54 protein-coding genes and 3 tRNA genes are annotated in these 55536 nt (G+C 64.9%); 33 read left to right on the top strand and 24 right to left on the bottom strand.

The features are described 5' to 3' along the window. Positions 1-167 precede the first annotated feature (167 nt). Positions 168-1718 (top strand): glycerol-3-phosphate dehydrogenase, encoded by a 1551-nt coding sequence (gene glpD, locus AC1DR6_RS21810; protein WP_476831370.1) that lies wholly within the window; start codon positions 168-170, stop codon positions 1716-1718. 13 nt (positions 1719-1731) lie between these two features. Here glpD and AC1DR6_RS21805 read toward each other — a convergent pair whose 3' ends face one another. After that, positions 1732-2085: a RidA family protein gene (locus tag AC1DR6_RS21805; RefSeq protein ID WP_476831369.1), complete on the bottom strand. Its 354-nt coding sequence runs from the start codon at positions 2083-2085 to the stop codon at positions 1732-1734. Positions 2086-2211: 126 nt separating this feature from the next. Here AC1DR6_RS21805 and AC1DR6_RS21800 point away from each other — a divergent pair, with 126 nt between their 5' ends. From AC1DR6_RS21800 to AC1DR6_RS21790, 3 genes are all read left to right on the top strand, one after another. After that, complete coding sequence (locus AC1DR6_RS21800) at positions 2212-3264, top strand: trans-3-hydroxy-L-proline dehydratase (protein WP_476831368.1); 1053 nt, start codon at positions 2212-2214, stop codon at positions 3262-3264. Between the two features lie 258 nt (positions 3265-3522). Beyond that, positions 3523-3696 (top strand): hypothetical protein, encoded by a 174-nt coding sequence (locus AC1DR6_RS21795; RefSeq protein WP_476831367.1) that lies wholly within the window; start codon positions 3523-3525, stop codon positions 3694-3696. A 99-nt stretch (positions 3697-3795) separates the two neighbouring features. Then, positions 3796-3996, top strand: a complete 201-nt coding sequence (locus tag AC1DR6_RS21790) for a DUF3606 domain-containing protein (protein ID WP_476831366.1) — start codon at positions 3796-3798, stop codon at positions 3994-3996. On the opposite strand, the gene AC1DR6_RS21785 is transcribed toward AC1DR6_RS21790, so the two are convergent. The 7 genes from AC1DR6_RS21785 to AC1DR6_RS21755 form a co-directional block, all read right to left on the bottom strand. Next, a complete protein-coding gene (locus tag AC1DR6_RS21785; RefSeq protein ID WP_476831365.1) occupies positions 3997-4308 on the bottom strand; it encodes a hypothetical protein in 312 nt (103 codons plus the stop codon). 142 nt (positions 4309-4450) lie between these two features. Next, positions 4451-4524, bottom strand: a tRNA-Gly gene (locus AC1DR6_RS21780). A 104-nt stretch (positions 4525-4628) separates the two neighbouring features. Continuing rightward, complete coding sequence (locus tag AC1DR6_RS21775; protein WP_476831364.1) at positions 4629-5348, bottom strand: ribonuclease activity regulator RraA; 720 nt, start codon at positions 5346-5348, stop codon at positions 4629-4631. A gap of 8 nt (positions 5349-5356) precedes the next feature. Further along, positions 5357-7087 carry an L-arabinonate dehydratase gene (gene araD / locus AC1DR6_RS21770; protein ID WP_476831363.1) on the bottom strand — a complete coding sequence of 577 codons (1731 nt, stop codon included), beginning with the start codon at positions 7085-7087 and terminating at the stop codon, positions 5357-5359. 46 nt (positions 7088-7133) lie between these two features. Continuing rightward, complete coding sequence (locus AC1DR6_RS21765; RefSeq protein ID WP_476831362.1) at positions 7134-8006, bottom strand: ABC transporter permease; 873 nt, start codon at positions 8004-8006, stop codon at positions 7134-7136. Positions 8007-8019: 13 nt separating this feature from the next. Continuing rightward, positions 8020-8835, bottom strand: coding sequence for an ABC transporter ATP-binding protein (locus AC1DR6_RS21760; RefSeq protein WP_476831361.1), 816 nt, complete (start codon positions 8833-8835; stop codon positions 8020-8022). A gap of 16 nt (positions 8836-8851) precedes the next feature. Beyond that, positions 8852-9859 (bottom strand): ABC transporter substrate-binding protein, encoded by a 1008-nt coding sequence (locus AC1DR6_RS21755; protein WP_476831360.1) that lies wholly within the window; start codon positions 9857-9859, stop codon positions 8852-8854. Positions 9860-10030: 171 nt separating this feature from the next. On the opposite strand from AC1DR6_RS21755, the gene AC1DR6_RS21750 reads away from it, so the two are divergent. Then, a complete protein-coding gene (locus AC1DR6_RS21750; RefSeq protein WP_476831359.1) occupies positions 10031-10741 on the top strand; it encodes a GntR family transcriptional regulator in 711 nt (236 codons plus the stop codon). Positions 10742-10978: 237 nt separating this feature from the next. On the opposite strand, the gene AC1DR6_RS21745 is transcribed toward AC1DR6_RS21750, so the two are convergent. After that, a complete protein-coding gene (locus AC1DR6_RS21745) occupies positions 10979-11620 on the bottom strand; it encodes a TetR/AcrR family transcriptional regulator (protein ID WP_476831358.1) in 642 nt (213 codons plus the stop codon). A 292-nt stretch (positions 11621-11912) separates the two neighbouring features. Here AC1DR6_RS21745 and AC1DR6_RS21740 point away from each other — a divergent pair, with 292 nt between their 5' ends. The 4 genes from AC1DR6_RS21740 (at position 11913) to AC1DR6_RS21725 (ending at position 18300) form a co-directional block, all read left to right on the top strand. Then, entirely contained in the window at positions 11913-12959 is a 1047-nt protein-coding gene (locus AC1DR6_RS21740) for an alpha/beta hydrolase (protein WP_476831357.1), read from the top strand. A gap of 252 nt (positions 12960-13211) precedes the next feature. After that, on the top strand, positions 13212-14192 hold the full coding sequence (locus tag AC1DR6_RS21735; protein WP_476831356.1) for an efflux RND transporter periplasmic adaptor subunit: 981 nt from the start codon (positions 13212-13214) through the stop codon (positions 14190-14192). After that, positions 14189-15256, top strand: coding sequence for an efflux RND transporter periplasmic adaptor subunit (locus AC1DR6_RS21730; protein ID WP_476831355.1), 1068 nt, complete (start codon positions 14189-14191; stop codon positions 15254-15256). Before AC1DR6_RS21735 ends, AC1DR6_RS21730 begins: the two co-directional genes overlap by 4 nt. After that, complete coding sequence (locus AC1DR6_RS21725; protein WP_476831354.1) at positions 15253-18300, top strand: efflux RND transporter permease subunit; 3048 nt, start codon at positions 15253-15255, stop codon at positions 18298-18300. The genes AC1DR6_RS21730 and AC1DR6_RS21725 overlap by 4 nt, the downstream gene beginning before the upstream one ends. A gap of 204 nt (positions 18301-18504) precedes the next feature. Here the strand turns inward: AC1DR6_RS21725 and AC1DR6_RS21720 are convergent, their stop codons facing one another. Further along, entirely contained in the window at positions 18505-19236 is a 732-nt protein-coding gene (locus AC1DR6_RS21720) for a GntR family transcriptional regulator (protein ID WP_476831353.1), read from the bottom strand. Between the two features lie 134 nt (positions 19237-19370). On the opposite strand from AC1DR6_RS21720, the gene AC1DR6_RS21715 reads away from it, so the two are divergent. The 6 genes from AC1DR6_RS21715 (at position 19371) to AC1DR6_RS21690 (ending at position 24841) form a co-directional block, all read left to right on the top strand. Beyond that, positions 19371-20408: an ABC transporter substrate-binding protein gene (locus tag AC1DR6_RS21715; RefSeq protein ID WP_476831352.1), complete on the top strand. Its 1038-nt coding sequence runs from the start codon at positions 19371-19373 to the stop codon at positions 20406-20408. Next, entirely contained in the window at positions 20405-21844 is a 1440-nt protein-coding gene (hydA, locus tag AC1DR6_RS21710; RefSeq protein ID WP_476831351.1) for a dihydropyrimidinase, read from the top strand. The genes AC1DR6_RS21715 and hydA overlap by 4 nt, the downstream gene beginning before the upstream one ends. Further along, the gene (locus tag AC1DR6_RS21705) at positions 21835-22596 is read left to right on the top strand and encodes an SDR family oxidoreductase (RefSeq protein ID WP_476831350.1); all 762 of its coding nucleotides are present in this window, start codon (positions 21835-21837) and stop codon (positions 22594-22596) included. Before hydA ends, AC1DR6_RS21705 begins: the two co-directional genes overlap by 10 nt. Before the next feature lie 180 nt (positions 22597-22776). Continuing rightward, positions 22777-23208 (top strand): GlcG/HbpS family heme-binding protein, encoded by a 432-nt coding sequence (locus tag AC1DR6_RS21700; RefSeq protein WP_476831349.1) that lies wholly within the window; start codon positions 22777-22779, stop codon positions 23206-23208. Continuing rightward, positions 23205-24065, top strand: a complete 861-nt coding sequence (locus AC1DR6_RS21695) for an ABC transporter ATP-binding protein (protein ID WP_476831348.1) — start codon at positions 23205-23207, stop codon at positions 24063-24065. The genes AC1DR6_RS21700 and AC1DR6_RS21695 overlap by 4 nt, the downstream gene beginning before the upstream one ends. After that, positions 24062-24841 carry an ABC transporter permease gene (locus AC1DR6_RS21690; RefSeq protein WP_476831347.1) on the top strand — a complete coding sequence of 260 codons (780 nt, stop codon included), beginning with the start codon at positions 24062-24064 and terminating at the stop codon, positions 24839-24841. Before AC1DR6_RS21695 ends, AC1DR6_RS21690 begins: the two co-directional genes overlap by 4 nt. Positions 24842-25145: 304 nt before the next feature. Here AC1DR6_RS21690 and AC1DR6_RS21685 read toward each other — a convergent pair whose 3' ends face one another. Continuing rightward, on the bottom strand, positions 25146-26117 hold the full coding sequence (locus AC1DR6_RS21685) for a quinone oxidoreductase family protein (protein WP_476831375.1): 972 nt from the start codon (positions 26115-26117) through the stop codon (positions 25146-25148). Between the two features lie 106 nt (positions 26118-26223). Here AC1DR6_RS21685 and AC1DR6_RS21680 point away from each other — a divergent pair, with 106 nt between their 5' ends. Further along, the gene (locus AC1DR6_RS21680; RefSeq protein ID WP_476831346.1) at positions 26224-27069 is read left to right on the top strand and encodes a LysR family transcriptional regulator; all 846 of its coding nucleotides are present in this window, start codon (positions 26224-26226) and stop codon (positions 27067-27069) included. Positions 27070-27230: 161 nt separating this feature from the next. Here the strand turns inward: AC1DR6_RS21680 and AC1DR6_RS21675 are convergent, their stop codons facing one another. Beyond that, positions 27231-28013, bottom strand: a complete 783-nt coding sequence (locus AC1DR6_RS21675) for an AraC family transcriptional regulator (protein WP_476831345.1) — start codon at positions 28011-28013, stop codon at positions 27231-27233. Between the two features lie 119 nt (positions 28014-28132). Here AC1DR6_RS21675 and AC1DR6_RS21670 point away from each other — a divergent pair, with 119 nt between their 5' ends. Together AC1DR6_RS21670 and AC1DR6_RS21665 are read left to right on the top strand one after the other, a co-directional pair. Beyond that, the gene (locus tag AC1DR6_RS21670; RefSeq protein ID WP_476831344.1) at positions 28133-29329 is read left to right on the top strand and encodes an MFS transporter; all 1197 of its coding nucleotides are present in this window, start codon (positions 28133-28135) and stop codon (positions 29327-29329) included. A 177-nt stretch (positions 29330-29506) separates the two neighbouring features. Continuing rightward, positions 29507-29644, top strand: a complete 138-nt coding sequence (locus tag AC1DR6_RS21665; protein WP_476831343.1) for a hypothetical protein — start codon at positions 29507-29509, stop codon at positions 29642-29644. Between the two features lie 442 nt (positions 29645-30086). Here the strand turns inward: AC1DR6_RS21665 and AC1DR6_RS21660 are convergent, their stop codons facing one another. Next, positions 30087-30983 (bottom strand): LysR family transcriptional regulator, encoded by an 897-nt coding sequence (locus AC1DR6_RS21660; RefSeq protein WP_476831342.1) that lies wholly within the window; start codon positions 30981-30983, stop codon positions 30087-30089. 227 nt (positions 30984-31210) lie between these two features. Between AC1DR6_RS21660 and AC1DR6_RS21655 the strand changes: the two genes are divergently transcribed. The 3 genes from AC1DR6_RS21655 (at position 31211) to AC1DR6_RS21645 (ending at position 33366) form a co-directional block, all read left to right on the top strand. Continuing rightward, positions 31211-31945, top strand: a complete 735-nt coding sequence (locus AC1DR6_RS21655; RefSeq protein WP_476831341.1) for an SDR family NAD(P)-dependent oxidoreductase — start codon at positions 31211-31213, stop codon at positions 31943-31945. A gap of 31 nt (positions 31946-31976) precedes the next feature. Continuing rightward, a complete protein-coding gene (locus tag AC1DR6_RS21650) occupies positions 31977-32579 on the top strand; it encodes an NADPH-dependent F420 reductase (RefSeq protein ID WP_476831340.1) in 603 nt (200 codons plus the stop codon). A 154-nt stretch (positions 32580-32733) separates the two neighbouring features. Further along, positions 32734-33366, top strand: coding sequence for a class I SAM-dependent methyltransferase (locus AC1DR6_RS21645; protein ID WP_476831339.1), 633 nt, complete (start codon positions 32734-32736; stop codon positions 33364-33366). Positions 33367-33756: 390 nt separating this feature from the next. Here the strand turns inward: AC1DR6_RS21645 and AC1DR6_RS21640 are convergent, their stop codons facing one another. Continuing rightward, on the bottom strand, positions 33757-35292 hold the full coding sequence (locus tag AC1DR6_RS21640) for an FAD-dependent oxidoreductase (protein WP_476831374.1): 1536 nt from the start codon (positions 35290-35292) through the stop codon (positions 33757-33759). Between the two features lie 127 nt (positions 35293-35419). Between AC1DR6_RS21640 and AC1DR6_RS21635 the strand changes: the two genes are divergently transcribed. Then, complete coding sequence (locus AC1DR6_RS21635) at positions 35420-35824, top strand: MarR family winged helix-turn-helix transcriptional regulator (RefSeq protein ID WP_476831338.1); 405 nt, start codon at positions 35420-35422, stop codon at positions 35822-35824. Between the two features lie 284 nt (positions 35825-36108). Here AC1DR6_RS21635 and AC1DR6_RS21630 read toward each other — a convergent pair. Then, a tRNA-Tyr gene (locus AC1DR6_RS21630) sits at positions 36109-36193 on the bottom strand. A 339-nt stretch (positions 36194-36532) separates the two neighbouring features. Between AC1DR6_RS21630 and rlmB the strand changes: the two genes are divergently transcribed. The 7 genes from rlmB (at position 36533) to AC1DR6_RS21595 (ending at position 42599) form a co-directional block, all read left to right on the top strand. After that, complete coding sequence (gene rlmB / locus AC1DR6_RS21625) at positions 36533-37327, top strand: 23S rRNA (guanosine(2251)-2'-O)-methyltransferase RlmB (RefSeq protein WP_476831337.1); 795 nt, start codon at positions 36533-36535, stop codon at positions 37325-37327. A gap of 248 nt (positions 37328-37575) precedes the next feature. Continuing rightward, positions 37576-39234: an MFS transporter gene (locus tag AC1DR6_RS21620; RefSeq protein WP_476831336.1), complete on the top strand. Its 1659-nt coding sequence runs from the start codon at positions 37576-37578 to the stop codon at positions 39232-39234. Positions 39235-39397: 163 nt separating this feature from the next. Further along, positions 39398-39472 (top strand) — tRNA-Thr (locus tag AC1DR6_RS21615). 237 nt (positions 39473-39709) lie between these two features. Beyond that, complete coding sequence (locus AC1DR6_RS21610; RefSeq protein WP_476831335.1) at positions 39710-39997, top strand: hypothetical protein; 288 nt, start codon at positions 39710-39712, stop codon at positions 39995-39997. A 190-nt stretch (positions 39998-40187) separates the two neighbouring features. After that, positions 40188-40631 carry a hypothetical protein gene (locus AC1DR6_RS21605; RefSeq protein ID WP_476831334.1) on the top strand — a complete coding sequence of 148 codons (444 nt, stop codon included), beginning with the start codon at positions 40188-40190 and terminating at the stop codon, positions 40629-40631. A gap of 194 nt (positions 40632-40825) precedes the next feature. After that, positions 40826-41695 (top strand): MBL fold metallo-hydrolase, encoded by an 870-nt coding sequence (locus tag AC1DR6_RS21600; protein ID WP_476831333.1) that lies wholly within the window; start codon positions 40826-40828, stop codon positions 41693-41695. A 130-nt stretch (positions 41696-41825) separates the two neighbouring features. Then, positions 41826-42599, top strand: coding sequence for an NAD kinase (locus tag AC1DR6_RS21595; RefSeq protein WP_476831332.1), 774 nt, complete (start codon positions 41826-41828; stop codon positions 42597-42599). A gap of 1 nt (position 42600) precedes the next feature. On the opposite strand, the gene AC1DR6_RS21590 is transcribed toward AC1DR6_RS21595, so the two are convergent. Together AC1DR6_RS21590 and AC1DR6_RS21585 are read right to left on the bottom strand one after the other, a co-directional pair. Continuing rightward, positions 42601-43815, bottom strand: coding sequence for a DUF2336 domain-containing protein (locus tag AC1DR6_RS21590; RefSeq protein WP_476831331.1), 1215 nt, complete (start codon positions 43813-43815; stop codon positions 42601-42603). After that, entirely contained in the window at positions 43812-44900 is a 1089-nt protein-coding gene (locus tag AC1DR6_RS21585) for a lytic transglycosylase domain-containing protein (RefSeq protein WP_476831330.1), read from the bottom strand. The genes AC1DR6_RS21590 and AC1DR6_RS21585 overlap by 4 nt, the downstream gene beginning before the upstream one ends. Positions 44901-45082: 182 nt before the next feature. Between AC1DR6_RS21585 and AC1DR6_RS21580 the strand changes: the two genes are divergently transcribed. Both AC1DR6_RS21580 and AC1DR6_RS21575 read left to right on the top strand, forming a co-directional pair. Then, positions 45083-45580, top strand: a complete 498-nt coding sequence (locus tag AC1DR6_RS21580) for a MaoC family dehydratase (protein WP_476831329.1) — start codon at positions 45083-45085, stop codon at positions 45578-45580. Between the two features lie 4 nt (positions 45581-45584). Then, entirely contained in the window at positions 45585-46460 is an 876-nt protein-coding gene (locus AC1DR6_RS21575; RefSeq protein WP_476831328.1) for an HpcH/HpaI aldolase/citrate lyase family protein, read from the top strand. A 37-nt stretch (positions 46461-46497) separates the two neighbouring features. On the opposite strand, the gene AC1DR6_RS21570 is transcribed toward AC1DR6_RS21575, so the two are convergent. Together AC1DR6_RS21570 and AC1DR6_RS21565 are read right to left on the bottom strand one after the other, a co-directional pair. Then, positions 46498-47106 carry a flavin reductase family protein gene (locus AC1DR6_RS21570; protein ID WP_476831327.1) on the bottom strand — a complete coding sequence of 203 codons (609 nt, stop codon included), beginning with the start codon at positions 47104-47106 and terminating at the stop codon, positions 46498-46500. Positions 47107-47108: 2 nt separating this feature from the next. After that, a complete protein-coding gene (locus tag AC1DR6_RS21565; protein ID WP_476831326.1) occupies positions 47109-47678 on the bottom strand; it encodes a nitroreductase family protein in 570 nt (189 codons plus the stop codon). 162 nt (positions 47679-47840) lie between these two features. Between AC1DR6_RS21565 and AC1DR6_RS21560 the strand changes: the two genes are divergently transcribed. Next, complete coding sequence (locus tag AC1DR6_RS21560; RefSeq protein WP_476831373.1) at positions 47841-48740, top strand: hypothetical protein; 900 nt, start codon at positions 47841-47843, stop codon at positions 48738-48740. Between the two features lie 33 nt (positions 48741-48773). Here the strand turns inward: AC1DR6_RS21560 and AC1DR6_RS21555 are convergent, their stop codons facing one another. From AC1DR6_RS21555 to thrS, 5 genes are all read right to left on the bottom strand, one after another. Further along, positions 48774-49622 (bottom strand): SGNH/GDSL hydrolase family protein, encoded by an 849-nt coding sequence (locus AC1DR6_RS21555; protein WP_476831325.1) that lies wholly within the window; start codon positions 49620-49622, stop codon positions 48774-48776. Then, the gene (locus AC1DR6_RS21550) at positions 49529-50752 is read right to left on the bottom strand and encodes an OpgC family protein (RefSeq protein WP_476831324.1); all 1224 of its coding nucleotides are present in this window, start codon (positions 50750-50752) and stop codon (positions 49529-49531) included. Before AC1DR6_RS21550 ends, AC1DR6_RS21555 begins: the two co-directional genes overlap by 94 nt. 277 nt (positions 50753-51029) lie before the next feature. Beyond that, positions 51030-51641 (bottom strand): GDYXXLXY domain-containing protein, encoded by a 612-nt coding sequence (locus tag AC1DR6_RS21545; protein WP_476831323.1) that lies wholly within the window; start codon positions 51639-51641, stop codon positions 51030-51032. Further along, entirely contained in the window at positions 51641-52933 is a 1293-nt protein-coding gene (locus AC1DR6_RS21540) for a DUF2157 domain-containing protein (RefSeq protein WP_476831322.1), read from the bottom strand. The genes AC1DR6_RS21545 and AC1DR6_RS21540 overlap by 1 nt, the downstream gene beginning before the upstream one ends. 102 nt (positions 52934-53035) lie before the next feature. After that, positions 53036-55042, bottom strand: a complete 2007-nt coding sequence (thrS, locus tag AC1DR6_RS21535; RefSeq protein ID WP_476831321.1) for a threonine--tRNA ligase — start codon at positions 55040-55042, stop codon at positions 53036-53038. Positions 55043-55359: 317 nt separating this feature from the next. On the opposite strand from thrS, the gene AC1DR6_RS21530 reads away from it, so the two are divergent. Beyond that, positions 55360-55536: transposase (locus tag AC1DR6_RS21530; RefSeq protein WP_476831038.1), on the top strand; the 177-nt coding region annotated here is incomplete at its 3' end.

Genomic DNA, 55536 nt, shown 5'->3' with positions numbered 1-55536 from the left:
GCGCCGACTGGGTATGTGCGCATCAGAACAATGCCGCGAGCCGGGGCGCAAGCGCCGCCACGCAGTCTTGCCCAGCGGCAGAGCCATGAGCCGGCGGGACGGCGCCGGACCAATTGCCCGCCAACCTCCGAAGCGCTATCTGACGCGGCTGATCAGGATCCGACCGCATGCTCTCCCAGACGACGCCCACGCCAGCCGGATTCGGCGCCAGCCCGTCCGAACCCTATGATCTCGCCGTCATCGGTGGCGGGATCAACGGCTGTGGCATCGCCCGCGATGCGGCGGGTCGCGGCGCCTCCGTGGCGCTGTTGGAAAAAAACGATCTCGCCAGCGCCACCTCCTCCCGCTCGACCAAGCTAATCCATGGCGGTCTGCGCTATCTCGAGCATTATAAGTTCCGGCTGGTGCGCGAGGCGCTGATGGAGCGCGAGACGCTGTGGGCGATCGCGCCTCACATCATCTGGCCGCTGCGCTTCGTGCTGCCGCATCACGAGGGCTTGCGCCCTGCGTGGCTGCTCCGCCTTGGCCTTTTCCTTTACGACAACATCGGCGGGCGCAAGCTGCTGCCGCCGACGCGCACACTGGACCTTGCGAACGATATCGTCGGCAAACCGCTGAAAGACGACCACGCCAAGGCGTTCGAATATTCCGATTGCTGGGTCGAGGATGCGCGCCTGGTCGTGTTGAACGCGATGGATGCAGCCGTGCGCGGCGCCGCCATCCAGACGCGCACCCGTGTGGTTTCAGCCCACCGCGAGAACGGGCTTTGGCATCTGACGACGCAAGGGAGCGCGGGGCCGGCGGATCTCTGGGCGCGCACGCTGGTCAACGCTGCCGGTCCTTGGGTCGGCGATGTCCTGAACGGCGTGATCCACAACAATGCCAAGGCCGGCGTGCGGATGGTGCAGGGTAGCCATATCGTCGTGCCGAAGCTTTATGAGCACGACCGCTGCTACATCTTCCAGAATGCCGACGGTCGCATCATCTTCGCGATTCCCTACGAGCAGGACTTCACCCTGATCGGGACGACCGACCGCGACTACCAGGGCGACCCCAGCGACGTCGTCGCGACTCCCGAGGAGATCGCCTATCTCTGCGCGGCGGCGAGCGAGTATTTCCGCTCTGCCGTGACACCCGATTCGGTCGTCTGGACCTATTCCGGCGTGCGTCCGCTTTACGACGACGGCGCGTCGAAAGCGCAGGAGGCGACGCGCGACTACGTGCTGACGCTCGACGCGCCCCAGGGAGAGGCCGCGCTGCTCTCCGTGTTCGGCGGCAAGATCACCACCTATCGCCGCCTTGCCGAGGCTGCGATCGAGAAGCTGGCCCCTCACGCGCCCTGGGCCACCCGTGCCGCCTGGACGGCGAGCGGCACCCTGCCCGGCGGCGACTTCCCGACGACCGGGTTCGATGCGCTGGTTGGAGACATCGCCCGGGCTCACTCCTGGCTGGAGCGCCGCACGGTCGCCCGTCTCGTCCGGATGTATGGCACCCGCGCCCGCGACATCCTTGCGGGAGCGACCGGGATTGCCGATCTGGGCCGTCATTTCGGCGCGGATCTCTACGAGCGCGAGGTTCGCTACCTGATGCAGGCCGAATGGGCCCATCGCGGCGAGGATGTGCTCTGGCGCCGCAGCAAGCTCGGCCTGCGGATGGACGACGATCAGCGCGCCGCGCTGGACGAGTTCATGCTGAGCGAGGTCGCCACGGCCACCTGAGACGCTCTCCCGCTCACAGCTTGGCGGCGACGGCGGTGATCTCGATGCCATAGCCGGGCGAGGCCAGCCTCGTCTCGACCGTGGCGCGAGCCGGTGCATGGCCCGCCGGGACCCACGCGTCCCAAACGGCGTTCATCTCGCCGATCTTGCCGATATCCGTCAGGAAGATCTGCACGCTCAGGATGCGCTCCTTGCTGCTGCCGGCTTGCGCCAGCGTATCTTCCAGAAGCGCCAGCACCTCCTGCGTCTGCTCGGTCAGTGAGCCTCCTTCCGTCTGCTCCGGCACATGCCCGGCCAGGAAAACGATGCCGTTGAAGATGGCGGCGTCGCACCAGCGGGCCGTCAGCCCGATCCGTTCGATGGTCATGGCGGTTCCTGTCGCAGAGGGAGAGCGCTCGGCTTCGCCCGATGGCCTCGCGAGGTCAAGCACCCAGCTTCCAGTCATGCCCGCCAGCAGCTAGCCTCCTCCAGATCGTGCCACCGGAACCGCCCCATGCGCAGCAGCAAGATCATCCATATCGTCGGCTGCCACGCTGCGGGCGAGGTCGGCGACGTGATCGTCGGCGGCGTTGCGCCACCGCCCGGGGCGACCCTGTGGGAGCAGTCGCGCTTCATCGCCGAAGACGAGACGCTGCGGAACTTCGTGCTGAACGAGCCGCGCGGCGGTGTTTTTCGCCACGTCAATCTGCTGGTGCCACCGAAGGATCCGCGCGCCGCGATGGGCTGGATCATCATGGAGCCGGCCGATACGCCGCCGATGTCGGGCTCGAATGCGATCTGCGTCGCGACCGTGCTGCTCGAAACGGGCATCGTGCCGATGCGCGAGCCTGTAACGGAAATGCTGCTGGAGGCGCCAGCCGGGCTCATCGCGATCAGCGCCCAATGCCGGAACGGCAAGGCCCACATGATCGGGCTTCGCAACGTGCCCTCCTTCGCGGCGGGTCTCGATGTATCGCTGGAGGTCGAGGGCTTCGGCACTCTGACGGCCGACATCGCCTATGGCGGGGACAGCTTCGTCATTGTGGATGCGCCCAAATTGGGTTTCGCGATCACGCCGGACGAGGCGGCGGATCTCGCGCAGACCGGCATGCGCATCACCCGCGCGGCCAACGAGCAGCTGGGCTTCGTCCATCCCGGCGGCACCGGCTGGGACCACATCTCCTTTTGCCAGTTCGCAGCGCCGGTCGAGCGGGTCGATGGCGTGCTGACCGGCCGCAATGCGGTCGCGATCCGCCCCGGCAAGATCGACCGCTCGCCGACCGGCACCGGCTGCTCGGCCCGAATGGCGGTTCTGCACGCGCGCGGACAGCTCGATGTCGGCGAACCCTTCGTCGGCGTGTCGATCATCGGTTCGCGTTTCGATTGCCGGATCGAAGCGCTCACGACGGTCGGACAAACCCCCGCCATCATCCCATTCATCTCCGGCAGCGCCTGGATCACCGGAACGAGCCAGTTGATGCTGGACCCCAACGACCCCTTTCCCGCGGGCTATCGGCTGTCCGACACCTGGCCGAACCATCGATCGAATGCCGCCGCCCTCGTTTAGAACGATTGCAAACAGCGGTCGCCTCGGTGATAGGATGCAGCGGCGACACGTTCTGACCGAGTGATGAAGTCAAATGAAAGCAGGATGGAAATTGTCCGCTGCCCAGCAGCGGTTGCGAATCCGCCGCGCGAATGAAAACACCAAGACCCGGATGCCGCCACCCGCGGCCGCCCGCGGCTGGCCGCCCTATCTCCGCCTGGTCGTCAGCAATGATCGGCTCGGCCGGGGCTGAGACAGCGATCGGGCCTGCATCTTGCGATGCCGGCCACGAACGCCGTGGGGAGTGTCGCGATGAAACGGATCGGTCTGGCGTTGCGCCATTATGACATCGAAGGCGTCGGCGACCTGTTCAGGCTCGCCGGGGCGTTCGTGCTCCTCTCCGGCGCGGTCGGGAGCGGAATGGCGCTGTTGATGGCGGTCAAATTCCGGTGATGCCCCGGACGCATCGCCTGTCGGGCAAGAACGGCCGAGCCTACCCGTAGGGAACCGATAGTCGTCTCCTGGATTCCATGGAGACGACAGGAGGCGACCATGGCAGACGACAAGACCAATCGAGGCGCGCAGGATCGTTCGAAGATCAACCTGCGCGAGGATTATGAAGTGCGGTACTGGACCGACAAGTTCGGGATTTCGAAGTCTCAGCTCGAAGACGCCGTGCGGAATGTGGGCTCATCGGCAAGTGCCGTTGAAACCGAGTTGCGGCGCCAGACCCTGGCGGCGGGCAAGAGCTGATCAGACCTGCGCCGCCCACTCGGCATAGGGCGTGTTTTTCGCCATGTGTCGGTTGAGATCGGGTGCGCCATCCTCCCACCAGACAGGGCCGCGTTCGCCGAGCGCGATTTTGGCGGCATCGACCGCTGCTCTCGCTGCGGCCAAGGAACCCTCGCCGTGCTTCGCGTCCCTGACGGCGCGCCGCGCAGCCATCAGATCAGCGACCAGTTCGTTTCGTCGTTGCGGTGGCAGTGCCGGGTTCGTCGCTCGCCACAGCCGTCCCGCCACGATGAAATAGCGTCCGTCAGGCGTGGTCGGATAACGCTGATCCATGCTCCCCTCAGGTGATGCCACGATGGAAGCGCAGCATCCGCTCGAAGATATCGAAATCAGGACGTTGAACTGCAACCCGCGCCACAAGCCGCCCGAAAGCGCACGTGGATTCGCAGAGCGAACCGAAACCGAGTTGGAAAGCTGGAGCGGGTGGAGGGAATCGAACCCTCGTATTCAGCTTGGAAGGCTGCTGCTCTACCATTGAGCTACACCCGCGACGGCGCCAAATTCCCTATCGGAGGGGTGGAAGTCAAGCCGTGCGCGAGGCGCTTCGGCTTTCTTCTGGTGCTTTTCCGATCAGGCTGAAGGATGGCGTCGGCTCAACGCCCCTTTTCCTGCCGCCACGTGGCGAAATCCGTTTTCGACTGCTCGTCGGTCGGCGGATACAGGCCAAGGATCGAGCGGCCTTCCAGCACCTTCTCGGTGACGAAATCCTCGAAGGCCGTCATTTCGGTCGCCTCGTCGGCAATCTCGTCGGCAAGATGGGCCGGGATGATCACCACGCCCTCCCCGTCGCCAACGACGATGTCGCCCGGAAACACCGGCGCATCGCCACAGCCGATCGGCCCGTTGATCTCGATGGCCTGGTGAACCGTCAGGTTCGTCGGCGCCGACGGGCGCTGATGGTAGGCTGGCATCGCCAATTCGGCGATCTCCGGGCTGTCGCGAAAGCCACCATCGGTGACGATCCCGGCCGCACCGCGGACCATGAGCCGCGAGACCAGAATCGAGCCCGCCGAAGCCGCGCGCGCGTCTTTGCGGCTGTCGACCACGAAGACTGAACCCGGAGGACACTCCTCGACCGCCTTGCGTTGCGGATGAGCCCGATCGAGGAAGACGCTGAGCTGATTCAGGTCTTCGCGCGCTGGGATGTAGCGCAAGGTGAAAGCCGGGCCGACCATATTCTCGCCTTTGAAACCCAGCGGCTGCACATTCTGGATGAACTGGCTGCGCAGGCCGCGCTTGAACAGCGCCGTGCAGAGGGTCGCCGTGCTGACGGCCTTCAACTTGTCGCGCGTCTGGTCGGACAGCATCGTCATGGCTCCACCTAGAAAATCACTGGTTCGGAAACGGGCGCGCCGAAATCGGTGCGCAGGAAGTCGAAATCGCAGCCCTCGTCGGCCTGGCCGATATGGCGCGAAAACATCCAGCCATAGCCGCGCTCGTAACGAGGCGGTTCCGGCTTCAGCGCGGCCTTGCGCGCCGCCAGCTCCTCGTCGGAAACCTCCATCGCGATCGAGCGATTGGGCACGTCGACGGTAATGATGTCGCCTGTCCGGACCAGCGCCAGCGGGCCGCCGATATAGGATTCAGGCGAGACGTGCAGGATGCAGGCACCGTAGGAGGTGCCGCTCATGCGTGCATCCGAGATGCGCACCATGTCGCGCACGCCCTGCTTCACCAGCTTCTTCGGAATCGGGAGCATGCCCCATTCCGGCATGCCGGGCCCGCCGAGCGGGCCGGCATTGCGCAGGACCAGCACCGTATCCGCTGTGACGTCGAGGTCGTCGCGGTCGATATTGGCCTTCAGCATCGGATAATCGTCGAAGACGAGCGCCGGCCCGGAATGCTTGAGCAGATGCGGCGAAGCGGCGGAGGGCTTCATCACGCAGCCGCGCGGAGCGAGATTGCCCTTGAGCAAGGCCAGCGCACCCTCCGCATAGATCGGATTGTCGAGCGGCCGGATAACGTCGTCATTGTAGATTTCGGCGCCGACCAGGCTCTCGCGCCAGGTCTTGCCGGAGGCGTTGATCTGGTCGAGGTCGAGGAAGCCGGTCAGGCGCGTCAGCAACCCGAGCAAGCCACCGGCATAGTAGAAATCCTCCATCAGATATGTGTCGCCGCTCGGCCGAACATTGGCGATGACCGGCACCTTGCGGCTGGCAGTGTCGAAATCCTCCAGCCCGATCGCATGGCCGGCCCGGCGCGCCATCGCGATGACGTGGATCACCGCGTTGGTCGAGCAACCCATCGCCATCGCGACGTTGATGACATTGCGGAAGGCGGCTTCAGTCTGGATCTTCTCCGGCGTCAGCCGCTCATGGACCATCTCGACGATGCGCCGGCCCGTCGCCGTCGCCATCCGGATATGGTTGGAATCGGCGGCAAGGATCGAGGAGGCGCCCGGCAGTGTCATGCCCAGCATGTCGGCCAGCGCCGTCATCGTGGAGGCCGTGCCCATCGTCATGCAGACGCCATAGGAGCGGGCGATGCCGACCTCCATTTCCGACCAGTCCTTGTCGGAGATGTTGCCAGCGCGGCGCTCGTCCCAATACTTGAACGCATCGGAGCCCGAGCCCAGCACCTTGCCATGCCAGTTGCCGCGCAGCATCGGCCCGGCCGGCATGAAAATCGCCGGCACCCCAGCGCTCGTGGCGCCGAGCAGAAGCCCCGGCGTGGTCTTGTCACAGCCGCCCATCAGCACGGCGCCGTCCACCGGGTGCGAGCGGATCAGCTCCTCGGTCTCCATCGCGAGGAAGTTGCGATAGAGCATGGTCGTCGGCTTGACCTTGCTTTCCGACAGCGAGATCGCCGGCAATTCGACCGGGAAGCCGCCCGCCTGAAGGACGCCGCGCTTCACATCCTCGACGCGCTGCTTGAAATGCGCGTGGCACTGGTTGAGGTCCGACCAAGTGTTGATGATCGCGATGATCGGCTTGCCGCGATATTCCTCCGGCGCGTAGCCCATCTGGCTCATGCGGGAACGATGCCCGAACGAACGAAAGTCGTCCGGCTCGAAATAGCGCGCGCTGCGCTCGTTGGTCGGTTTGTCGGTCATGGGCGGCGTTCCACAAAGTGGTGGCGAAAGGACCTGAGACGATCGCTCAATGCTGGAGGCCCCATTTCAGCACGGTGCGAGCCTCGATCGTCCGGAAAATCAGGTTCTCGACGATCAGGCCGATCAGGATGACCGTCAGCAGCCCTGCGAAGACGGCTGGGATTTCGAGCATATTGCGGTTCTCGAAGATGAACCAGCCGAGACCGCCCTGCCCCGACGAGACGCCGAAGACCAGTTCTGCCGCGACCAGCGTGCGCCAGGCGAAGGCCCAGCCGATCTTCAGCCCGGTCAGGATCGAGGGAAACGCCGCCGGGATCAGGATCTTGCGGATGTAGCGGAAGCCGCGAAGATCGTAGTTGCGGCCGACCATCCGCAGCGTCTCGGACACCGCGCGGAAGCCCGAATGCGTGTTGAGCGCAACCGGCCACAGCACCGAATGGATCAGGATGAAGACGAGGCTGCCATTGCCCAACCCGAACCAGATCAGCGCCAGCGGCAGCAGCGCGATCGCCGGCAGCGGGCTCAGCATCGCCGTTACCGTGTCCAGGAAATCCGAGCCGATGCGGGTATTGATCGCGATGATCGTCAGTGCTCCCGCGAAGATGACTCCAATGGAGTAACCCATCAGCAGCACCTTGAGGGACGCCCAGGCGCGCGCCGGCAGGATACCATTGGCGATGTTCTCGCTCAGTGAACGCAACGTATCGACAAGGCTCGGAAACAGCAGAGGATTGTCGAGGTAGAGCCCGTAGGCCTGCCAGATCGCGGCCAGCGCCAGGATGATCGCGACCTTGCGGACGGCACCGACATCCCAGAGGGCTTCGACGAATCCGACACGACGTTCCACTTCGGCGGTGGCTGTGCCCTCCGCGGGGCGCATCACGATGCGAGCGGTTGAGGGAGATGTTCCAGTCGTCATGTCCCGCTCCTTCCTAGTGGGCTGTTACGTCGGCATCGGCAAACAGCATGTCGTGGATCTCGCGCTCCAGGCGACCAGCGCTCCCATCGGCAATCGAGGTCGTATCGACATCGACGACCTCCGCCTTGACGCGCCCCGGATGGGGCGACAGCAGCAGGATGCGGTTGCCGATCTTGATCGCCTCCGCGATCGAATGCGTCACGAACATCACCGTGAAGCGGGTTTCCTCCCAAAGCTGGATCAGTTCGTCCTGGCAGGTGCGCCGCGTCAGCGCGTCGAGGGCGGCGAAAGGCTCGTCCATCAGCAGGATGTCGGGCTCCATCGCCATGCCGCGGGCGATGGCGACGCGCTGCTTCATGCCGCCCGACAGCGTATGCGGAAGCGAGTCGAGCGCGCGGGTCAGGTTGACCTTTTCGATATAGTGCTTCGCCTTCTCGACGGCCTCCCTGCGCGACAGGCCGCGCGCCTCGATCAGCGGGAAGGTCACATTCTCCAGCACCGTCTTCCAAGGCAGCAGCTGGTCGAACTCTTGAAACACCATCATGCGGTCGGGGCCGGGCGCGGTCACCTTGCGCCCCTTGATCGTCATGCTGCCTTCGCTCGGCTGGAGATAACCGCCGACGGCCTTGAGCAGGGTTGACTTGCCGCAGCCGGAAGGGCCGAGCAGCACGAAGCGATCCGAGGTGTTGACCTTGAATGAAACCCGCTCCGTAGCCGTGATGACGCGCCCCGGCAGCTTGTAGCGCAGGGTGACGGAGGAGACGTCGAGCAGCGGCGTGCCGACGCGGGAAGCAGACTGCGAGGGTTCGGATGTCATATCCATCGACATCGACACGCGTTCCAGCTCAGCTGCCGGCGAGATCATGCGAAATCGGCAGGTAATAGTCCTTCCAGGATGCGGGCTTGGTCTTGATGCCGCCCGTGCGCACGAGATGATCGGCGAACTTCATCGTGCCCTGCGGAAAGACGTTCCACTCCATCATGCCTGGCTGCTTCAGCATCTCGAGGATCTGCTCGCTCGGCGTCTTGTCGCCGGTCACCTCGCGGTAGATCTCGACGGCCTGCGGCGTGCTGGTCTCGATGAAGGCCCGGGCCTCATCCGCCGCATTGCGCAGTGCCTGCACCAGCTTCGGGTTCGACTCGGCAAAAGCCGTCGTCGTCATGATCTGGCCCTGGCTCAGCGCCGAACCCATGATGTCGGCGGAACTGGCGACGACCCGGACTTCGGGGATCTGCTGCTCGTAGAACTGGAAGGGCGGCGCAGCGAAATGGCTCTTCACCTCGTGGCTCTGGTTCTTCATCGCGATCAGCGCGTCGGGATGGCCGAGCTGCACCGTCATCGCGTCGAAGTGGTTCCACTTCTCCGGCCCGAAGAGCTGGGAAGCGGCGATCTGGAGCAGGATCGCCTGCGTCGAGACGCGGATCGTCGGCACCGCGATCTTGTCGCCTTCCTTGTAGTCCTTCAGCGTCTTGATCTGCGGGTCGCGTGTCAGCAACAGCGCAGGCTGGGCCGAACTCGCGCAAATGCCCTTCACCCGCCCGCGCGACTTGTCCCACAGCACCAGCAACGGGCCGGTGCCGGTATTGATGATGTCGACGCTGCCGGAGAGCAGAGCGTCCTGCTGCGCGCCGCCATTCGAGAAATTGACCCACTTCGTGCTGACGCCGGTGACTCCGAGCTTCTCGGCGTGCTTCTCGATCAGCTTCTGCTTTTCGATGACGTGGGTCGGCATGTAGAGGATGCCCGGCTGGCGGCTGATCGAAACCTCGGTTTTTGCCTGCCCTCTGGCACCTGTGGTGGCCGCGAAGGTGGCCGCTGCGCCGAGCGCAAGCGTCTGCCGGCGATTGATCATGGACATCCTCCCAGTTGTTTTGGCGGTCTCGCAGCGCAAGCGCGGCAAGCCGTGATTGGGAGCAATCAAATCACTGATGCATTAGTGCGTCAACCTTGCTTAAATTCCGAATGAGGGCGATGCTCGCCAATCCCTTTCATAGAATCTGGCGCAGAGGACGAATTCCAGCTCATGAGCGATATCCTCGACCGTTATGTCGCACAGCAGCCAAGGCCGCAGCCGACGGCAAGGGGCGGCGCGGGTGCCGTCTTCGACATGCTGCGCGAGGAAATCATCTCACTCGCCCTCCCCCCCGGCACGATGGTGTCGCGGCAGGAGCTCCAGGGCCGCTTCGGCTTTTCATCGACGCCGATCCGCGACGCGCTGATGCGGTTGCAGGAAGAGCGGCTCGTTGATGTCTATCCGCAGCACGCCACGGTGGTGAGCGCGATCGATCTAGACCTGGCACGCCAGGGCCAGTTCTTGCGTCGCTCGGTGGAGTTGGAACTCGTGCGGACATTGTCGCTCTCGGCGCAGCCATCCGCCATCGCGAGGATGCGCAGCCTGGTGCGCCAGCAGGCGGCGTTTTCCGATCTCGGCGAATACGAGGCATTCGTCAGGGTCGATCAGGACTTTCACCGCACGCTTTATGAGGCGGCGCAGGTCACCGCGCTGTGGGAACTGGTCAGGCGTCAAAGCGGCCATATCGACAGACTTCGGCGGCTGCATCTGCCGAAAGCGGGCAAGATGCGCGAGATCCTCGTCGCCCACACCGCCATCGTCGACGCGATCGAGGCTGGCGACGCCACGGAGGCGCAAGCCGCGCTGCGGGACCACCTGTCGCGCTCACTCGACTTCGTCCCGTCCCTGCGGGAATCGCACCCGACCTATTTCCGGACATAGCGCCAAAGGCGCCGGAACTAGCGGAGCATCCAGATCTCATCCGAAACCTCGACCGTCGGCGAGTCGGTGTCACCCCTCGCGCTTCGGCTGGGCGGCCCCAACGCGATGGCCAAGGCCTTTATCTAAACCTTCGTGTTTGCGGTTCTCGGTAGACCCGCATGACGGTCCAACAGCCAAGGCAAAAAGTATTCAGACGCCAGGTCGCAGATAATACAGGCATTATCGGCCCGCGAGACATCAGCTCTCCCGTCCTTGCAGCTCGAGGTAACCCACCAGAACGTCTTGCAACTGGCTGACAACGTGGCTTTGCTGATCCACAGGCATGTCCCGTGAGAACAGAAGGCTACCGACGGCAACGGCATAGAGTGTGGATGCGACCGCAGCGGATGTCGCCTCCCCTAATCGTATTCGCGTAACCGCGGCGATCCGGTCCTTGAAGGCGCTTGGATTCGCAAGCCGCTGCAGCTGCAGCGTCGCCAACGCATCCGGGTGGCGTCGGAAATAGTCGATAGCCCAGCCGAACAGCGCTTCGATGACCTCTCTGGACGTCAGGGTCGCCCAAGCCTCGGGCTCCTGATCGGCCGCGACTTCGAAAAGGCTCGACAGGGCCACCGCGTGGCGGTCGGCAAGGGCTTGAAGCAGGTCATTTTTATCTTTGAAAAAGTGATAGATCGACCCTGTCGAGGCTCCCGACTGGTGACCCACCGCATGCATGGTGACGGCTTCGATACCCTGGTCGATGACGATAGCCGCCACGGCATCAAGGATGGTTTCCCGACGCTCCTTGCCACGCACCTGCGTCGGCGCGCGCGCCGGCTTTGGAAGCTCACTTGCGAGATCCAGCTTTTTACCTCTCGTCCAGCACTTCGCGAATCTCAATCGTCTTCCCCTCGATCGGCATCGGCTCGATGCGACGCACTTAATTAGAGATTGCATTCTAGAATTGGGTCTCTAATACAGCCAGACGGCATCCGACAGGCGGTCCTGTCCATGTGAGATTCAAAGCATGACAAAGGCAGCATCGGAAAGCTCGAACATCAGCGATCGGCTGTCGGGTCGCGGAAGATCTTCAGGTCGCCTGCCGCGCCTCCTGCGATCGGCGCTCATAGGCCTGCAGTTCGTACTCGTCGCCGCAAGCCTTGGGGGCTGCGCCAACCGGCCCGGGCCGGAGATGCTGAACACGGTGTCGCAGTCGAACCTTCCGCCCGGGGCTCGCGCAATAAGCGTCTATGTGGCGACGACGCGCGACCGAGCCACTCCACAGGACGACTTGTTCACCGATGGCCGATCTTTGTCCGTAAACTTCGCACAATACAGGATCGCAATCCCGCCGACGCACATACCCGGCGCCATCGAATGGGCGAAGGAGACGCCTGACCCCCGGACCGACTTTGCCACACTGGATCGCATGGCGCTCGATCGCGCCCAGTTCGAGAGCGCCGTGGTTCGAGCCCAAGCGCCGGCCAAGCGCGAGGTTGTCGTTTTCGTTCATGGTTTCAACAACAACTTCCAGGAGGCATTGTTTCGTCTCGCCCAGATCATGGCGGATTCTAAGGGGCAGGCCGTTCCTGTGCTGTTCGCCTGGCCATCGGAGGCGAGCGTCACCGGATATATCGCCGATAAGGATGCCGCCACAGCCTCGCGCGATGGGCTGGTCGATGTTCTGACCAAGCTTGCCAGTAGTCCAAAAATCGGGAAAATCACGGTCGTCGGCCACAGCATGGGCGCTTGGCTGACCGCTGAGGCGCTTCGTCAGTTGCGCTTGATGAAGCGCGATGCGGTGCTTCAGCGCCTGGATGTTTACCTCGCTGCTCCTGACATCGATGTGGACGTCTTCCGTGCCCAGCTTGCAGTGATCGGTCCGCTTGCGCGCCCTCTGACCCTGCTCGTTTCGAAGGACGATCTCGCCTTGTCGGTTTCCGGCTTCTTATCGGGCGAGCGACAGCGGCTTGGAGCATTGGACGTCAGCGACCCGCGCGTCGCAGACGCCGCGCGCCAGGCGGGCGTCCAAATCGTAGACATCTCGGGGCTGGCTTCGAATGACGGGCTTGGTCACGGTCGATTCTCCGAGCTCGCGGCATTGATGCCAAAAATGGAGGCTCGGACCGGGGGAGCCGGCGGACAGTTGCGCGCGGCCGGAGCATTCGTCCTCGACACGGTCGGAGCGACGTTGTTGAGCCCCATTCAGTTGGTCGGCCAGGCTGTCGGTGGGCGCTGATTAGCCACTGCCGTCCATGATATCGCTCTCCGCTTGCCCGATATTCGATATGTCGAGTTGCCGCTGCCCCCTTACACAGAACCAAGTTTGAACATGACCCCAGCAATGCCATCATCATCGGCGGGAAAACGGTCGAGGCTGACACCCCGGCGCGGGGCCAAGCAGCTGATACTGGCTTGGCTTCTTCTGGGCGCAGCCGCTCTGGCGGGTTGCCGCGATGAGGCGAAGGCGCCCGGCAAACCGCCGACCCTCGTGCGGACCCAGCTCATCGAACTCACCGGCCGGCAGGTCTCGGTCACCTTGACGGGCGACGTGCAGGCCCGCGTACTCGCCGAATTGTCGTTTCGCGTCAGCGGCCGTGTGACCCAGCGCTCCGTCGATGTCGGCGCGCATGTGACCAAGGGCCAGTTGCTCGCAAAGCTCGACCCTGCCGAGCAGGCGGCAGATCGTGCATCGGCGGTAGCTTCGGTGAGCGCGGCCGAGGCGCAGCTGCGTCTCGCGACCGCCAATTTCGAGAGGCAGAAGAGCCTGCTCGGCAACGGCTTCACGACGCGCGCCGCCTATGACCAGGCCCAGGAGGCGCAGCGAACCGCGGAAGGTTCGCTCGATGCTGCGAAAGCGCAGTTGGGAACGACCGACGAAGCGCTGGGCTATACCGAGCTGCGGGCGCCCGCGGACGGCGTGGTGACGGCCCGGAACCTCGAGGTCGGGCAAGTCGCCCAGGCAGCCCAGTCGGTCTATTCGCTTGCCCAGGATGGCGATCGCGATGCCGTCTTCGACGTCTATGAATCGTTCATTCTGGCCGGCATCGATCGGGACGTGATCGGCCTCGCCCTGGTCTCGAACCCGCAGGTGACGGCAAGCGGTCGCGTGAGGGAAGTGTCCCCAACGATCGACCCCCGCTCCGCGACGGTCAGGGTAAAGGTTGCGATCACCGATCCGCCGGCGGCCATGACGCTGGGCAGCGCGGTGGCCGGCACAGCCCACCAGGCCTCCGGCAAGGCGATCGTCATCCCCTGGAACGCGTTGACCGCGATCGGGCGCCAGTCCGCCGTCTGGGTCGTTGCGGCTGACGGCAAGACAGTTCGACGCCAGCCTATCGCGATCGAAAGCTACGAAACCGCATCCGTCATCGTCGCCTCCGGGCTGAAGCCGGGCGACCGCATCGTGACCGAAGGCAGCAAGCTCCTGACGGACGGGCAGCAGGTCTCCTATGACGAGGGCCGGTCATGATCGGGAAGTTCGCAGCAACCGCGCTCGCACTGGCCCTCCTCGGTTGCAAGGCCGAGGAGAAGACGCAGGCACCTCCCAGACCGGTGCTGACGACGGTCCTCCAGCCTTCGCCGGCCGGGACGAGCGGCATCGTGGGCGTGGTCGAACCGCGCTACCGGACCGATCTCTCCTTCAGGGTTCTCGGGCGGCTGCTCTCGCGCCCCGTCCATGTCGGCGACCTCGTCGGCAAGGAGCAGGTCGTGGCGACGATCGATTCCGCCGCCCTCGATCTGGGGGTGCGCAGCGCCACTGCCGAGCTCGCGAATGCGCAGGCACAGCTTTCGAACGCGCTGGGAGCGGAAACCCGCCAGAAGACGCTGGTCGATTCCGACGCGACGACGCGCGCCTCGGTCGACAACGCGGTGCAGGCGAAAGCTGCCGCCGAGGCTTCCGTCGCGAGGGCGCAGGCCAATCTCGCCAAAGCCAGGGAGCAACTGGGCTATGCGCAGCTGAAGACGGATTTCGCCGGCGTGGTCACCGCAACGGGGGCCGAGCCAGGCCAGACCGTCTCGCCCGGCAGCAGCGTGGTGACAGTGGCAAGGCCGGATGTGCGTGAGGCAGTGATCGATGTCAGCGAGGACGCCGCGAACGCTCTCGTTTTGGGAACGGCATTCACCGTCGCTCTTCAGCTCGATCCGGCAGTCGCGGTGCAGGGCGAGGTCAGGGAAATCGCGCCGCGTGCGGACGCCGCGACGCGGACGCGCCGGCTGCGCATTCTGTTGAAGGATCCGCCGAACGGCTTCTGGCTCGGCACGACCGTCGTCGCTTCACAGAATGGCTCGCAACGTCAGGCGTTGAGCCTACCCGTCTCCGCGGTCCTGAAGCAGGACGGGCGGAGTTTTGTCTGGGTCGCGGATGCCCAGCGCGGAAGCGTCTCGAAGCGCGAGATCCAGATTTCCGGCTCCACGGATGGGACCGTGTCCGTGGCGTCGGGCCTCGAGCCGGGGCTGCGGATCGTGACCGCGGGGGTCAATTCATTGCAGGACGGCCAGTCGGTTCGGGTCGAGCAGGAAGACAAGCCGTGAAACCGTTCAACCTGTCCGATTGGGCGCTCGAGCACCGCTCCCTCGTCTGGTTTTTCATGATCGCCTTCATGGCGGCCGGGCTGATGTCGTATCTGCAGCTCGGCCGCGAGGAAGACCCGTCCTTCACGATCAAGACCATGGTCGTCCAGGCGCAATGGCCGGGAGCCTCCGCTGACGAGATGGCGCGGCAGGTGACGGACCGCATCGAGAAGAAGCTGGAGGAACTGCCGCAGCTCGATTTCACCCGCAGCATGACGACGGCCGGGCAGACCATCGTCTTCGTCAACCTGCGCGACACGACCAAAGCGCGCGATGTCGTGCCGACCTGGGTTCAGGTCCGCAACCTGATCGGCGACATCCGCAGCGACTTTCCCCAAGGCGTCGCCGGCCCTTTCTACAACGACCGCTTCGGGGACGTTTTCGGCAATATCTACGCTTTCACCTCCGACGGGCTGTCCAAGCGCCAGCTTCGCGATCAGGTCGAGATGGTGCGAAGCAGGGTGCTGACGGTCCCCAATGTCGGGCGCGCCGACATCATCGGTGCTCAGGACGAGGTCATCTATCTTGAGTTCTCGCCGCGAAAGGTTGCGGCGCTTGGCCTCGACCAGCGCTCGATCATGGCGTCCCTCCAGGCGCAGAACGCCATCACGCCATCAGGCGTGCTCCAGGCCGGACCGGAGCGCATCAGCATCCGCGTCGGCGGTCAATTCACCTCGGAGCAGAGCCTGCGCGCGATCAACCTGCGGGTGAACGACCGCTTCTTCCCACTGACGGATGTGGCGACGATCACGCGCGGCTATGTCGATCCCCCGACCGCGCTGTTTCGCTTCAACGGCGAGGAGGCGATCGGCCTCGCCATCGGCATGAAGACGGGCGCAAACCTGCTGCAGTTCGGAGAGGCCCTGAAGGCTTCGATGCTCCGCATCGAATCCGACCTCCCGATCGGCGTCGGCGTTCATCTGGTCTCGGACCAACCTCAGATCGTCGAGGAGGCGGTGGGTGGCTTCACCCGCGCGCTCTTCGAGGCCGTCGTCATCGTTCTGGGCATCAGCTTCATCAGCCTGGGCCTGCGCGCCGGGCTGGTCGTCGCGATCTCGATCCCGCTGGTACTCGCCATCACCTTTCTGGTGATGGCCTATTCCGGAATCTCCCTGCAACGGATCTCGCTGGGGGCGCTGATCATCGCGCTGGGCCTGTTGGTCGATGACGCCATCATCGCGGTCGAGATGATGGTGGCGCGGCTGGAGGTCGGGGATTCCCTGCGCAAGGCCGCGACCTATGTCTACACGTCGACCGCCTTCCCGATGTTGACCGGGACGCTGGTGACCGTCGCCGGCTTCATCCCGATCGGCCTCAACAACAGCAATGCCGGCGAGTTCACCTTCACGCTCTTCGTCGTGATCGCGGTCTCGCTGCTGGTGTCCTGGGTCGTGGCGGTGCTGTTCACTCCCCTTCTCGGCGTGACCATCCTGCCCGCGGCGCTCAAGACGCATCATGCGGAAAAGGGGCGCTTCGACCGGCTGTTCTCGCGCCTGCTGCTGGCCTGCATGCGCTATCGCTGGGTGACCATCTTTGTGACGCTGCTGGTGTTCCTGCTGTCGCTCGGCGGTATGGGGCTGGTGCAGCAGCAATTCTTCCCATCGTCGGATCGCAAGGAACTCATCGTCGACTGGAACCTCCCGCAGAACGCGTCGATCGCAGACACGAATACGCAGATGGCCCGCTTCGAGCAGGAGGCGCTCAAGGGCAACGCCGAGATCGATCACTGGACCAGCTATGTCGGAATGGGAGCGCCCCGCTTCGTGCTGTCGTTCGACGTGCAACCGAGCGCCGTGTCCTTCGGGCAGACAGTGATCCTGACGAAGAGCCTGGAGGCCCGCGATCGTTTGCAGGCGCAGCTTCAAGCCTATCTGAAGAAGACCTTTCCCGGCACCGACGCCCTGGTGAAGCTTCTCGACATCGGGCCTCCAGTCGGGAGGCCGATCCAGTATCGCGTCAGCGGGATCGAGGTCGCCAAGGTCCGCGAATACGCCCAGCAGCTCGCAGCCGAGCTTCGGGATAACCCCGATCTGGGCGAGATCGTCTTCGACTGGATGGAGCCCGCACGTGTCGTGAAGGTCGATGTCCTGCAGGACAAGGCACGGCAGCTCGGAATCACCTCCGAGGACATCGCCTCGACCCTGAACAGCGTGCTGGAAGGGGCGTCCGTGACTCAGGTGAGAGACGACATCTATCTCATCCGCGTCCTGGCGCGGGCGAACGCGAAGGAACGTCAATCGCTCGAGACGCTGCGAAACCTGCAATTGTCCGGTACCGGTGGCCAGGCGGTGCCGCTCGCTTCAATCGCCACGCTCCGCTACGAGCTGGAGCAGCCGACGATCTGGCGTCGGTCGCGCCAGACCACGGTGACGCTCAAGGCGAGCGTCGCAGGCAAGATCCAGCCCGCGACCGTCGCGACCCAGCTCCAGCCGAAGATCGACGCCTTCGCCGCGAAGCTGCCGGTCGGCTACAGCGTGGCTACGGGTGGAACCGCGGAGGAGAGCGCGAAGAGTCAGGCCCCGATCGTCGCGGTCGTACCGCTGATGCTGTTCATCATGGCGACGATCCTGATGATCCAGCTCCAGAGCTTCCATCGCCTCATCCTGGTCTTCGCCGTGGCGCCGCTCGCGGTCATCGGCGTCGTCGCCGCGCTGCTCCCCAGCGGCGCGCCGCTAGGCTTCGTGGCGATCCTCGGTGTGCTCGCGCTCATCGGCATCCTGATCCGCAACTCGGTGATCCTGATCGTCCAGATCGAGCATTTGCGGCAGGAAGGCCTTGAAGCCTGGCAGGCTGTAGCGGAGGCGACGGAGCATCGCATGCGGCCGATCATGCTGACCGCCGCCGCCGCGAGCCTTGGACTGATCCCGATCGCGAGGGAGATCTTCTGGGGCCCGATGGCTTATGCCATGATGGGGGGCATCATCGTGGGCACGGTTCTAACACTGCTATTCCTGCCCGCTCTTTACGTCGCCTGGTTCAGAATTCCAGCACCGGACCGCCAATGATGCGGTCTGGCGGCGGCAACGGCCGCGCCCATCCTCGCCTCGCAGACCGCCTCCGGGGCATGGACGAGATGAAACGAGAGTTGGAAAGCGCCTAAGCGTTCGACTTCAAAGAAGGCAGCAAATCTGCGGGTTCTGCCGATCTGGCGACCCCCTTTTTCTCTCGTCCGTTCTGACGAGCCGAACGGACGCAATGCTCTTTGGCAGCTACCGCTCGTCGATTCCGAAAACGCCCAGCATGTCGAAGGCGACAGGGCGTCGGCGGTCGAGCGCAAGGCTGCTCGCCAATTCCTCGATGTGCTCGCGCATCATGGCCACCGCCGCCTCGACCTCGCGTCGCGCGCACAGGTCGATCAGGTCGCCATGGTGGTCGTGCCAGCCGGCCAAGCCGCTCTGGTTCTCGAACAGGTTGATGATCAGGCTGGTGCGCGCCACCAGCAGGCGGACCTGCTCGGCCAGGATCGCATTACCCGACAGCTCCGCCATCAGAACGTGGAAACCGCCGGAGAGATGGATCGCCTCGCGCACCCTGCCCTGTTCGCGCAACGCATGCTCCTGCGCGATCGTGTCCGAGAGCCGCGCCAGCGCCTTCGGATCCCCCGCTCGCGCCACGGCCTCGGTGGTCCCGGCCTCGATCGCGACGCGCGCCGCGAAGACCTGCCGAACCTCGTCGGCCTTCGGAGCAGCGACGAAGGCGCCCCGGTTGGGGAAAACCACGACGAGCTTTTCCCAGGCGAGCCGGTTCAACGCCGCCCCGACTGCGCGGCGGCTGACGCCGAAGGCTTCGACCAAAGCGAGCTCGGACAGCTTGGTTCCCGGCAATAGCCGCTGATCGATGATGGCCTCGAACAGCAGCGTATAGGCATCTTCGGCGGTCTCCACCTTGGGGCGGTTTCGGGCGTTCATGACCCCCACCATCCGGCTCTTCTGCTGCGTCATCGACCTCTGCTTGCATGTTTAGTGTGCGCGAGATTGCGCGCAATCTAGCTCAACTCATTGATTCATATCAAGCACACAAACTGGCACGGCGGTTGCAGCGGTGACATCGACCGTTTCCTTCGAAAGGACCCACGATGTCGTTGCTCACACCGACCCGCAGAACCCTGCTCCAGGCGGGCCTCGCAGCTCCCTTCGTGCTCCGCTCGGGCCCCGGCCGGGCTGCGAACGTCGATCTCAAGTTCTCGCTGGCGGCGCCCTTCGACGGCTCCAATGCCGCCTTCTTTCTTGCAGAAAGCCAGGGCTGGTATCGTGAGGCCGGGCTCAACTGCCAGTTCGATTCCGCGGGCGGCTCAGGCGAGGCGATCTCGCGGGTCGGCTCAGGCGTCTATGATCTCGGCATCGCCGACATCAACGCGATGATGGAATTCAACGTCAAAAATCCGAGCTCGGCGATCCGCAACGTCTACATGTTGTATTTCCGTAGCCCGCTCAGCGTCGCGACGCTGGCCAAGACGGGCATCGTCAAGCCCGCCGACCTGACAGGCCGCAAGATCGGCGCTGCCGCAACCGACGGTGCCTATCGCCTGTTCCCTGCCTTCTCCAAGGCCGCGGGCGTCGATCCTGCTTCAGTGAAATGGGAGATGGTCGGACTTCAACTGCGCGAGGCGGTGTTGGCGCGCGGCGATGTCGAGGCGATCCTCGGCTTCGATTCGACCATGTTCTTTGGCCTGACCAAGGCCGGCATCAAGCCCGACGACATCAAGTTCGTCTACTACGCGCAGGCCGGGCTCGACCTCTACGGCAACGGCATCATCGCCTCRCAGAAACTGCGCACGAGCAATCCCGACGCAGCCAAGCGCTTCGTCGAGGTGACGGCCCGGGCCTGGCAGGCAGCCGCCGCAGACCCCAAGGCCGCCATCGCCGCGCTGAAAAAGCAGGTGCCGCTGATCAACGAAGGCGTCGAGGAGGAAAAGCTGCGCTGGCTGGTGAAGAACCAGCTCACGACCGATGAGTCGCTGGCGGATGGTCTGGGCGGGGTCCGCGCCGCACGCCTGGAGGCCGCGCTCGGCACCGTTGCGGCGAGCTATGGACTGGGCGTAGCGCCCAAGCCGGAGGATGTCTTCGACCCCGCCTTCCTGCCATCCGCAAGCTTGCGAAAACTGCCGGCATGACCTTCGACCTTGTCATCCGTGGCGGCACGATCGCCACGGCCGCCGATGTGACGCGCGCCGATATCGGCATCCGCAACGGGCGAATCACGGCGATCGGCGAGCGGCTGTCCGGCGGCGAGAAGACGATGGACGCCGGCGGCAGACTCGTGCTGCCGGGCGGGATCGACGCGCACTGCCATCTGGACCAGCCTCAGGCACCGGGTCTTGCCAGCAAGGGCGCGGTGATGGCCGACGGCTTTCGCACAGGGAGCATCAGCGCAGCTTTCGGCGGCACGACCACGATCGTGCCGTTCTGCGTGCAGCATCGCGGCACGTCGCTGACGGCGGCCGTCGACGACTATCACCGCCGCGCTGCCGGACAGGCCGTGATCGACTATGCCTTCCACCTCATCGTCAGCGATCCGACGCCCCAGGTGCTCGGCCAGGAGTTGCCGGCGCTGATCCGGCGCGGCCATACCAGCCTCAAGGTCTACATGACCTATGACGCGATGGTGCTCTCCGACCGCCAGATCCTCGACGTATTCGAGGTCGCGCGTCAGGAGAAGGCGATCGTGCTGATCCATGCCGAAAACCACGAGATCATCGGCTGGCTCGCCGACCGGCTCGAGGCCGCCGGCCGGACCGCACCCAAGTATCACGCTGCGTCCCGCCCGCTGCCGGTCGAGCGCGAGGCGACGCATCGGGCCGTGACGCTGGCCGAGGTCGCCGGCGTGCCGCTGGTCGTGGTCCATATCTCGGGTGCCGATCCGCTCGAGGAGGTGCGCCGGGCGCGGGCGCGCGGGCTGACCGTCATCGCCGAGACCTGCCCGCAATACCTGCTGCTGACCGCCGCCGACCTCGATATGCCCGACATGGACGGCGCCAAGGCGATGTGCAGCCCGCCGCCGCGCGACACGGCCAGTCAGGACAGTCTTTGGCGCGGCATCGCCGACGGCACCTTCGACATCGTCAATTCCGACCATGCGCCTTATCGCTTCGACGACGAAGGCAAGCTCAAGGCTGGCCGCAACGCGCCGTTCCGCAAGGTCGCCAACGGAATTCCAGGCCTGGAAACACGTATGCCGTTGCTGTTCAGCGAGGGCGTCGTCAAAGGCCGCATCGACCTGCAACGCTTCGTCGCGCTGACGGCGTCCAACAACGCGAAACTCTACGGCTTGTCGCGCAAGGGCACGATCGCGATCGGCGCCGATGCCGACATCGCGATCTGGGACCCGGAAAAGCGCGTCAGGCTGAGCAACGACCTGCTGCACCACAATGTCGACTACACGCCGTTCGAAGGGCTGGAGGTGCAGGGCTGGCCGGAGACCGTGCTGAGCCGCGGCGAGGTCGTCGTCGAGGACGGCGAGCTGAAGGGCGCTCCCGGACGCGGCCGCTTCCTCGAACAGACGACATCCTCGGCCTGGCGGCCGGAAACCGGAGCCAAGCCATGGATCTAAACATCGCAGGCCGCCGCGCGCTCGTACTGGGCGGCAATCGCGGCATGGGGCTCGCCATCGCCAAGGCGCTCGCCCGCGAGGGCTGCGACCTCACGATCGCTGCGCGCGACGAGGCGGCGCTGGCAGCCGCCGCCCACGAGATCGGAAAGGCGCGGACCGTGCGCCTGGACCTTTCCGACACAGCTGGGCTGCCGGCTTTTGCTGAGGCCGTCGGCCCGGTCGATATCCTCGTCAACAACACCGGCGGGCCGCCCTATGGCGGCGCGATCGACCGAAGCGCCCAGGACTGGGAAGACAGCTTCCGCGACATGGCGCTGTCCGTGATCCGGCTGACCGACCTGTTTCTGCCTGCGATGCGGTCCGCCGGATGGGGCCGAATCCTGACGCTGGTGAGCACCGGCGCCATCCAGCCGATTCCGGTGCTGGGCATATCGAACACGCTGCGCGCCGGGCTCATCGCCTGGTCGAAATCGCTGGCCCCCGAGGTCGCCAAGGACGGCGTCACCGTCAACGTCCTGATGCCGGGCCGGATCGCGACCGAGCGTGTGCACATGACCGACGAGGCGACCGCTGCGCGCGAGAACGTCGGCATCGAGATCATCAGGCAGCGTTCCTGGTCGCAAATCCCGATGGGCCGCTATGGCTCTCCCGACGAGATCGCGGCAGTGGCGGCCTTCGCCTGCAGTGATCTCGCGTCTTACGTGACCGGCAGCGTGTTCAGGGTCGATGGCGGTTATGTCCGTCATGTCTGACCAGAGTGGTTTGAACGACATGAGGCGTTGCGAAACGAAACGCGATCGCCGCCCTGCCGGACAGGCCGGTGTTTCAAGACAGACGGCGCTCGCCGCGCTCCAGAGAGCACACCTGTCGGTCGCCATCACGCACGCACCCGGCGCCATGCCGCTGACCGACATCGAGAAAGGCACCCCGTCATGACGCTCGTCCGGCCCGCCCAGAAGCTGACACATCTCGGCGCGTTGCATGTCCTCGACGCGGCCGTGGCGGCCGCCGCCGCGATGGGCGTGCCGCAATGCATCGCCATCGTCGATGAGGGTTGCAACCTGCTCGCCTTCGCCCGGATGGACGGCGCCCGCGTGCTGTCGATCGACAGCGCGACGCGCAAGGCGATGACGGCCGCCACTACGGGGCGGCCGACCGGCGGCATTCCGGTTGATAAGGCCCCCGCACTGGCAGCCGCGACCGATGGCCGGATGACAAACCTGCCCGGAGGCCTGCCGCTGATAAGCGGCGGCCAGATCGTCGGCGGCATCGGGATCGGCTCCGGCACCGGCGAACAGGATCTCGCCATCGCCCACGCTGCCGTCGCGGCTTTCAATGCTGCTCTGGGAGAGCCTGTCCAATGAACGATCCGGCCACATCACAATCGACACGGGCGCAGTCGGCGCCGCCGATGCGAGAGCGCATCGTTCAGCTTGAAAGCGTGCGCGTGCGCTTCGGAGCCGACGACGACGCCTTTCTGGCGCTCGACAGCACCAATTTGACCGTCGAGGCGGGCGATTTCGTCGCCATGGTCGGCCCTTCCGGCTGCGGCAAGTCCACGATCCTCAAGCTCGTCGCCGGCCTGCTGAAGCCAACCGAGGGCGAGGTCTTCGTCGCCGGACGGGAAATCGGCGCGCAGAAGATCGGCATCGGGATGGCCTTCCAGAACCCGACCATGCTGCCCTGGCTCTCGATCCGGCAGAACGTGATGCTGCCCTTGAAGATCGTCGAGCCCTATGCCTCAGCCTTCCGCGCCAACAAGAACACCCTGTTCCGCGACCGGGTCGAAGCGCTCCTGGAAAAGGTCGGCCTGGGCGGGCTCGGCGACCGGCGGCCCTGGCAGTTGTCTGGCGGAATGCTGCAGCGGGCTAATCTCTGCCGCGCGCTGATCCACGAACCGAAGCTGCTGATGCTCGACGAGCCCTTCGGGGCGCTCGACCAGTTCACGCGCGAGGAGTTGTGGGCGATCCTTCAGGACCTCTGGATGGAGCACAGGCCGACCGTCTTTCTCGTCACCCACGACCTGCGCGAAGCTGCCTTCCTCGCCAACCGCATCCTGGTGATGAGTGCGCGTCCCGGGCGGGTAACCGAAGACCGGCAGGTCGATTTCGCCCGGCCACGCACCATCGAAACCACCTATCAGGACGGGTTCACGACCTTGACCCACGCGTTGCGGACGCTGATCGTCGCAGGCAGGCCGAGCCGTGGAGCGCTGACATGAAAATCTCCCGCCGCACGCGCGAACATCTCAGCTCCGTCATTCTGATCTCGTCGATGTTCCTGGTCTGGGAGCTCGCCTGCCTGATCTTCAACGTCAGCGCGATCGTGCTGCCGCGACCCAGCCAGGTCATCGCGACGCTGGTGATGCAGCTGCCGGCGCTTTGGCCGCATATCCTGCAGACGCTGGTGACGACCATGATCGGCTTCACGCTCGGCATGGTGCTCGGCGTCGCGATCGGCGTCGTCGTCGGCGTCTCGAGGGCCGCCTACAACGCAGCTTATCCGCTGCTGGTCGGCTTCTCCTCCATCCCCAAGGTCGCGGTGGTTCCGATCTTCGTGCTCTGGTTCGGATCGGGCTCGGTCCCCGCCATCCTGACGGCGCTGACGACCTGCATCTTCCCGATCGTCGTCAACGTCGCGACGGGGCTCGCCACCACCGAGCCGGAGATGGAGGACGTGCTGAAGGCCCTTGGCGCCTCGCGCTGGCAGGTGCTCTGGAATGTCGGCCTGCCACGCACCATGCCGTATTTCTTCGCTTCGCTGAAGATCGCGGTCACGCTCGCCTTCGTCGGCACGGTGCTGTCGGAAACCGTCGCCGCTAATCGCGGCATCGGCACCGTCATGATGATGGCGAGCGCCAGCTTCGACGTGACGCTCGCCTTTGCAGGCCTGTTCGCCCTCGCGATCCTCGGTATCCTGCTCTACGTCGTCTTCGCACTCGTCGAGCAGCGCATCTGCGGCTGGGCCAATCGAAAAACAGATTTCGCCGCCGCGTAGGCCAATCTATCGAAGTGCTATACATGGCCGACCTGCGCCGACACCGGCGTAAAATTCGGTGTTGCTGCGGCGATGAGCCCCATTCCGGTGGGTAATCCTGCTCTCTACGGCGACTGTAGAGGCCGAGGTCGCCCGCCTCGTTTTCCATCTCGCGCTGAAGGGAAACGGTCGTCGGGCCCGATGGGCGGGCGTGACCGTCAGAATCGCCGATGCAGATACGCTTGCTAAAGTCGGCTGTTATGATCGCACTTCTGTAAGTGGGGCGGGTTTTTCGGCTTCTCGGATCCCGCTTACCTTCGCTTCGTTACGGGATCAGCAACAGGCTTCCCGTCGTTCGTCCCGCTTCGAGATCGGCCTGAGCGCGGGCGGCTTCAGCAAGCGGGTACTCCCCACCGATCTCGGCTGCGACGCCGGTCTGCATGAGGACGAGCAGCTCAGCCATGCCCTGCGAATAAAGGGCCGGATCGGCGGCGTAAGCCATGACGCTCGGGCGTGCCAGCGACAGCGAGCGGATTGGGCCGAGTTCGTCGACTGCGAGCGGAGGGATCGGTCCCGCTGCCTGGCCGATGCTGGCGACCGTGCCGAAGCGGCGGACGCAGCACAGCGTCTTGCGCAGCATCGCGCCGCCGATTCCATCAATGGCGAAATCGACGCCACGGCCATCGGTCAGGGATGCAACCTCCGCCGTGAGGTCGGCCTCGCGCCCGACGATGACATGGTCGGCGCCATGGCCCAGGGCGATCCGCTCTTTCTCCGGTGAGCCAGCCGTCCCAATCACCGTCGCACCAAGGCTCTTGGCCCAGCGGGTCAGCAGCGCGCCGAGCCCGCCCGCGGCGGCGTGGATGAGAAGCGTCGTGCCTTCGGTGACCGGGTAGGTCCGGGTCAGCAGCATATGCGCCGTCAGACCCTTCAGCATCGAAGCGGCCGAGAGCCGCAACGGGATACTCTCCGGCAAGATCACAAGCCGCGGCGCTGGCAGCGATCGGCTCGTCGCATAGGCCCCGACGGGCGCGCCTGCATAGGCAACGCGGTCGCCGATTGCGAAGCCGGAGACACCTTCCCCCACGGCTTCGACCCGACCTGCCCCCTCGACGCCCAGCACCGCCGGCAGCGGCAGCGGATACAGGCCAATGCGTTGATAAATGTCGATGAAGTTCACACCGATCGCCTCATGCCGGATGCGAACCTCTCCCGGCCCCGGCGGTTGCGCCACGATCTCAGCAGCTTCGAGCCGATCGACCCCGCCGACGCCGACCATCCTGACGACCTTGTCCATATCCATTTGCGTTGCCTCTCGCGATGGGTGTCGAACGAGGAATGGGCGCTGGCAGCCTGTGAGGAAATTCCCGATAACGTCCCATCGTCTGTGAAGGAATTGACCGATGCCTGATTGGGAGGATCTGCGCCATTTCGCGGCGCTGGCCGAGAGCGGTTCCCTTTCGGCCGCCGCGCGTCGATTGGGCGTGGAGCACGCGACGGTCGCCCGCCGCATCCAGTCGTTGGAACGGGACCTCGCGCTCAAGCTTGTCGACCGGCGTGGCCGTCGTTTGACCTTGACCGGGGATGGTGTCCGGGTCGCCGCTCAACTCGGCGCTATGGAAGAGAGCGCGCTCGCCGTTGCCCGCCTGGCGGCCGGTTCACGCGACGCGATCGCCGGCGAGGTGCGCATCAGCGCCCCGCCCGCCCTCGCAGCGGCGAAACTCGTCGTGCCGCTTGCCGCTCTGCGCGCGCGGCATAATGGTCTGGCGCTCCAGCTTCTCGGCGAGACCCGCAACGCGTCGCTCGACAGGCGGGAGGCGGACATTGCCATCCGCCTCAGCAGGCCTTCGGCGGGTGATCTGGTGATCCGCAAGCTCGGCGAGATCACCTTCTCGGCCTATGCGACGGCGGCTTATCTCGCGGAGACGCGCGAGGCTGACCTATGCTTCATAGGCTACGACACGTCGCTCGATGAGGCGCCGCAGCAGGTCGCGCTACGCTTGGTCGCTGCGGGCCGGCCTTTCGCTCTCGTCGCCAGTACGCTGGAAATCCAGCTCGCCGCCGTGCGCGCCGGCATGGGCATCGCGATGCTGCCGGAGTTTATGGTCGAACCCGGCCAAGATCTGGTCCCCTTCCCCTGCGATCTTCCCGCTCCGAACCGCGAGGTCTGGCTCGCCATCCATGCGGATTTGCGCAACGCTCCTGCTATCCGGGCAGTCGCAGACGCGATCGAGGAAGCGCTGGTTTAGTGATGTCGGTCGGACGATCGATCTCGTTGAAATCCTAAGCCGGCCAAAGCTCCCTTCTTGCACCTAAGAGCGAGGAGCCCGCTAAGATCGATGCGCAACCGAACGCACGTTGGATAATGTTCTGACCAGTAGTTTCTGGCAGTCTCCATCATTGCGCGGCGCTATCCGCGATTGCTCCTAAGCCCCAGATATTCGAGCGGGGGACGGCCGAACGCGTGCTTGAACATCGTCGAGAACGCCGCCGGGTTTTCGTATCCGAGGTCGATAGCCACCGCGGTCACGGCCTCGCCGGCCGCCAATCGCGGGATGGCTGCCAGTAGGCAGGCCTGCTGGCACCAGCCGCGAAAGCTCAGCCCGGTCTCACGCCGGAACATGCGCGTGAAGGTCCTCCGGCTCACGCCCATCGCCTGCGCCCACGGTTCGATCGTCTCGTGTATGTTCGGCGAAAGGACGAACGCTCGGCATCTGTCGGCCAGGGCACCGGCAGCCGGATATTGAAGTGATAGCGGCAACGCCGGCAGCTGACCGACTTCATGCCAGATCAGCTGCATCAAGGCGCCGGCGCGCCCGTCAACGTCGTATTCGACGGGGAGCTGGACGGCCTCTGCCATCAGACTGCGGATGAACGGCGAGATCCCGACGACCTGGCAGCGGTCCGGCATCCCCGGCAAGATGTCGGGCTCCAGGGAGATGCACTGCAGGGCGACCTCGCCCACCATCCGCACGTCGTGGACGGTCGCCGGGGGTATCCACATTCCCCGCTGCGGCGGCATGACCCAGTTGCCGGTCGCCGTGGTCAGCACGATCAGCCCGGAGGCGGCCGAGAGCAGCTGACCGCGGCGATGGTGGTGCGGCTCGATGAGAAAGCCATCCGGATAAACGCGGCTTAGTGCGGTGATTGGCCGGGCGACGGAATCAACGATCGCGATGGGAATGTCGCACATACTGGCTCACACCCGCAGTTTGTTGGCCCGCCTTTGGTGGCAAGCCACTCTCCCCCGCAGTATCCGGAAACCATCGCCCCAGCAACGCATCCGAGTACCAGACCGTGTCAAGCCCAACCATGACCAGCATGCCGAAGGCCGTAAGGTCCTTCCCGATCCTCCTTGGCGCCAGCTCCGGCCATCTCCTTAACGACCTGCTCCAGGCGCTGCTGCCGGCGATGTATCCGATCCTGCAATCGGGCTTCTCGCTGACCTTCGCCCAGATCGGCATTCTCAGCTTGGTCTACCAGATCACGGCGTCGCTCTTTCAGCCCTTCATCGGTCACTACACCGACCGGCGGCCCATGCCGTATTCGCTGCCCCTCGGGATGGCGTCATCCATGACGGGCGTGCTCTTCCTCGCCTACGCGCCAAGCTACGGCTGGCTGCTGGTCGGGGCGACACTGCTGGGCCTGGGTTCTTCCATCTTCCATCCGGAATCGAGCCGCATCGCACGCCTGGCATCGGGCGGCTCGCACGGGTTCGCCCAATCCCTCTTCCAGGTCGGCGGCAATTTCGGCTCCGCGCTCGGTCCGCTCGCTGCCGCCTTCGTCATCCTGCCCCAGGGGCAGCGGGGATTGGCATGGTTCGCCTTTGCCGCACTTGCTGGCATCGTCCTACTGTCGGCGCTTGGTCATTGGTATAGCGTGAACGGTCACGCGAAGCGCGCAACCGGCGCGATGCCGGAACGCCACGCGTTCCTGTCGAAGCGCCAGGTCAGAGTAGCCATGGGCGCCCTGATCGGGCTGCTCTTCTCAAAATACGTCTACATGGCGGCCTTCACCAGCTACTATACCTTCTACCTGATCGAGCAGTTCGACGTGTCGGTCAGGAACGCCCAGATTCTTCAGTTCGTGTTCTTCGCCGCGGTCGCAGCCGGCACGATCGCTGGCGGTCCAATCGGCGACCGCCTGGGCCGCAAGTCCGTCATCTGGGTGTCGATACTCGGGGTGCTGCCGCTCACTCTGATCCTCCCGCATGTGGGCTTGACGCCCACGGTATTGCTGACCGTCGTGATCGGCTTCGTCATCTCGTCGGCCTTCCCGGCCATCGTGGTCTACGGGCAGGAGCTGATGCCTGGGCGGGTCGGCATGGTTTCGGGCCTGTTCTTCGGCTTCAGCTTCGGCATCAGCGGGATAGGCGCCGCGCTGCTTGGGTCGCTCGCCGATTGGAAGAGCATCCATTTTGTTTTCGTGGTGTGCTCGTTCCTGCCGGCGATTGGGGTCCTCACGCTTCTTCTACCGAACCTGCGCGAGCAGGCCTCGGAGACCGTCTGACGCCGGTCGGCACTGCGCATCGACCGATCGGGCGGGTTGCGCCGCAAGCCGCGGGAAGCTGTCGGGTTCAACAAGGACGATGTCGCACCCGCTCCCCGCGACTTTCCTGAAATACCATCGTTTTTGGGAAGGCGGACGGGCACGCCATCATTGGCCTGATGGCGAAGGAAGCTATGAATGTACGAAGAAGTCGCTGAACAGCAGAGCGAGTGCTTCTGGCTGCTCCTCCGGGATGAAATGCCCGCTTCGTTCGATCGTCTCGCTACGAAGGTCATCGGCAAACGGCCGCAATGGACCAGCCATGTCGGGGATTGAACCTGGTTTGCGCTGACGGCCAGAACAGGCATGGTGAGCTTGGCCTCCCGAACCAGCGCACGGTTTTGCTCGGCGAACAGACTGACCGAACGATAGAAAGCGAGGCCCGCTCGCAACGCGCCCGGCATGCTGAAGATACGAACATATTCATCGAGGTCGGCTTCGCTGAAGCTCCACGGTTCGCCGCCTTGCGACGCAGAAACCAGTCCAGGTACACGCGCTCGCGCCCAGCGATCAGCGACTCAGGAAGCTCGGGGACGGCATGGAACGCAAAATGCCACGTCCGTCATGCCCGTTCGGGCGCTACTGGTAGCATATCGGGTAGCGTGACGCCGGGAATGCCGGCATCAAGGATGGCAAGCCGGCTGACTTCGTTCGGGAACATCGGGGCGCTCGATCCGGCATGTTTGAAGATCGGGCGTCGCCAGTGACCTACGGAGAGTCAGTCGCGCGACGTGGGCAGCCCCGCGAGCGTCGGGGCGTGGGTGGCGAGCCTGCGGGCAACGAACTCGGTGAAGAGCCGCACGCGCTTCGTCTTGCGTGCTTCCCCTTGGGTGAGGAGCCAGACCAATCCGTACAGGTGTCGTTCGGTCCCCGGAACCCGCTCCAAAAGCGGATCGGCATCTCCGACGAAACACGGCAAAGTCGTGATGCCGAGCCCTTCCCGTACTGCCGCGAGTTGCGCTTCGGCGTCGGTGATCCTGAAGGGGGTCGCCGTGGTGCGAAGCTCCCCCTCCATCGCCCATTCCGGGATGCCATGTGCGCTAATGACGATCCACCGGATAGGATCGGGCGTGCCTGCACGCCATGCCGTCAGGAGATTACGGGAAATGTAGACCCCGCCGAACAGCTCCGGTCCCATCAGGCCGTGAAGATTGAGTGGAAGGGTCTTGCGGTCGTAGACGACACGGATCGCGACGTCAGCCTCCCGGTTGGTCAGGTTCGCCAGCTCGCCGGACGATACGATTTCCATCTCGATATCCGGATGCAGCCGCGCGAACTCGGCGAAGTCCGGCATCAACAGATGTGTCGCCAGGGGCGGCGGCAGGGTCACGCGCAAAAGCCCGCGCACGCTCTGGTCGCGCCCGAAGATGCGGGTTTCCAGCTGGTGGGACGACGCTTCCATCTGGTCCGCGAACTCGAGCACCTCTTCGCCCGCCGCCGTCAGGCGGTAACCGGAAGGCAGCTTTTCAAACATCTGCGCGCCGAGGCGATCCTCTAGCTGGGCGATGCGTCGCAGCACGGTTGCGTGGTTCACCCCGAGGCGCTTGGCGGCAGCCCGCACCGAGCCGCCGCGTGCGGCGGCGAGGAAGTAGCGAACATCGTCCCAGTCGATCATGGTGCGTTCCCGCGCCGCCACAGGCGCCCTGCCTGTCGAAGACTAGCACGCCGAGCTGGATTGCGCATGGCCGTCGCGTCTTCAGCCGTCCCATCCGGATCGTTTCCGCACCATTGATGTGCAGCGTCCCGCACTCATCGGCGGACTTCGGCGAACCCATTTCAGCCGCATCGAAGAAGCTGCCCGCACAGCCAAGACCCGAGGCGGCGAGACGAAGGATGCACAATATGACCAGATTGAACGGAAAGACCGCTGTCATCACGGGGGGCGCGACCGGCATCGGCCTTGCTGCCGCGAAGCGCTTCATCGCGGATGGTGCCTTCGTCTTCATCTTCGGCCGCCGGCAGGACGCGCTCGATGCCGCTGTCGCCGATCTCGGGTCCCATGCTCGCGCGGTGCAGGGCTCGGTTTCGGACGAAGCCGACCTCGACCGGCTCTACGCGGCGGTAAAGGCCGAACGCGGAACGCTCGACATCGTCTTCGCCAATGCCGGCGCGGGAAGCCCGCTTCCGCTCGGCCAGATCACCGCTGAGCACATCGACGAAGCCTTCGACACCAACGTGAAGGGAACCATCTTCACGGTCCAGAAGGCGCTGCCGCTGATGGGCAAGGGCGGTTCGATCATCCTGACCGGATCGAGCGCCGGCACCACGGGCGCGCCTGGATTTACCGCTTACAGCGCGAGCAAGGCGGCCGTGCGGAATCTGGCCCGGACCTGGGCGGAGGATCTGAAGGGCACCGGCATCCGCGTGAATGTTCTGTCACCGGGGGCGACGGCGACCGAATTGGCCAAGGCGGCGCTCGGCGAGGAGGGCCAGAAGGCCTACGGCGCGATGACCCCGCTCCAGCGGATGGCCGATCCAGCGGAGATCGGTGCTGTGGCCGCTTTTCTCGCCTCGTCGGACAGCAGTTTCATGACCGCCAGCGAAGTCGCTGTCGACGGCGGCCTGGCACAGCTCTGACCTGCGACATCACGCAAGATTGGAGAACATCATGAGCTACGCAATCATCGGCTTCGGCAAGATCGGCCACGCCCTCGCCAAGGCGTTTGCCCGCAAGGGGATCGAAGTCTCCGTTGCATCCACGCGCGACCCCAAGAGCTTTGCATCCGAAGCGGCTGCGATCGGGCCTAAGGTCGTTGCCAAGACGCTGGCGGAGGCCATCAAGGCGGACGTCATCTTCCTGGCTGTGCGTTTCGAGGCGCACGCGGATGTCGCGAAGGCGCTGCCCAACTGGCAGGGAAAGACCATTATCGATGTGACCAACGCCTACGGCGTGCCCGATCAAGAACTGGACGGCCAGCCATCCGCCAAAGTCGTCGCGCGGGCCTTCGTAGGTGGTCGACTGGTCAAGGGCTTCAACCATGTGGTCGCGGCCACCCTTGAGCGGGATCCGGCCGTGCATCGCGGCAGGAGGGTCGTCTTCCTGGCGAGCGACGACGACGCCGCCGCAGCGGAGATCGGCGCGCTGGCGGAAGAGCTTGGTTTCGCGCCGATCAAACTCGGCGGGCTTTCAGAGGGCGGACTGCTGGTCCAGGCGCACGGGAATAGCTGGGGTCACCTGATTTTCCAGGACTTGGTCAAATTCCAGGGGTGAACACGTCGCGCCCACCGGAAAACACTGGCGCGGGCCTTTGCGATGTCCGCGCCGGAAGATGTCGGAAACACACCCGAACACCGCGATGTGCGCGCTTCATAAGGCCAAACGCCTTGCGCCCGTCGCATATATATATGATCTCAAGGAGGTCCCGATGTACGACCAAGCCAAACTGTCTGAACTGATCCGGTTCTCCCGTATTGATGCGGGCTCCACCGTGATCGACGTGTACCCCGGCGACGGAGACTGGACGCTTCTGTTCTCCGACCTCGTGGGGCCGGAGGGGCGGGTCTACAGCTTTGTGCCGGCCGAGGTCGCCCACTTCAAGAACGACCCGCTCGGCCGCATGCAAACTCTTGCGAAAGAGCCCGGCCGGGAGAACGTCGAAGCCGTCTCGGCGGACCTTGTGGCGATGCCGGAGGTGACGCAGCCGGCGGATGTCCTGTGGCTGCATCTGTTTTACCACGATCTCCACACCGCGCTGATGCAGGCCAGGGGCGGGACGGCGGCCGACTTCAACCGAGCGGTGTACGAGCGGCTGAAGCCCGGCGGGTTCTATGTCGTCATCGACCACGCCGCAGGCGCGGGAACGGGGACGAGCGACACGCAGACGCTGCATCGCATCGACCCTGCCGTGGTCATCCAGGAGGTGGAGGCAGCCGGCTTCGTGCTGGACGCGCAGACCGCCCTGCTCGCGAACAAGGACGATCCGCACGCGAGCAAGGTGTTCGACCCCTCGATCAAGGGCGAAACCGATCGTTTCGCCTATCGGTTTGTCAAGGTCTGAGGGTCACGGGGCCGATTCCTCATCAATCAATTGGCTGCCAGTCTTCAGGGTGGATTTCGCCAGAACCACCCTCCCCGCTCCCGGACGAAAGTGCCAATAGCAGAACACGGTGCAGTGCCCCGAAGCAGACATTGCGAGTCGATAATGTATTCGGTCGGAAACGTTCGACGTCAACCGGGGGCCAGATCGTGCTATTTACAGCGATAGGCCCAGTCTACACTCCGGTCTGCTTTCGGCGCGTTCATCACTGCGCTTGGACCACATCGACAAAACTCAGTTTTTTAGCCGAAGGGTTGTGGAGTGCGTTGCATGGATTGGCTGTCCCTGCGCAATCAGAACGTATCCCATCGACCGGCGTCGAAGATCGGCTGAACATTCTCGTCGAAAAGTTCAGCACGTAGGTGCGTATCCCACCGTGCTTGCATTCCCGAAAACGAATGCGCCCATGCCGACGGCTTGCAGATATTCGTCCAAGACCGCGCTTTCGTCCGAGGATATGATCGCACCCACATAGCCGTCAGGTCGGACCAGCACCCGGTCGCCCGCGTTCACGCCATAGGCGCTCCGGAACTGCCCCGCGTCGTCTTTCAAATCTCCGTTCTTTCCGAAAACGTGAACACGCAGTCCTTGCCGCGCAGGCACAATGACCTCGTCATCGACGAGCAACGTCCAATGCGGTCCTTTGAACAGTTCAAACAGCCGCTGCGGCTGTCCCGCCGTGCCGCAGACCTGCGCGTCGGGTGCGCGGTCACCGGCCAGGAGGACGCCGTGCCGTTCCGGCGCTTCCACCGCGAGCGAGGATTCCGGATAACCGATATCGAGCTGGTGCACGTCGCGCCCACGCCGCATCTGCCCGCGTTTCATCGCGTCGAGCAGGCCAGTCGCGAGGCCGAGCATGGCCTGCGCGACGGGGCGTCGCTCCTCCTCATAGGTATCGAGCATCGCCTCCGGCGCACCCCGGAGGACCGCGCAGAGCTTCCACCCGAGGTTGTATGCGTCCTGCACGCTGGTGTTGAGACCCTGCCCGCCTGTCGGCGGATGGGTGTGTGCGGCATCGCCGGCCAGGAACACGCGGCCGACCCGGTAACGGTCGGCAAGCCGCGCATTCATATGAAAGGCGGACGCCCAGGATACCGCATGAATGAGAAGATCGTCGCGGCCGGTCCGAGTGCGCAACAGGGCGGTCAGCCCTTCGGGCGATAGATCGACCTCCCCTTCCAGCGGGATCGGTCCCTGAAGCTGAAAAAGGTCGGTCCCGGCGAGCGGACAAGCCGATATCTGCCGCTGCATGTCGCCTTCGCCGAAGCGATGCCAAACGTCACGCGACAATCCCGACAAGGTCACGTCGGCGACGATCGCGCGCACACCCAGCGTCTTGCCCGGAAAGCCGACCTCAAGCGCATGCCGCACGAAGGAACGTCCCCCGTCCGTGCCTACCAGCCACCGGACGCGGATCATCTCCTCGCCCGCCATTGTAGCGATCCGGGCCGTGACGCCCTCGCTGTCCTGCGTGAAGCTGACCAGCTCGGAGCCAAACTCGGGCCGGTGACCGAACTCAGCCAGCCGCTCCCGCATAACGTGCTCCGTCAGGAACTGCGGCACCATCAGCGGCAGGTGGTAGGGCTCTGCCGGTGTTGCCGGCTCCGCCTCGACCACATCAGCATCGGTGAAGCTGCCGTCGTCCGTATATTCGCGCTGCTTGGGATAGAATCCACCGACGGCGACAACGCGATCTAGAATGCCAAGATCCTCGAACACCTCCTGTGTCCGGGGCTGGATGCCCTTGCCGCGCGAGCCTCGGAAGGGATCGTCCAGCTTTTCGATGAGCCGGAACGACACGCCCCGCCGGGCAAGGTCGATCGCCAGCGTCAGACCGGCGGCGCCAGCACCGCAGATGAGCACGTCGGCTGTGAAAACCTTTGTCATGTCACGCTCCATATGTGTATTAAGCACATAGATAGAGCCGCGGAACGGAGTCAATAAGAAAGTGCAAAATACACTTACATCGGCGCTGCTGCGTGATCTCCATAGCGCGCTGATCGATATCGTCAGCGTGATGAACCGGCCGCAACGCGACGAAACCATGGTCCGTGAAGCGGGGATTGCGCTTGATCGCGCGCTCTTTCCGTTACTGGTCATCGTGGAACGGCTCGGGCCGATCGGCATCGTCGACCTCGCCGATCGGGTCGGCCGCGATTACACGACGGTAAGCCGGCAGGTCACAAAGTTGGAAGGTCTCGGACTTGTCGAGCGGCAGTCCAGCGCGACGGACGGGCGTGCGCGCAAAGCGGTAGCGACCGCGAACGGCAAGGCCCTGACCGGCAAGATCGACGTGGCGCGAGAGAAAATGGCGCGGCAGATCTTTGCAGATTGGCCGGAACAGGATGTCGCCGATCTGACCAGGCTCATGCGGCGGTTTGCTAGGGCGATTGACGCAGCCGTTGGAAACGACGCCTGAGCCGGTACAGCGGCTCGAGGGCGCTCGCGCGTGCCCGAACAAGCCTGTCGGTCGTGATATCAACGAAGCTCGCGTCACGAACGCACTGGTCGATTGGCTTACGCCATCGTCGAGCCGGGGAAATCCGCGTCATCGGGGAAACGACAGCTCCGACAGGAACCTGCGCAACCACGCCATCGGGCCCCTCATGAAGGAACCAAAATCGAACGTCTATTCCCGCACCTCGTCATCTGGTGCGGGAACCGATCTGAAATCCGAAGGAAATCAAACGGTTGAGAAAATGGTGGTGGGGGAAGCAGGACTCGAACCTGCGAAGGCATAGCCAGCGGATTTACAGTCCGCCCCCTTTGCCGCTCGGGACATTCCCCCGCCTGCGCCCATTACCGGCTTGTGAAGCCGCGGGCCGCCGATATGTCACTCGCGTGACGACCGGCAGGCGCGGCCGGACTTATGGTGACCGGGCCGCGACGTGTCAACGGCAAAAAGCCCGGTCCGGCGAAATCCCTGTGGCCCGCACACGCCGAAACTTCATCCGCATCGGAACGATGGCACGACCGGGTCCGGTCGGCGGCCTTTAGCGAGCCTTGACAAGATGTAGACAGCCGCCGCCGGCATCGCTTTCTCACCGAAATACCGGAGGGAAGCCGTCGCGCTCTGGCCAAGCGGGCCGTGTCGTGGCACGGCAAGCGTTCAAGTTCGGAGACGACGATGCCCCCTTTTCGCCCCAAGCCAGGCCAAGCTCGTCTGGGAGCTGGCTCCCACCGGGCCGGCGGCCCGCCGCCGCACCGTCCGGGCGAAATCGATGAAGCGGTCCTCTATGGCGTGCACCCCGTCATCGAGGCGTTGCGCAACCCTGCGCGGCGTCATCGCCGTCTGCTCGCCACCGAAAACGCGCTGCGACGGCTGCAGGAGGAAATCGGTGAGCTGCCGATCGAGGCGGAGATGGTCCGCCCCTCCGAGATCGACCGGCTGCTGACGCCCGACTCGGTCCATCAGGGGCTTTATCTGGTCTGCGATCCCCTGCCCTCGCCCGAGCTCGACGATCTGCCGGACGATGCGATCGTGCTGGCGCTCGACCAGATCACCGATCCGCATAATGTCGGCGCTATCCTGCGCTCGGCCGCGGCCTTCAGCGCTGCGGCGGTGATCGTCACCATCCGGCATTCGCCCGCAGCCACAGGCGTTCTCGCGAAATCCGCCTCCGGCGCGCTCGAGCATGTGCCGCTGGTCGCGGTTCGCAATCTCGGCGACGCGCTCGATACCCTGGGAAAGCGCGGATTTCTGCGTATCGGCTTCGATTCGGATGGCGAGGTCGCGCTCGACGATGTCCAGCTGCGCCGGCCGCTCGTCATGGTGATGGGCGCCGAAGGCAAGGGGTTGCGGCAGCGCACGCGCGAGCTTTGCGACCAGGTCGCCCGGCTCGAGGTTCCCGGCACGATCACCAGCCTGAACGTCTCCAACGCGACGGCGATCGCGCTGTACGCGGCCAGCCGCCGCCGCTGAGCCCTGCCGGGCCTGCACGGCAACGGGACGAAAAGTCCGGCTTGTCGGGCGAAACCCCGCGTTCCGGCTGGCCGGCAGCCATCTTAGACGAACGATGCAAGACCAAGTGCCTGATTGCTCCTCGGTGATCCCGCGCGCAAACCTGCGGCCGAGGCTTGGGCGACCTGAATCGCTCGGGCAGCGCGTCACCGTGTCGACAGAACACGCCGCGCGGGGTTTCGGAATGTCACGAGGGGAGCATAAACGCCATGAGCATGGCATCTCACACTGCGGGAGCGCACGCAGCGCCGCGCCCGATGACCCGGGAAGAGCGCAAGGTCATCATCGCATCGTCGGCCGGCACGGTCTTCGAATGGTATGACTTCTACTTGGCGGGTTCGCTCGCCGCCAACATCGCCCAGACCTTCGTGCCCGGCGATAACGACACGGCGAAGTTCATCTTCGTGCTGTTCGGCTTCGCTGCCGGTTTTGCCGTCCGCCCCTTCGGCGCGCTGTTCTTTGGTCGGCTCGGCGACATGATCGGCCGCAAGTACACCTTCCTCGTCACCATGGTGGTGATGGGCATTTCGACCTTCCTAGTCGGCCTGCTGCCGAGCTTCCAGACCATCGGCTATGCGGCACCAGCTATCTTCATTGCGTGTCGCTTGCTGCAGGGCCTCGCGCTTGGTGGCGAATATGGCGGTGCTGCGACCTATGTCGCCGAGCATGCCCCGATGGGCCGGCGTGGCTTCTACACGTCCTGGATTCAGACGACCGCGACGGTTGGCCTGTTTCTGTCGCTGATCGTCATCCTGGTCCTGCGGCTCAGCATGACGCCGGAGGCCTTCGCCGCCTGGGGCTGGCGCGTGCCGTTCCTGCTTTCGATCATCCTGCTCGGCTTCTCGATCTGGATTCGTCTCCAGCTCTCCGAATCGCCGGCCTTCCTGCGCATGAAGGAAGAAGGCACGCAATCCAAGGCTCCGCTGAAGGAAGCTTTCGGCAACTGGGCGAATGCCAAGATCGGCCTCATCGCGCTGTTCGGCGGCACCGCCGGCCAGGCCGTCGTCTGGTACACCGGGCAGTTCTACGCCCTGTTCTTCCTGACGCAGACGCTGAAGATGGACGGCACGACCGCCAACATCGTCATCGCGGTCGCGCTGCTGCTGGGCACGCCGTTCTTCGTTCTCTTCGGCTGGCTTTCGGACAAGATCGGCCGCAAGCCGATCCTGCTGGCAGGCTGCCTGATCGCGGCGCTGACCTATTTCCCGCTGTTCACGATGCTCGCGACCACGGTGAACCCGAAGCTGATTTCGGCGACCGAGACCGTGAAGCTCGTCCTTACGGCCGATCCGGCGGAATGCGGCACGCTCTTCGACCCGGTCGGCGTGCGGACCTTCACCAAGCCCTGCGACGTCGTGCGTCGTGCCCTGGCCACCAACTCGATCCATTATGATCTGGTGTCCGGCCCGGCGGGCTCTCCGCTCAAGGCCACGATCAATGGCGCGGATGCTCCTGCCGGTACGGCGGAAGTCGTGGCCGCGGCGCAAGCTGCCGGCTACCCCAAGGCGGGCGACGCCACCATCCTGAAGACGCCATCCTTCGGGCAGACCCTGAGCGATAGTCGTGCGCTGAAGGCGATCGGTATCCTGTTCATCCTCGTGCTCTTCGTCACGATGGTCTACGGCCCGATCGCAGCCCTGCTGGTCGAGCTCTTCCCGACCCGCATCCGCTACTCCGGCATGTCGCTGCCCTATCACATCGGCAATGGCTGGTTCGGCGGCTTCCTGCCCCCGACGGCCTTCGCCATCGTGGCAGCCAGCGGCAACATCTTCTCCGGCCTCTGGTATCCGATCATCGTGGCGCTCGGCACCTTCGTGATCGGCTTGCTCTTCCTGCCGGAAACCAAGAACCGCGACATCCTGGAGTGATCGTCCAAGCGATCGCAGCGATGGAAACCCCGCCCGTAAGGGCGGGGTTTTTCGTTGCGGCTCATCGCGGAAGCTTGCCCTCGGCCTGCCGCGCTGGTAACCGCACGCTCGCATGTCGCGCTTCGATGCGGCTCGACTTGCCCGGCTCGCGCCGGATACCGTGGCCGGCGTAGCACAGCGGTAGTGCAGCGGTTTTGTAAACCGAAGGTCGGGAGTTCAATCCTCTCCGCCGGCACCATTTCCCAAGACCTGCGCGATCGGCTGGTTACCCGGCCGACGACGCACCCGGCCCCCCCGCGATGAGGCGATTTGAGGGACTGAGCCGGGGTTCTGCCTCCACCTCTCGACGCCGAGACTGAACGAAGTCCGATACCCGATCGGGATCGCTCGGATCTGTGCAGTGCTGAACGGAATTGACCGGCCGGGAACGATCGCCTCGATCCGATCGTTTGCAGCATCACGACGGAGGTGTCTTATGAAACGCGTGGTTCTCGTGTTGATGTTCTTGGCGTCCGCCGATCTCGCGGTCGCGCAGGCGCGAATGTCGACGACCAACAGGGCCTGCACCGCGAGCCAGCAGGACGTCGCCCGTGGCGGGGCCGTCGTGCTCGGCACCGGTGGATACACCTATGACCGCTTCGTACGTGACCGCTCCTTCTGCGAAGTCGCCGAGTTCACCGAGCCGGCCTGGGTTCCCAGTGCGGATTCGCAAGCCTGCTTCGTCGGATACCGCTGCAAGGAAGCCGATTCCCTTCACGATTAGCCTGACAGCGCCGGCAGGCGGCCGATATTTTCGAATGGGGGCGATCGGAACGAAGTGCCCAGAGGCGTAGCCGTATTCTGGTGGCGGCAGGCGCTTGCCCTTCCCTGAGGTTTTGCCGACTGGCGACGGACAGTTGATCCGCGCTACGTTCCGAGCGGCGATCGATCCGACGGCATTGTCCCACGAGCGAATGACGACACAAACCGACCTGCTGAGTTTGGCCGAACGTTGCGAGGCCTCCGAGAAGCCAGACCGCGAGCTTGACGCGGAGATTTACGAGGCGCTCGGCTTCACCGTCAGGCGCAAGCCGGCGCGGCTCGTCTCGAAGCGCACCCCGGCCGGCGGCATCTATCAGCAAGGCAATTTCTGGAAGACGCTCGGTACCGTCAGCGCCGATATCGATGTCGCGGTCTCGCTGCTCCGGGAGAAGGCGCCGGGCTGGAACTGGAGCCTGCAATGTCTTGTCAGCGAGGAGGCGCTGCTGTTCCAGGCCCTCGTGGCGGAATGCTCCGGCCAGGGCGTCGTGGGATCGCTCGCGCTGTGCGCCGCGATGCTCCGCGCCTTCGCCGGCAGCACGCACCCCGCTGCCGCGACCTCACGCAAACTTGACCCTTCAAGCAGCGGCGGAGGTTGAACGCAGGCTGTGTCCCGCTAGGCTCCGCCGCGAAAGCAAAGGAGAATCTCGTGATCGACAAGGCCGTTCAACGCATGAATTTGACGCGACGGACCGTTATGGCCGGTGCAGGCGCGCTTGCCGCCAGCACGACATTGGATCTCGGGATTTCGTCCTCGGCCCAGGCGCAGCGGGCCCAGCCCCCAGGAGCAACCGTGAACCAGGCACCAGGATTCTACCGCTACAAGGTCGGCGACATCACGTTGACCGCGCTGAACGACGGGTTCGGCAAGCGCCCGCTCGAGGGCTTCGTCAAGAACGCCGAACTGGCCGATGTGAAGAAGGCCATGGCGGACGCCTTCCTCCCCGATGATGCGCTCAACATCACCTTTACGACCCTGGCCATTCAGCATGGCGGCAAACTGACGCTCATCGACACCGGCAACGGCGATTCCGGCGCGCCGACCTCCGGCACCTGGATGGCCAACTTCAAGGCTGCTGGCTTCGACCCCAAGGACGTCTCGACGGTCGTCTTCAGCCATTTTCACGGCGACCACATCAACGGCTTCCGGCTGAAGGACGGAAACAGCCCGTTTACGAATGCCGAGGTGATGGTGCCGGCGGCGGAATGGGCGTTCTGGATGGACGATGCCAAGATGAATGCCGCGCCCGACGCCATGAAAGGCGCCTTCGCTGGCGTACGCCGCGTGTTCGGCCCCATCGCCAAGGACGTGAAGCAGTTCGAGCCGGGTAAGGAACTGCTGCCGGGCATCACGCCGATCGCCGCGCCGGGGCATACGCCGGGTCACATGGTCTTTGCGCTGTCATCCGGAAACGACCGCATGATGATCATGTCCGACACCACCAACCACCCGGCGCTCTTCGTGCGCAATCCGGATTGGTCGGCGGTGTTCGACATGGATGCGGCCCAGGCCGTGACGACGCGCCGCAAGCTGCTCGATATGGTCTCGGCCGACCGCATGCAGGTCGCCTTCTATCACGCGCCCTTCCCGGCCACCGGCCACATCGCCAAAGACGGCAAGGGATTTGAGATGGTGCCGGTCCAGTGGACGCCTGCGATCTAAGGCTCGCGCCCGAGCCATTGTGAAAGGCCGGGTTCGCCCGGCCTTTTTCTTTGTCCGGTATCGCCGCCCTCGGCCCCGACATGTTAAGCGGAACTGCAGGCAGGATGCCGAGGCCTTTGCAGGAACGACGATGACCGAGCGATTCGGCGCGATTGCCTTCGTCGCCAGCGACACGCCCGAAGCGCTGGCCGCGCTTGAAAAACTGGTCGAGCGCTATGGCGATGTCGCGCCGGCGGACGCGGATGTCATCGTGGCTCTTGGGGGCGACGGGCTGATGTTGCAGACGCTGCATCGCTTTCTCGGCACCGGCACGCCGATCTACGGCATGAACCGCGGCTCGGTCGGGTTCCTGATGAACGAGTTCAAGGAGCGCGGTCTGCGAAGGCGGCTCAACGCGGCCGAGCGCAGCGTCGTCCACCCTTTGTCGATGCACGCCGTCGATCGGCAGGGCGGGCACATCGAAGCCAAGGCGATCAACGAGGTTTCGCTGCTGCGCCGCTCCTATCAGGCAGCCAAACTCCGCATCGCCGTCGACGGCCAGGTGCGTCTGACCGAACTCATCGCCGATGGCGTGCTTCTGGCGACCCCAGCAGGCTCTACGGCGTATAATCTCTCGGCGAACGGCCCTATCCTGCCGCTGGACGCGCCACTGCTGGCGCTGACGCCGATCTCGGCCTTCCGGCCACGGCGCTGGCGCGGAGCCTTGCTCCCGGACCACGCCAAGGTGACGATCGAGGTTCTGGAAGCCGATAAGCGGCCCGTCAGCGCGGTTGCCGACCACACGCAGATCGACGATGTCGCCACGGTTTCGATCGAGATCGATCGCACGGTCGAACTCGTCATGCTTCACGACCCCGGCCACAGCCTGGACGAGCGCATCCTGCGCGAGCAGTTCGGCTATTGACTCAGGCGGCGGCGCGCAGATCGCCGCCGGCAAGCTCCAGGAGGAAGCTGGGATCGGCCTCGACCAGCAAAGCGAGCGCTGCATCGTCCGCCAGCGAATCCGCCATGTGTTTGGCTTCTTCGCGTGCGGCCTCCGAATCCATGCGACGCAGCAGGGCCATCAGCGCCTCGGCCTCCGGGCCCTCGGCTGCATCGCAGGCCAGCATGACCGCACCGAGCAGCCCGCGATCAAGACCCACGCGCTTCCCGGTGCAGTCGAAGCCCCGCGCATTGAGAGCCAGGATCGCCGCGGTGAAAGCGGGCTCCAGCCCCGCCGGCAAGCCGGATCTGCGGCACAGCGCGCGCAAACCGCCCCCCCTGCGATCTCGCAGGATGGCCGCAACCCGTGGCCGCGGCAGATCTGAAAGGGTCACGAAAGCCGCCTCCGCCAGCGCAGGCTCGCCGCTCAGCAGCGAGCGCAGCATCAATCCCGGCGTCAGCCGACCGGTTTCGCGCAGAACCTCGACGATGGAGGGCGCATCGCTGGCGTGCCCGCCGGCCGCAAGGGCGACCGCCACGCGCTCGGTCGACTCGCGCGCCAGCCTCGCGCTGCGCTCCGGCGTCAGCCAGCCGCAACCGGAGACGAACTGTGCCAGCGTATCGGACACGCGGGCCGCGATGGCCTGCCTCAACCCGCACGGCAGGTCCGTGCGTTCGAGCAAAGCTTCGCGCAACGCGCCATCGTCTCCGCAGCGCTCCATCATGCGCTCGAAAGAGAAATCCGGAATATCGGCGGTGCGATTGCCCGCCAGCGTCACCAATGCCTCCTCGCAGCCGACCTCGGCCAGCGCGGCGGCGACGCTTGCCGGGAGACAGCGGCGCATCGCGATCGCCCGTTGTGCCAGAACATCGCCCACGGCAGCCGCATCGACCAGATCGGCCTCGCTCAGCACCGGCGAATGCGCCAGCATCAGCGCCGCGACATCGCCCTGCTCCGCGATCAGGCCGAGAGCCAGATTGCGCGGCGTGCGGGCCGATGTTGCCACCTCCTCCGCGATCGCGCGACGCACGCTGGGCGAAGGATCGTCGATGAGCGCGATGAGCGCGGTCTCGGCCTCGCGCCGGTCCTCGTCCGACATGCCGGAGCGCAGATAGGCTCCGGCGAGCGCGGCGGCGCCCGCAGCGCGCGCTTCCGCAGGCGCGGTCCGGGCCCAGAGCAGGAAGCGGCGAACGATCATGCCCCGCTCCGCTGGATCATGAAGGAAGACAGGTCGAGCGGCGCGCGGCGTGCGCGGCCGCCGGGTTGGGCGGCTGCGGCGGATGGGCTGGCCGCGCCCATCGGCAGCGCGAGCTCGGCGGGGCGGGACGGCGGAAGTGGCGCGTTGGCGACGGCAGCCGGCGGCGCCGTTCCGGACGATGAAGCATCGCCCGCCGCATCGCTTTTGATGCGCGGGAAGTAGCGGTCCGCAGCGTCGAGCGAGGCAAGCCGCGTTCCGCCGGCAGCGGGCGTCGTCCAGAGATTCGCCACAGCCTTCGAGACCGGCTCTCTCGAGCCGCCGGTCGAGAACAGGCCGATGAGCCCCTTCGCCCGGCCGGGCCGCAACGCGGCGGCGATCTCGGTCACCGGCATATCGGCGTCGCTGTTAGTCGTGGCGCCGGCCTGGGAGGCCGTGGCGGCGGTCGCCGCGACCTGCGTATTGGCGTGGCTGGCGGAAAGGATGCCGTAGACCTGCTGCACGGTTCGCGCGCTGCCGGCCTTGTCGTAGAAAATGCCGCGATTGGCGGCGGCGGCGTCGGGAAAATCCCGGGCCGCGATACGGGTCGGGTCGCTATCGGCCGCCTTGATCAGGTCGGAAGCGCCCCGTGATCCCAGCACATGCGCCATGTAAAGCTCACCCGCCTGCGGCTGGCGCCCAAGCGAACTGGCGAGCTGGTCGCGGTTTTTCTGGGTCAGCGCGCCCGCCATCACGGCGGCAACCTGCGGATCGTTGCGCAGCTGGAGAATTTTGTCGCGCATGGCAGGGTCCGAAACCGTCAGCCGCCCGCCGGTATCGCTGATCGCATCGGCATAGCCCTGCATGCCCTGCTTCGGCCCCTCCTGCTTCACCATAGAGAGCCAGGTCTGCTCGATGAATTGGAAGAGGCCGGTGGCGCTCGATGTCTTGGCCTTCGCTTCCGGGGCGAGCGCCGATTCCCGTTGCGCGGTCTTCAGCAGATAGTCGAAGCCAGCGCCGGTCTTCTGCGCGCCGTCGCGGATGGCGCTCACCACCGGGTTGACCGGCTGCGTCGTCTCGCGGCTTTGCGGCGTGGTGAACAGGAACATCGGGCTCTCGGACGCGACTCGCCGCGACGCTGCGGAAGTGCACCTCGAACCTCGACGATTATGGTAAGCGAAGCGTTAAGGATGCCACGCTCGGCGCTTCCGCAATCGCGCCGCTTTCCTCCGGGACGTCACCGCTCTAGGAATCGATCGTCGGCTCATTCCGACAGCTCTGGAGGAATCCGATGGCCGAGGCGATGCGCCACAAGCGCGGCGGGATCTATTACGACGATTTCCAGGTCGGCTCCGTGATCGAGCACGGGCTGACGCGAACCGTCACGCAGATGGACAACATGCTGTTCTCCAACATGACGCTGAACCCGCAGCCGCTTCATATCGACGCCCATTTCTGCGCGACCGAAACCGAATGGGGCAGGCCTCTGATGAACTCGCTTTTCACGCTCGGCCTGATGATCGGGATTTCCGTCAACGACACGACGGTCGGCACCACGATCGGCAATCTCGGCATGACCGATGTGGCCTTCCCCGCGCCGCTGTTCGAAGGCGACACGATCAATTGCACCACGGAAATCGCGGCCAAGCGCGAGTCGCGCTCGCGCCCCGATGCGGGGATCGTCGACTTCCTGCACAAGGCCTACAAGCAGGACGGCACGCTGGTCGCGCAATGCCGCCGCCAGGCCTTCATGCGCAAGCGGCCCGCCTCCGCCACGATCGCGGTCTGAGCCCATGCGCTCCCTCCTGTTCGTGCCGGGCGACAGCCCGAGGAAGCTACAGAAAGCGCTGGAGAGCGGGGCCGACGCCCTGATCCTAGACCTCGAGGATTCGGTCGCGCTCGAGGCCAAGCCGCAGGCGCGCGAGATCACGCGCGACTTTCTGAGCGCGACGCAAACCCTGACGAAACGCCCTCTCCTGATCGTCCGCATCAATGCCCTGTCCAGCGGCCTCAGCGATGCCGATCTGGACGCGGTGATGCCGGGCGCGCCGGATGCCATCATGCTGCCGAAGGCGGAGGGCGGCGTCGATGTCGGCCACCTCGCGGCCAAGATCGCGGTGCGCGAAGCCGAGGCCGACCTTCCTGACGGCGGGACACGCATCCTGCCGATCGCGACAGAGACCGGCAAAGGCATCTTCGGTCTTGGAACCTATGCCCGCTCGTCGCACCGGCTGATGGCGCTGACATGGGGCGCGGAAGACCTCTCCGCTGAACTTGGCGCCGAGACGAACCGGCTTGAGGATGGCACCTATACCGATCCGTATCGGCTTGCCCGTGCGCTGACGCTTTTCGCCGCCAGCGCCGCGCAGGTCGACGCGATCGACACCGTCTTCACCAATTTCCGGGACGAAGCCGGCTTCCGTGCAGAGTGCCAGGCGTCGCGGCGGGACGGTTACACCGGCAAGCTGGCGATCCACCCGGCGCAGATCGGCTCGATCAACGAAATCTTCGCCCCATCCCCCGAAGCGCTCGCCAAGGCGCAGCAGATCATCGCGCTGTTCGCCGCGAACCCCGGCGTCGGCGTCATCGGCCTCGACGGCGAAATGCTGGACCGTCCGCATTTGAAAAAGGCGGAGCGGCTTGTCGCCCGGGCCGAAACCCTCAAATGACGCACCGGGGGGCGAGGCCGTTGAAAACCGGCGGCGCCTACCCGCCAGGTGGCCGCTGCAGCGAGAACACACTCGTGACTTCCGCGTAATCGGCATAGCCGCAGCGTGCGATCGGGTTTGCTCCCGCCGTGTCGAAGCGCCCATCCTTGACGAAAGCGTCGTCGATGAAGGTCCCCACGACCTGACCCAGGACGAACCAGCGCGGCACATCGTTGCCGTCTAGATCGCGCAACTGCTGCACCGAAAGCAGCTTGCATTCCAGCGCGGCCGGCGTCCCCGCGACACGCGGCGGCTTGACGAAGCGCGACGGCGTCATCTTGAGCACCGCATGTGGATATTCGCTTTGTCCACGCGGCAGAGGTGCCGAGGTCGCATTCATCGCCTGCATCAGCGCACCGGACACCAGCGAGCAGGTGAACTCGCCGGTCTCCTCGATGAATGTCACCGCGTCCTTTTTGTTTTCCGAGGAGAACATGACGATGTTGGGCCGCGACGAGATCGCATTGAAGAAGCTGTAGGGCGAGAGATTGACCTCACCCTTGGCGCTGAGCGCCGTGATCCAGCCGATCGGCCGTGGCGCGACGATCGCCTTGAACGGGTCGTGAGCGAAGCCGAGATCGTCCTTCGTCGCGGAATAGCAGGTCATCTTCAGTCTCCGTAATAGCTGACGATGTCAGCCATGACCGGCCGCTCGCGATCTGTGATCGGTGCCGTCGGCGTGCCAATATGGATGAAGCCGGCGATACGCTCGTCTGCTCCGACGCCGAATTCGCCCAGCACGGTTCGGTCGAACGAGAACCAGTTGGTCAGCCACGAGCCGGCGTAGCCCATGGCGTGGGCAGCGGTCAGCATCGTCATGCAGACCGCGCCGGCTGACAATTCCTGCTCCCAGAGCGGGATTTTGGCATGCTCGCGAGCGCGCGAGACCACCGCGACGATCACCGGCGCATGGGTGAGCCGCTTGCGCTCGAACTCCACCTGATCGTCGCTTGCCTGCGGATTGCGCTCGCGGAACACACGCGCCACCACATCGGCAGCCCCGTCGCGCGCCTCGCCTTTGAAAACGATGAACCGCCAGGGCGCCAGCTTGCCATGGTCGGGCACCCGCGCGGCGATCGCCAGCAACTCGTCGAGTTGAACGCCCTCCGGGCCGGGCGCGGTCAGAAATTGCGGCGGCACCGAGCGGCGCTGCTTGAGCAGGGAGATCGTATCGGTCATGGAGAGGTCCAGGCGGTGAGGATCGGTTCAGAACTAGGCACTCGCCTTGATAAGAACAAGCAAGCCTGCTCAGACCTGACCGCAAGGGCGCCGAGGACGAGACGCATGTTTGAACTGGATCGGTTTCAAGCTGGCCGGCGTGCCGCTGGCGCGATCGCCCTGATGACCATCCTGTTGTCGCCGAGCCTGGGCGCGGCGCAGGCGCCCGCAACGATCGCGACGCCGCCAGCGCAAGCTCAGGCCCCGGCTCTGGAATCGGCTCCGCCTCGCAGTCCGGCGACAACGCAGGCGCCGCCTCCGGCCCCGGAAAACCTGACGCGGCTGACCATGTCGGCCCAGTTCGCCAGCGATCGCAAGGCGATCCGCTCCGGTCTCGTCTGGCGTGTGCTGAGCGAAACGTCCGATGGCTCGCCGCCGAAGATCGTCGCGCGCTCGAACGACCCGGAGGCCAACGTCTCGCTGCCACCCGGCAGCTATATCGTGCATGCGGCCTATGGCTTCGCCAGCGGCACGAAGCGCATCAGCCTCGGCGCGCAGGCCTTGCGCGATCAGGTCCAGATCAGCGCAGGCGCCCTGACCTTGGGCGGTTCGATCGGCGATGCGCCGATTCCCGCCAACCAGTTGTCGTTCCAGGTCTTCGTGCCGCTGCAGGGCAACTCCGAGGGCCGGCTGGTGACGCGCGATGCCAAGGCGGGCGAACTCGTCCGCTTGCCGGAAGGCACCTACCATGTGGTGTCGACCTACGGCGATTCGAACGCGATCCAGCGCGCCGACGTCCGTATCGAGACGGGCAAGGTGACCGACGCAATCCTGCACCATCGCGCGGCCAAGGTGACGTTGAAGCTCGTCGCATCGGCCGGTGGCGAGGCCTTCGCAGGCACCGCCTTCAGCGTCCTGACGCCGGGCGGCGACGTGATCCGCGAGGCCATCGGCGCCTTCCCGCAGGTTATCCTGGCCGAGGGCGACTATGTCCTGATCGCTCGCCAGGAGGGGCAGGTCTACTCGCGTGACTTCAAGGTCGAATCGGGCGCCGATCGCGATATCGAGGTGACGGCCAAGTAGCGCGGCAGCGGCCTATTCGGTGACCTCTGGCACCTATTCGGTGACCTCGGGCGCCTTACCGACGGTATCGATCCGGACATCGGCCAGCGCCGCCGCGATACCGTCCGCCACGCGCAGCGCGAGGCAACGATAGCCGCCATCGACCAGATGCAGGCCGTCCATGCCGACGAGTTCCTCGGCACTGAACTGGTTCGAGCGCGACCAGCCCTTCATCATGGCGTAGCGCGGAAACAGCGCGACGTTCTGATCCTGCGCGATCCTGGCGAGCACGCCGCGATAATCGTCGTAATGCGGATAGCGCCCCTCGCGTGGCAGCCAGGGAAGATCCATCAGCACCATGTCGATGCCGGCATCCCTCGCCTTGACGATGCCCTTGCGGAGGATCTTAGCGAGCTTCTCCTCGCCGATGTCGCGGATGGCATCGTTGATGACCGTCTGCCAGATCAGGATCGAGGGCTTTTCCTCGATCACGTCGCTGTCCATCCGCAAAAGCATGTCATAGGCCGACTGCCCGCCGACGCCCTTGTTCACCACGCGCACATCCGCGCCGGGCAAACGACGTCGCAGCTCGCTTTGCAGGACGGCCGGATAGCTCTTGTCCTCGGTGCTGGCGCCGGAGCCGGCCGTTGTCGAGGATCCCAGCGCGACGATAACGAGCTTGCCGGTTTCCTGCAGCGCCCGTCGTGCGGCCGGGAGACCCGGCAGGAAAGGCTGCTGGGCAACGCCGGCACGGCAGCGCGCATCGGCGCCCGCGAAGGGCGCTGCCGGGGCTGCGACCGCCGTGCTGCTCAGCCCGGCGAAAGCGAGGAGGACGACGCAGCCGAGCCACGCTCGGAGACTGTCCGCGCGCCGGCCGTGCGACTGATGATCGTGCGGTACCACGACAGGAAAACCCCTAGCCCGGCGGAGATCGTAACGCCGCCGGCGCAAACCGCCAACTGAGTGCCGAGATCGAACGAAGTTTCGGTGAGCAGCACTTGGCCGACGACAGCAAGAACGATGCCGATACAGAAGACATGAAGCGAGTTCTGCCCCGTCTTGGCGAGAACGCGACCGATGGCGGAGCGAGCCAACGCGCCACCGGAGGGAAGCCAGCGAACGGCCAGCCAGGCCAGTGCACCGATATGGGCAAGCCGGCCCCAGGCCAGATTGGTCTTGTCGGTCCCGAGCTGGACCGAGTCGAACCAGTCGGTCAGCGCCGCGATGCCCGTTGGGTTGCCGGGCTCGACTTTCGCGTACCAGCCAAAGGCGAGGAACCCGACCGCGAGAGCGTCCAGCCACCGAAGGCGCGGCGCGGCGATGCCCAGCTGGTTGCAACGCCCCAGGACGACGCCCATCACGAAGATGACCTGCCAGGCAAAGGGATTGAAGAACCACACGCCGCCGGAATTCGGCAGGTTGAGATCGAAGGCGAGCGCGCCCTGCCAGATCGCCAACGAGGCGGCAAGCGCCAGCAGCGGGCTGAACCGCACAGCGTAATAAACAGCAGGGAACACCGCCAGCAGGACGATGTAGAGCGGCAGGATGTCGAGATAGGACGGCTGATAGGTCAGCGTCAGCGCTCCCAGCAAGGCCTCGATGGTGTCGCGGAAGAAGGGCTGGACGTTGATGATCTCGATATAGAGCGGATTTTGCGTATGCGTCACCGCCGCGGCAATCACTCCGCAGACGATGATGAAGACGGCGATATGCGCGATGTAGAGCGTCCAAAGCCGCGCCCCGAGCTTCAGCGCGGCGATCGCCAGCCCGCGTTGCTCGATCAGACTGCCATAGGCCAGTGTCGCCGAGACGCCCGCCAGCAGGACGAAGATGTCGGCTGCGTCGGAGAAACCGAAATTATGCGGCATGTAAGCCGCGACGATATTGCCCGGCATGTGGTCGATGAAAATGATCAGCAGGCAAAGCCCACGGATCACGTCGATCCGCGCATCACGAGCCGGCTTGCCGGCCACGGCTCCGCCGACGGCCGAGCCGCCTAGCAGGAAGCGCTGGAATGACGGGGCGGCCGACACGGATGCGATGTCCTCGAAGAATGGTTCGCGAACTGGAACGGCCGGTCGGATAAGGTGTTCCGCCACGGACCGCCCAAGCTGAACGAAACCTGCCTGCTTCGTTCATCTGCCATTCATATGCCGCTTCATGCTTAACGTCACCTTTCCGGTGCGTCACAAGCGCGTGTTGAGATGCCCGGCGATTGCGACATTCCCGGGAAGGCCACATGACACGCCAGCCAGTGCAGCCGCGAGAATGTGATGCGATCGGCTCGGACGAACTGGACCTAGCCCCCGGTCAGTAAGGCGGCTCCGCGTAAAGCGGCTTGCCGTCGATCAGCAACCGCTTGATCGCGGCTTCCCCTGATGCCGAGACGGCCGCGACCACTTCGATACGGGCCTTGTCCGTGCGTTCGATGGCGAGGCCTTCGCCCTGCGGGACGAAGTAGCTTTCGATGCCATAGGCAATGCGGATCCGCCGGCGGCCGGATGCGCAATCGAAGTCGCCGTCCGCGGTCCACGCGCAGGCGCTGGCGGAAAGCACCCGCCCGGCGATCACGATCGCCCCGGCAGAGACCTCCGGCTTCGTCGGCGAGATGCCATCGGCCCGCGCGAAACCGTCGGCGCCGGGCTTTAATGTGACATAGACCTGCTGGCCCGGCCCGAAGCTATGGTTGCCGCCGGCATCGACAGTACCGATCTCGTAGGCGAAGACGACGTAGTCGCCCCGGAACAGGTCTCGCGGATCGACCGGCACAGTCCGCAGCCGCACCTCCGTACCATCTTTCAGGATGCTGGCCCGCTGTTGGACCAGCGCAAGCAGAGCAAGGCATAGCAACGCGACAGTCCCGGCCGTTCGCCAGGCGAACGGGATGCGCGCACCGAGGCCATCGAGCGAAAGCGGCCGCATCACACGCCCTCCGCCGATGGCCGCGGATTGAGCCGCGCGAACAGCCGCCGCGCGCCCGATGCGATCGCGATCAGCGCCGCGCCCGCGACCAGAAAAAACAGCGATTGGTCGAGCAACGTGCCGATCGTCCGCCACAGCAGAACGAGGATCGCGACGCCGAACAGAAGCGAGCCCGCCATGAGGAAGCGTCTCACGCCGCCGGCAGCACCAGCGACCACGAACGCCATCGCTGAAGCCAGGATCAGACTGGCGACGAGGATTTTTCCGACGATGCCGGTGACGAGCCCGCTCCAGAAAACGCCTGGCACCAGCAAAGCCAACATCAGGCCGACCGCCGATGGCCAGGCGAAGCGTCGCTCCCGCGCGAACACCGAAAGTGCCAAGATCAGCACCACAGCTCCGGCATAGGCCTCGAACACCAATAGGAAGGCATGGCCGGCCCGCGACTCATCGGTATCGAGAATGCGGAACAGTTCGACGTTCAGGGCGACGACGAAGCCGAGCAATCCCCAGGGCAGGCAGGCGGTCAGCATTGCCGGCCCACCACGATCCAGCGCGAGCGCTCCGATGGCGATGAAAGCAGCCGAGACGGCCAGGCCATAAGCCAGCAGACCGTAGTCGAACGATGCGAGATACCAATGTCCCGGCAACAAGCCGAGCCAGAATGCGGCCGCCAGCACGGCGAGATGATGCACTAGGCGGTTGTGCCGCGACAGCGCGAGCCACAACGCCGGCGTATACAGCAACAGGAAACCGATATGCCCGCCCGCTTCGGCTTCGCTCCAGCGTCCGCCGCTCCAGCCGCAGATCGCCACGAAGGCGATGGCCAGCGCGCCGTTGGAGCGCATCAGCAGCGCCGCAATGAGGGCACCGAGCGCCACCAGCAACGCGCCGCCCGGCCAGTCTTGGGGCAGGTGATACATCTGCCCCACCAAAGCGAGCCCCGCGCCATAGATCAGCACGCCGCAGGTCGACGCCGCGTCGGCTCCGCCGGCCGAACCCGATCTCTGGAGCCGGTAGGCCACGAAGAACGCAACTCCGATACCGACGAGGATCAGCCCGAGTTTCGTCAGGCGCGGGATCGCATCCCAGTTCGCCGCGACGAAGGCTGCGACGCTGGCCGCGATCAGCAATCCGCCGAACAGGCCAAGCAGCGCCGGCAGGCGAAACCCGCCATGTTCGCGCGCCACGTCACGGCGGATCGCCCCGGCGGAGTCAGCGCTGAGAAAGCCCTCGCCGACCCAGCGAATGAGATCGGTTTCGAGCCGTTTGCGGTAGGAGCCAGTCAACATCGCGGGCAATCTGCCATGGCCGAGTAGGGTTCAGCGACAAGAGGGTTTCAGCCAGAGGTAGGGCACCGGAGCGCCCTCTCCCGGCGAGGAGAAGGCCGCCCTTCAGCCGGCGGCCTTCGCCTTCGCCGCCGCCTTCCGAACGAGATCGGGAGCCCGCGCCTCGCTGGTCAGCGCCGCCAACGCTTCTGAAAGCGGCATCACCGTCTGTGCCTGGCTGCCGAGACGACGGATCGTCACTGTCTTTTCCTCGGCCTCGCGTTTGCCGACGGCGAGGATGACAGGGACCTTGGCCAACGAGTGCTCGCGCACTTTGTACGAGATCTTCTCGTTGCGCAGATCGGCCCTCGCCCGCAGGCCTTCAGAGAGAAACGCCACCGTCACCTCCTCGGCATAAGCGTCGGCATCCGAGACGATCGGACAGACCACCACCTGCTCGGGCGAAAGCCAGAGCGGAAAATGCCCGGCATGATGCTCGATCAGGATGCCGGTGAAGCGCTCCAGCGAACCGCAGATGGCGCGGTGGACCATGACCGGCTGCTTCTTCTCGCCATCGGCGCCGATATAAAACGCGCCGAACCGCTCCGGCAGGTTGAAATCAACCTGCGTCGTGCCGCACTGCCAGTCGCGGCCGATGGCGTCACGCAGGACATATTCGAACTTAGGCCCGTAGAAGGCGCCCTCGCCCGGATTGATCTCGGTCTTGATCCGGTTGCCGGACTGTTCCGCGATCCGCTCCAGAACCGAGCCCATGACGGCCTCGGCGTGATCCCAGACGGCATCCGAGCCGACGCGCTTTTCCGGCCGCGTCGAGAGCTTGATGACGAGGTCGTCGGTGAAGCCGAAATCCTCGTAGACCGACAGGATCAGGTCGTTGATCTTCAGGCACTCGGCAGCAAGCTGGTCCTCGGTGCAGAAGATGTGGGCGTCGTCCTGCGTGAAGCCGCGCACGCGCATCAGCCCATGCAGCGCGCCGGACGGCTCGTAACGGTGGACATTGCCGAATTCGGCAAGCCGGATCGGCAGATCGCGGTAGCTCTTCAGACCATGCTTGAAGATCTGGACATGGCCGGGGCAGTTCATCGGCTTCAGCGCGAAGACCTTGTGGTCCCGCTCCTTGTCCTGCGGGTTCTCGAAGGCCGAGGCCGACTTCACCGCGAACATGTTGTCCTGGTACCAGCCCCAGTGGCCCGAGGTTTCCCAGAGCGACTTGTCGAGGATCTGCGGCGCATTGACCTCCTCATAATCGGCCGCCAGACGGCGCCGCATATAGGAGAGGATCTCCTGGAAGAGCCGCCAGCCCTTGGAGTGCCAGAACACGACGCCCGGCCCCTCCTCCTGGAAATGGAACAGGTCCATCTCGCGGCCGAGCTTGCGGTGGTCGCGTTTTTCCGCCTCCTCGATCTGCCTGAGATAGGCGTCGAGCTCTTCCTGCTTGGCGAAGGCAGTGCCGTAGATGCGGGTCAGCATCGCGTTGTTGCTGTCGCCACGCCAATAGGCGCCTGCGACCTTCATCAGCTTGAAGGCGTTGCCGACTTTGCCAACCGAGGTCATGTGCGGCCCGCGGCACAAGTCGATCCAGTCGCCTTGCGCATACATCTTCAGCGACTGGTCTGCCGGGATCGCATCGACCAGCTCGACCTTGTAGTTCTCGCCCTTCCCGGCAAAGAAATCCTTGGCCTTGTCGCGGCTCCAGACCTGCTTGGTAAAGGGTTTGTCGCGCGCGATGATCTCGCGCATCTTCTTCTCGATCACCGGCAGATCTTCGGGCGTGAACGGCTCGTTGCGGGCGAAATCGTAGAAGAACCCGTTCTCGATCACGGGCCCGATCGTCACCTGCGTGCCCGGAAACAACTCCTGCACGGCCTCGGCGAGAACATGCGCCGTATCATGGCGGATCAGCTCGAGCGCACGCGGGTCTTCGCGGTTGAGGAATTCGATCTTCGAATCCCGCTCGATCGGGTCGCCGAGATCGACGACCGCGCCGTCGAGTGCCATCGCGACCGTGCGCTTCAGCAGGGAGGGAGAAATGCCCTTGGCGATATCCGCCCCGGTGATGCCGGAGGGAAATTCGCGCTGGGCGCCGTCGGGAAAGGTCAGGGAAATCGTCATCGATCGCGCTCCTGCTCACTCGGGGACACGAACCCCGTAAGTCAGACCGGATACAGGTGAGTGCACGTCAGGCCGCGTATCCGGTGAAGCGGGCTGAAGGAAGCCGTGCCCTATACGAGCGACGGCAGGGAGGCAATCGTTCTCGCAACCATGGCCGTCATTGCGAGCAAAGCGAAGCAATCCAGGTGTCGTAGAGATCTGCCGCTCCTGGATTGCTTCGTCGCTACGCTCCTCGCAATGACGCCTAGGGCTCGGACCCATAAAGAGGTTGGCACCGCTGGCTCTGTATGATTCACGGCTTCCCGGAGGAGGCCCGGATGAATCGGGATCGTTTCTGGCTCACGGATGCGCAATTCGCGCGGATCGCACCGCATTTGCCGACGGACACGCGTGGCAAACCGCGTGTTGATGACCGCCGGGTGATCAGCGGGATCGTCCATGTCCTCAAGTCAGGCGGGCGCTGGATCGATGCGCCGCCCGATTACGGGCCGCGC

Source organism: Allobosea sp. P5_A5, assembly GCF_056400625.1.
This window is presented reverse-complemented; position numbering and strand designations above follow the sequence as displayed.

Bases quoted from the DNA above. Each gene is read 5' to 3' on its own strand.
- AC1DR6_RS21665 (WP_476831343.1), top strand. From the start codon at position 29,507: ATGTACGAAGAAGTCGCTGAACAGCAGAGCGAGTGCTTCTGGCTGCTC.
- AC1DR6_RS21720 (WP_476831353.1), bottom strand. From the start codon at position 19,236: ATGACGCAGCAGAAGAGCCGGATGGTGGGGGTCATGAACGCCCGAAAC.
- AC1DR6_RS21755 (WP_476831360.1), bottom strand. From the start codon at position 9,859: ATGATCAATCGCCGGCAGACGCTTGCGCTCGGCGCAGCGGCCACCTTC.
- AC1DR6_RS21740 (WP_476831357.1), top strand. From the start codon at position 11,913: ATGCTGAACACGGTGTCGCAGTCGAACCTTCCGCCCGGGGCTCGCGCA.
- AC1DR6_RS21590 (WP_476831331.1), bottom strand. From the start codon at position 43,815: ATGATCGTTCGCCGCTTCCTGCTCTGGGCCCGGACCGCGCCTGCGGAA.
- AC1DR6_RS21650 (WP_476831340.1), top strand. From the start codon at position 31,977: ATGAGCTACGCAATCATCGGCTTCGGCAAGATCGGCCACGCCCTCGCC.
- AC1DR6_RS21705 (WP_476831350.1), top strand. From the start codon at position 21,835: ATGGATCTAAACATCGCAGGCCGCCGCGCGCTCGTACTGGGCGGCAAT.
- AC1DR6_RS21645 (WP_476831339.1), top strand. From the start codon at position 32,734: ATGTACGACCAAGCCAAACTGTCTGAACTGATCCGGTTCTCCCGTATT.
- AC1DR6_RS21640 (WP_476831374.1), bottom strand. From the start codon at position 35,292: ATGACAAAGGTTTTCACAGCCGACGTGCTCATCTGCGGTGCTGGCGCC.
- glpD (WP_476831370.1), top strand. From the start codon at position 168: ATGCTCTCCCAGACGACGCCCACGCCAGCCGGATTCGGCGCCAGCCCG.
- AC1DR6_RS21760 (WP_476831361.1), bottom strand. From the start codon at position 8,835: ATGTCGATGGATATGACATCCGAACCCTCGCAGTCTGCTTCCCGCGTC.
- rlmB (WP_476831337.1), top strand. From the start codon at position 36,533: ATGCCCCCTTTTCGCCCCAAGCCAGGCCAAGCTCGTCTGGGAGCTGGC.
- AC1DR6_RS21585 (WP_476831330.1), bottom strand. From the start codon at position 44,900: ATGTTCCTGTTCACCACGCCGCAAAGCCGCGAGACGACGCAGCCGGTC.
- AC1DR6_RS21775 (WP_476831364.1), bottom strand. From the start codon at position 5,348: ATGACGATGCTGTCCGACCAGACGCGCGACAAGTTGAAGGCCGTCAGC.
- AC1DR6_RS21765 (WP_476831362.1), bottom strand. From the start codon at position 8,006: ATGACGACTGGAACATCTCCCTCAACCGCTCGCATCGTGATGCGCCCC.
- AC1DR6_RS21700 (WP_476831349.1), top strand. From the start codon at position 22,777: ATGACGCTCGTCCGGCCCGCCCAGAAGCTGACACATCTCGGCGCGTTG.
- AC1DR6_RS21680 (WP_476831346.1), top strand. From the start codon at position 26,224: ATGCCTGATTGGGAGGATCTGCGCCATTTCGCGGCGCTGGCCGAGAGC.
- AC1DR6_RS21795 (WP_476831367.1), top strand. From the start codon at position 3,523: ATGCCGGCCACGAACGCCGTGGGGAGTGTCGCGATGAAACGGATCGGT.
- AC1DR6_RS21695 (WP_476831348.1), top strand. From the start codon at position 23,205: ATGAACGATCCGGCCACATCACAATCGACACGGGCGCAGTCGGCGCCG.
- AC1DR6_RS21670 (WP_476831344.1), top strand. From the start codon at position 28,133: ATGACCAGCATGCCGAAGGCCGTAAGGTCCTTCCCGATCCTCCTTGGC.
- AC1DR6_RS21605 (WP_476831334.1), top strand. From the start codon at position 40,188: ATGACGACACAAACCGACCTGCTGAGTTTGGCCGAACGTTGCGAGGCC.
- AC1DR6_RS21675 (WP_476831345.1), bottom strand. From the start codon at position 28,013: ATGTGCGACATTCCCATCGCGATCGTTGATTCCGTCGCCCGGCCAATC.
- AC1DR6_RS21730 (WP_476831355.1), top strand. From the start codon at position 14,189: ATGATCGGGAAGTTCGCAGCAACCGCGCTCGCACTGGCCCTCCTCGGT.
- AC1DR6_RS21800 (WP_476831368.1), top strand. From the start codon at position 2,212: ATGCGCAGCAGCAAGATCATCCATATCGTCGGCTGCCACGCTGCGGGC.
- AC1DR6_RS21655 (WP_476831341.1), top strand. From the start codon at position 31,211: ATGACCAGATTGAACGGAAAGACCGCTGTCATCACGGGGGGCGCGACC.
- AC1DR6_RS21690 (WP_476831347.1), top strand. From the start codon at position 24,062: ATGAAAATCTCCCGCCGCACGCGCGAACATCTCAGCTCCGTCATTCTG.
- AC1DR6_RS21595 (WP_476831332.1), top strand. From the start codon at position 41,826: ATGACCGAGCGATTCGGCGCGATTGCCTTCGTCGCCAGCGACACGCCC.
- thrS (WP_476831321.1), bottom strand. From the start codon at position 55,042: ATGACGATTTCCCTGACCTTTCCCGACGGCGCCCAGCGCGAATTTCCC.
- AC1DR6_RS21540 (WP_476831322.1), bottom strand. From the start codon at position 52,933: ATGTTGACTGGCTCCTACCGCAAACGGCTCGAAACCGATCTCATTCGC.
- AC1DR6_RS21565 (WP_476831326.1), bottom strand. From the start codon at position 47,678: ATGACCGATACGATCTCCCTGCTCAAGCAGCGCCGCTCGGTGCCGCCG.
- AC1DR6_RS21575 (WP_476831328.1), top strand. From the start codon at position 45,585: ATGCGCTCCCTCCTGTTCGTGCCGGGCGACAGCCCGAGGAAGCTACAG.
- AC1DR6_RS21545 (WP_476831323.1), bottom strand. From the start codon at position 51,641: ATGCGGCCGCTTTCGCTCGATGGCCTCGGTGCGCGCATCCCGTTCGCC.
- AC1DR6_RS21805 (WP_476831369.1), bottom strand. From the start codon at position 2,085: ATGACCATCGAACGGATCGGGCTGACGGCCCGCTGGTGCGACGCCGCC.
- AC1DR6_RS21580 (WP_476831329.1), top strand. From the start codon at position 45,083: ATGGCCGAGGCGATGCGCCACAAGCGCGGCGGGATCTATTACGACGAT.
- araD (WP_476831363.1), bottom strand. From the start codon at position 7,087: ATGACCGACAAACCGACCAACGAGCGCAGCGCGCGCTATTTCGAGCCG.
- AC1DR6_RS21785 (WP_476831365.1), bottom strand. From the start codon at position 4,308: ATGGATCAGCGTTATCCGACCACGCCTGACGGACGCTATTTCATCGTG.
- AC1DR6_RS21620 (WP_476831336.1), top strand. From the start codon at position 37,576: ATGAGCATGGCATCTCACACTGCGGGAGCGCACGCAGCGCCGCGCCCG.
- hydA (WP_476831351.1), top strand. From the start codon at position 20,405: ATGACCTTCGACCTTGTCATCCGTGGCGGCACGATCGCCACGGCCGCC.
- AC1DR6_RS21660 (WP_476831342.1), bottom strand. From the start codon at position 30,983: ATGATCGACTGGGACGATGTTCGCTACTTCCTCGCCGCCGCACGCGGC.
- AC1DR6_RS21560 (WP_476831373.1), top strand. From the start codon at position 47,841: ATGACCATCCTGTTGTCGCCGAGCCTGGGCGCGGCGCAGGCGCCCGCA.
- AC1DR6_RS21570 (WP_476831327.1), bottom strand. From the start codon at position 47,106: ATGACCTGCTATTCCGCGACGAAGGACGATCTCGGCTTCGCTCACGAC.
- AC1DR6_RS21750 (WP_476831359.1), top strand. From the start codon at position 10,031: ATGAGCGATATCCTCGACCGTTATGTCGCACAGCAGCCAAGGCCGCAG.
- AC1DR6_RS21790 (WP_476831366.1), top strand. From the start codon at position 3,796: ATGGCAGACGACAAGACCAATCGAGGCGCGCAGGATCGTTCGAAGATC.
- AC1DR6_RS21685 (WP_476831375.1), bottom strand. From the start codon at position 26,117: ATGGACAAGGTCGTCAGGATGGTCGGCGTCGGCGGGGTCGATCGGCTC.
- AC1DR6_RS21610 (WP_476831335.1), top strand. From the start codon at position 39,710: ATGAAACGCGTGGTTCTCGTGTTGATGTTCTTGGCGTCCGCCGATCTC.